The following is a 56,523-nucleotide window of genomic DNA, read 5'->3' on the forward strand; positions in this document are numbered from 1 at the left end:
AATTGCCCCGCCGGTGTTGTTTTTCCCGAACAGGGTTCCCTGCGGCCCTCGCAGTACTTGAATGCTCTGGGTGTCGACGGTATCGAGCAACTGGGTGTCCTGACGGGCAATAAAAATGCCGTTGAGATATACCCCAACGCCAGGATCGAGCACCGACGTGGCCTCGCGCTGACCGATCCCGCGAATGAAGATCGCCGGCGTTTTCGAGCCACTCTCGCCAAACTGCAGGCTGGGAACGGCACCCTGAAGATCAGTGATCGCGGCGATCCCCGCCTCTGCCAGACTGTCGGCGCTCATCGCTGTCACCGCGACCGGCGTCTCCTGCAGCTTTTCTTCGCGACGCCGGGCCGTTACATAAACCTCTTCGACAATTTGCAGTGACTGACCTCGGCCGGACTGAGCCGCTGCATCGGCGCCCGGCTGCGCGTGAACCCCGACCGCCGCACTCGCGGCAGCCATCACTAGCGGGAAGGCTATCTTCTTCACGGTCTTCTCTCCCTGTCTTTTATTATTAAAATCCGGCCCACGAATGGCCGTACTGCCGCTTACAACTGGCCCACCCAATGCGCGGCAATATCGAGCAAGTAGAAAGTCAGCATGCTGGCACTGAGGCCACCTGCCACCACTTGAAGCAAGGTCCAGCGTCGTTCGCGCTGTTCGTCAATAAAGTAGTAAATCGGGAAGCTGGCGATGAAATAGGTCGCGTAAATGACCGAGCCATACGCCAACATGCGGGGAATATCTTTGTAGTAAAAACTGCTCGCCATCATCGGGTTCGCCATCGCCTTGGTTTCCATCCAGGCCCAGAAGTAACCGACCGCGAAAATCACCACCGGGAACAGCAGAGCCATGCCCGGCACACCGCTGGTACGAATGCGGCGCAGCACAATGTTGGCGGTCGCGTGATAGGTGATGAAATAGGCGTGGGTATAGAAGTACATAATCAGCGGCACAGGCTGTTCGCCGCTGCCCACCATGGCGGAGTCCAGATTGGTGGTGGCGTTGGGATAGTTGTAGACCATGCCCAGCACGTCAAAAAAGTATTCGGAGCCGAAATAATTCCCGAAGAAACCAAACACCACCATGTACAGATTGGCTTTGAGCCAGTAGCTGTCGCGCCAGTCGCACTGCTCGTAACGACGCGCCACCAGCATCGGCACCAGAATCGCGGGCAGCGCCGTGAGTATGCCGTGCCACAGTAATGCAGCGTCACCGAAACTCTTGTCCCAGCCGGTGAACATCATCATCGCCATGGAGGCCATCCACAACGGCGAGTAAATCAGAAACCATTTTTCTACCCAGGCTTTATCCGGGTTAGGCGAAAACCAACGCGACATAGCGTTCCCCTTACTGTGTTTTATTGTTATGTGTTTTGGGTCGTTGGATGGGGCCGCTTTAGCGACCCGTCAACGCAATCTTTACCAGCGCCGCCGTATTGCGGATTTTCTGCAGTCGACCGGGTTCCTCGTGCAGTTTGTAATGACCCGGCAGCAGCACACCCTTGGCTTGTTTGTGGATCTTTTCCTTTACAACAGGCTCCAGTACTCCGGCACCTGCCAACTCAAAGAACAGCGCCTTGGCATTGCCCAGATCGAAGAAGTCCCGCTGCCAGGACCACTGAAAATTGCCCGCATACTCAAACCAGGAGCCGCCAATACCGGCAATTTCCATACGGCTGCCATCCGCGCGCGTGGCGGTGACCGGCGCAAGCTGTTTCCAGAAGCCGATTACTGTGCCGCGTTTTTCGTCGATGATGATGTCGTGATAGGGGTACTCCCAATCTTCAAAGCCTTTCATCTGATAGCCCAATGCCACATCGCAAATTTCCTTGCGACCATTGGCGACAAACTGCTCATTGGGACCGATATTCCAGCCGTATACCGCATCCTCGGTGTACATCGGACCGAGATGGGTGGTCCAGTCACCGGCCTTTTCGGCGTCAATATTCGCCTTCAGCCAGCGCTCCATCATTTCTTCCAGCTCTTCACGCGGGTAGGCTTTGTTGGGGGGCGTAATCGATGCAACGCGTTTATCAGACATGGTGAGTCCTCTTATTGTGATTATTGTTCACAGGGGTAAGGTGCCCGCACTGCTCTAGCCAACACAGAGTGTCGTGCACGGTGTCGGCAGCCGGACGGTATTCAAACGCCAGCGCATCACGCAGACGCTGGCTGCGCGACGGCGGGAAATGGCAGACGATTCGCGCCGCCTCGCGGGAGAGTGGAAAGTCCACCGTGATGACATGACGGCAGGCGTCGAGAAAGCGACCCGCGCTCATCAGCAACCAGGCCGGCAGTGGCAGGCGGCGTACCGGCCGCTGGCTTGCCAGCAAGTCGGCGAATGCCCGCCACGGCAGAAAATGTCCCGCCACCAGATAGCGCTCGTTGCAGGGATTGCCATTCATCGGTTTTTCCAGCAACAGGCGGTGCACATCGGCAAGATCGCGGGCATCGACAAACTGCATCCCCGAGCGGGTTTGCGGGACAAAGCTGTTACAGAACGTACACAGCGCCGCATTGCTCTCGGACAACTTCGGGTCGTGAGGGCCAAATACCGCCGACGGGTAGCTGATAATGATGGGCGCTCCCTGACACTGCCAATCTCTGACGCGCTCCTCGCAGGCGCGCTTGGCCACGCTATAGGGCTCCCCACCGGGGTTCAGCTCCCCATCTTCACGCAGATACTGGGCCTTGGGGTGCATCAGTACCGCGGCGCTGGAGACATAGAGGATGCGCGGAATGCCCATCTTCCAGGCTTCACCGACAATGTTTTCCACCCCCGCGAGATTGCTTCGCAAGGTTTGCTCCGCCTCCGCCCGCTTGAGGTTAACGGCTGCCGCCGCGTGGACAACGGCATCACAGCCCTGCAGTGCACGGCGGGCCAATGCGCGGTCGCTCATATCGCCTTCAAACCACTCGCTCACTGCAATGTCCTGCGACGCACACCAGCGCTCGGCACGCTGCCGGTCTCGAACCAACAGCCGCAGACGATGCCCGGCGCGGTACAGCGCCGCAGCGGTATGCGCCCCGACCAGTCCCGTCGCTCCGCTTACCAGCACGTCCATCGCCTAGCGCTCGACAATCCGCAGAGCCTGATTGGGACAGTATTTCACCGCCCGCTCCACCGCTTCGCGCTGCCCGGCATCGAACTGGGGCTTGAGGATTTGCAGTATGCCGTCCTCATCCAGCTTGAACACTTCGGGCGCTTCGCCCATGCACATGGCGTGGCCCTGACACAGCACGGTATCGACCTCGACGCACAGCGCCTTGGCCGCCGGGGACACGGCATCGGCATTCTCGCTGTGGAATGGACAGCCGGAGCTGTCGGCCTGCTTGCCACCCGCCGACCCGGTGCCGGCCGGTGCCGCCACTTTTCGGCGACGATAACGGACACGACAGGGAGAGACGGGCTGCACGATCATATCTTTGTAGTTGTCACGATAGCTGGCGGCGTCATCGACCAACTCAAACTCGTAACGACGCAGCAAAATCGCAAAAATCGCCTTGATCTGAAACATCGCAAAGGCGTTGCCGGAGCACTTATGCTTGCCACCACCGAAAGGCTGGTAAGCCATCAGGCGACGATCCTCCGCGCGCTCTTTGCTGTAGCGGTCGGGGTCAAAGGCGTCGGGATTTTCAAACAGCGAGGCCATGCGATGGGTGACCGGCGGCACTGCCCAGACCATATCGCCCTCGGCAATTTTGTACTCTTTGAAATGCAGCTCGCGACTGACCTGACGCATCAGAATAATCAGCGGCGGATGCAAGCGCAGTACTTCCTTGAGCACGTTTTCTAGCTTGGGCATTTCCCGCAGGCTCTGAAAGCTTACCTCGCCGTCAGCGCCCAGCAGCGCATCCAGTTCTGCAACCACATCGCGCAGTATGGCCGGATGCTTCAGCAGCTCTAGCAGAACCCAGGCTGCCGTGCCCGAGCTGGTGTGGTGACCGGCAAAAATGGCGCCCACCAGCATGCCGGTAATTTCGTTGTGGCTGAGCTCAGTGCCGTCTTCATAGCGCATATCGATAAGTGCTTGAAACATATCCGAGGGTTTCTCGGTCTGCTGACTGCGCTTGTCGACGATCTCGCCGACCAGTTTCTGCAGGCGTTCACGCGCGCGGTCGCGGCGACGGAAACGAGGCAACGGCAAGTTCGGGAAGTGATAAGCCAGCGGGTGAACACCCTGTTCCAGATCGTGATAGATCTCGGCAAATTCCTCACTGAGTTCATAGCGAAACTCCCGACCCAGCAGACAGTGGCTGGCGGTATTGATGGTTAGCTGTTTCATGAACTCAACCAGCTCGATCTCCCCGGACTCGTTCCAGCCGGCAATGGCGTCTTCCACTTCCTGAACAATTTTTCCCGAGTGGTTGCGCATGGCATCCATGCGCAGCGACGGCATCAGCATTTTCAGCTGCTCATTCTTGCGCTCAATGGGCGCATCGAAAATCAGCCCCTCACCGAAGATAGGCGTCATCAACTTGTAGGCCGCCGACTGGTCCAGTTCCTCGTCGGACGAGCGGTAAAACAGGGCACTGGCTTCTTCGCCGGTGAGCATGACGATGCGCTGCCCCAGTAGTCGAAAGCTGACAATTTCGCCATAGTTGCCAGCAATCTTGCGGGCAAAGTTAAAGGGGTTACGGACAAAGTCGATCATGTGACCGAGCAGGGGCAAACCGCCGCCAGCGCGCGGAGGTTCCACACTGCCGAGATGTTCTGAGTTGGCCTTGGCTGTCATAATTATTCTCCTAAGGCTGTCGGTACTGGATCACCTCCCCCGCAGTCAGGCGGAGATGACAAAGCGTCTTTACGAATTTACACTCTATGGAAAAGTGTAAAATACAAGCATCACCCATTTGGACGAGGAAGCCCCGATTTTGGAGCCCATAAACGACACACAGCAGCGCATTCTGGATGCCACCATTGACTGCGTTAAAACCTGGGGCGTGGAAAAAACCAGTCTGAATGACATCGCAAAACGCGCCGGGGTCACACGGCCGACGGTGTACAACTATTACGGCAACCGCACAGCCGTGATTCGCGCCGCCTTACTCAGCTCGGGCCACCATTTTGCCGAGCGCGTCATTGCGCATATTCAGGCCTGGCCCACCCCCGCTGACCGATTGGTCGAGGCAGTGGTCTTTGCGCTCGAAGAGCTGCCCAAAGAGCCGTATTTGGCCGTCATTACCCGCGCCGATCTGTCGAGCTACATCTACGAGGATGCCTTGAGCGACAGCGAGGGCGTCGAAATGTGCCTGGCGATTTTCAACACCGTCTTCGACGGCACCACTCTCAGCGAGCAAGACCGCATAGAGGTGATGGAGCTGAGCGTGCGCCTGGCACTGTCACTGCTGATGCTGAGCGGCCCGGCCACCCATGAGGGCGACAACCTGCGCGGCTTTTTGCGTCGCAGACTGGTGCCGGCTGCCGGACTGTAAGGTCAGGCAGGGGGCCGCTGCCCGCCGCAAAGGATGTCCGTAACGCGCTCGGTATCCATGTACTCCTTCAGCTCCACGATCAGGCCGTCTTTGAACCGAAACAGAAAGTGGTAGCGATTGCGGTAGAGCTGTCCCGAGCTGTGCATACCTTCGCTCTGCGCTTCGACCGCGACCCGCTCGCCTTCGGCGGTGGTGGCCTGCACGGTAAACCGCAGGCCCTCGGGAAAGGCATCCAGCACCAGTGCCGCCGAGTTTTCAATTTCTTCCCGGCTGTAATACCCGGAGATCAGCGTGTTGCCCGAGGTCCACAACTGCGCCTCGGGGTGGTACAGGCTTAAAAAGCCCGCTGTGTCGCCCTCCGACAGGCGACGGATAAATTCCAGCGCCAGAGCCCGGCTGTGTTCTCCCTGCTCATCCGCCATTGGCTTTTGCCTCCGCTTCGGCTTTCTTTAATTTCGGCATCAGCCCCATCAGCGCCATACGCATCTTCGAGGCACGGGGATAGCCGATGTACTGGGTTAAGAACAGCACGGCTTCTTCCAACTGCGCTTCACTCAACTCGCCACGCTTATAGGCCGACTGCGCCTGAATGGTAAAGGTCATATCCTCTCCCTGGGCGGCGATGGCACCGAGCAACAGCAAGCGTCGCTCGCGAATACTCAAGGTGCTGTTGTCCCAGAGGTCGCCAAACAGCGAGCCCAGCATAAAGTCGAAAAAGCGGTCCTCGCCCTCGGCGGGTGGCTGTGGCAAATCGTTGCAATACACCTCGTTAAAGCGGGCAATGCCCCGCTCGCGTTTGCTGTCACTCATCATTCCTCCTCACACCCGCATGAACTGACCGCCGTCCACATTCAGAATGTGACCGGTAATCCAGGACGCCTGCTCCGACAATAAAAACAGTGCGGCATCGGCCATATCGTCCGGCGTGCCCAGACGGCTGAGCGGCATTTGCTTGACCAGCTCGTCGGCGTAGTCACCGGCGGTATTACGCAATGCCTGGGTTTCGGTAGGACCGGGTGCAATGGCGTTGATGCGGATCTTGCGCCAGCCCAGTTCCCGCGCCAGTGAACAGGTCAAGCCGTTGAGTGCCAGCTTGGCTACACCATAAAAGCCCATATTCATCCACGCCGCCGTGGATGACTGGTTCACAATCGCACTGCCTTTTGGCATATGAGGGACACAGGCGCGGGCCATCAGCAAGCTGCCGTGAACATTCACCCGCATAAAGGTTTCGAGATAATCCATGTCCACATTCATATAGCCTTCAATCTTCATATTGCCGAAGATCGCGGCATTGTTAATCAGGTAGTCGATCTGACCGAAGGCCTCCTTGGCCGCGTTGGCGCAAGCAATACAGGATTGTTCGTCGCCCACATCGGTACGCACAAACAGCGCGTCGCCACCCTGTTCGCGAATCTCCGCTACCACGCGCTCGCCCTGCTCGCTGTTCAGCTCGGCCACCACCACTTTCATACCCTCGGTGGCGCAGCGCTTGGCGTAGCCCTCGCCAATGCCCTGACCGGCACCGGTAATCACCACAACTTTATTCGTGAAGCCCATTATTTTTCTCCTGTGTGCAGCGTAGCTCTTTGCCTAGCCCTGGGTTTCCGGTAAGTAAACGCGCAGCCCTTCCATCTCCGGGCCAACGCTGATCTGGCAGCCCAGTCGGCTGTTGTCACGGCGATCGACCGCGCTGTCGAGCATGCTGTCCTCACCGTCACTCACCGCAGGCATTTTTTCCTGCCACTCTTCGGGGATGTAGCAGTGGCAAGTGGCGCAGGAACAGATGCCACCGCACATGCCCTCTACTCCGGGCACCATATTCAGCGTCGCCCCTTCCATCAGGCTCATTTGTTCATCGACATCGACCGGATGCTCGGTGCCGTCATGTTCGACATAGACAATTCCCACCATGTTGATCTCTCCTCAAAATTTGAATTTTTCGACGGGCGTGCAGGGCCGCACTTCCAGCAGATCGACAGAGACCCCCGCGGGCATCTGCAAACAGAACAGCAGTGACTGAGCCACATGCTCGGGCTGCATGCCGCTGTCCATCCACGGTCCCTGACGCTGCCAGGCAGTCACCGCCGCTTTCAGCCGCTCAAACTCCCAACCGGCAGCAAAGTCGGTCATCGCCGCACCGGGCCGCAAAATGGTCACGCCGACGCCGCTGTGCGCCAGTTCCCGGCGCAGGTCCCGACTCAGCCGCTCCACCGCCGCCTTGCTGGCGGCGTACAGCGACAGCCCCGCCATTTCATCGTGATGCTCGGCGCTGGCACTGCTGACATTGACGATGCGGGGATTGGTGGAGGCTTTCAGCAGGGGCAAGGCGGCCCGGCAGCAATACATCAGTCCGGCAATATTCAGTTGCAACTGGGCGTTGATATCCTCATCGCGCCAATCGTCGGCAAAACCGGGGCGCGCCATACCGGCGTTGTTCACCAACCCGTCCAGGCCGCCAAAATGCGCCGCCACTGACTGGATTGCCTTTGCGGCGGCCTCGCTGTGGCCGACATCTGCAGGCGCGGCAAAGGCGTTGGGCCCCAACTCGGCGCAGAGACTCTCCAGCTTGTCGGCGCTGCGGGCGATCAGGCCAACCTTGGCTCCGGCATCCAGCAGTGTCTTGGCCATCGCCAGACCAAAGCCCCCGGAGGCTCCCGTTACCGCAATGATGCGACCGTTTACTGTGCTCATCATCGGGGGCTCCTACACGGCAATCGCGACGGTTTTGGTTTCGAGGTATTCCTCAAAACCCTCTGGGCCCATTTCGCGCCCCACACCACTTTGCTTGTAGCCACCAAAGGGCGCGTCGGGACCGAGGAAGTTGCCGCCGTTGACGTTCATCGTGCCGCTGCGCACCTGGCGGGCGAACGCCAGCGCGCGCGCTTCGCTGGCGGAGTACACTGCCCCCGACAAGCCGTACACCGAGTCATTGGCAATGCGCAGTGCATCGGCTTCGTCCTCGTAGGGAATCACCACCAGCACCGGGCCAAAAATCTCTTCCCGGGCGATGCGCATATCGTTGCGAACATCACTGAAGATGGTCGGCTCGACAAAGAAGCCCTTGTCGAGGTGCGCCGGCACACCACCGCCAAGAACCAGCCGCGCGCCCTCACGCTTACCCAGCTCGATATAATCCAGCACGCGCTGGCGCTGGCGGGCGCTGATCAACGGGCCCTGCATTTCGCCACTGGTATCGGCGCTGCCGTAGGGCATACCGCCCACATAAGCGCGCAGCAATTCTTCGGTTTCCGCCAGTTTGTCTTTCGGCACCAACAGTCGGGTGGTAATGGCACAGCCCTGACCGCTGTGCGCGCAGATGGCCAGCGAGCCAAACAGCGCCGTACCGAGATCGGCATCGTCCAGTACGACCATCGCCGACTTGCCACCCAGTTCAAGGAAGACCCGCTTCACGGTTTGCGCCGCGTTGGCCATTACGATTTTGCCGACGGCAGTGGAACCGGTGAACGACACCACATCCACCCGCGGGTCGGTACTGAGAAAATTGCCGATTTCGGCAGGATCGCTGGCGGTCAGCACATTGAACACCCCCGGTGGCATGTCCGCTTCGGCGGCAATACGCCCCAGCAGTGACGCCGTCCAAGGGGTTTCCGGCGCAGACTTGAGCACCACTGTGCAACCCGCCGCCAGTGCGGGCAGGCACTTGGCGAGATTGATTTGAATGGGGAAATTCCACGGCGAGATCGCCGCGACCACACCCGCTGCCTCCTTGAACACCACGCGGCGACTTTTCACCCCCATCACCTCGTAGTCGCCGAGTTCGCGCTGCCACTCGAAACGCTCGAGATAATCCAGCGGCCAGTTAGCCATACTGACCGGGCCGTCGCACTGCGGCCCGTTGACAAAGAATTGCGTGGCGCCGGTTTCATCGGCCACGGCCGCGCGCAGTTCATCGATATGGCGATTCAGGCCATCCACAAAACGGCGCAAACAGCTCAGGCGCTTGGCGTGATCTGTCGACCAGTCGCTGTCGTCAAAGGCACGACGCGCCGCCGCCAGCGCGGCCTCGGCATCCTTCAGGCTGGCGTCCGCCGCCACACCGACCACCTCCTCGCTCAGAGGACTGATATTCGGGTACTGGCGACCACCCTCGGCATCGCGCAACTCCCCATTGATATAGAGTCGCGCCTCGCCGTGATCGGGCTGCGGACTCAGAGACAACTCACTCATAATTCCCTCCACTTATTATTGTTATGGCTGTATTCGGCGTCATTCGCTCGTATTCGGCTTAGGGCTCGACGTCGGCGGGCGTCGCCATAAACACCGCATCGATATGGCGACGCACGGTGGTGGTCTGCGGCAGCGCGATGCCGAGCTGACCGGCCAGCGCCAAGGCATGGTCCAGGTCCTTTTCCGCCAGGCTGGCAAACGGCCCGAAAATGGCGCGCATGTCTTCATCACTGCAAGCCGCCCGCATGCCGTCGCGGCCGTCGATAAACTGCTTCATCATCGGCGTGACGACACCATTGGCGGCGCCCACATCAAAGAGCGCCTGCACCTCCACGCCCGCGGCGCGCAGCAGTGCCGTGCCCTCGGAAATGGCCGAGAACGCCGCATAATTCATCAGGTTATTGGCCAGCTTGACGACCGTGGCATTACCCACTTCGCCGGTATAGACCACCGCTTTGCTGGTGCAGGCAAACATTGGCTGACAGCGTGCAACGGCCTCTTCCTCGCCCCCTGCCATAATGCACAGGCTGCCATCCGCCGCGCCGCCTGCCCCGCCGGTAATGGGCGCATCGACGATATGCAGTCCTTTTTCAGCGGCATCCTTCGCCCAACGCAGAATGCCGTCGCGGGTGACGGTGCTGTGAATCGCCATCACCGTGCCCTTCGCGGCCACGGCCAACATGCCGGGGCGCTCGCCATCGCCGTAAAGCAGATTCTCCACATCGCCGTCGTGGCGCACGCAAATGCCAATCAGCGAGCATTGCCTGGCAATCGCCTCCGGGCTATCGGCCGACGTGGCGCCCAGCGCCACCATCTCCGCCACCGGCTCGGGCGCGATATCGAAAACATGCATCGCCAGCCCGTGCTGCTGCGCCTTCTTGGCGAGGTTGGCGCACATGGGTTTACCGATATTGCCAAGCCCGATATATCCACACTGAATCATCGCAACACCTCGCTTATCGACTGGGTGTGAAACGCATGGGCAGCGTGGTAAAGCCGCGCACATTGGGGTTGTGGGTGCGGTCGCTGCGCGACATATCCAGCTCGTAGTCGGGCATGACCTTAAGCAGCTCTTCGAAGCACACCCGCACCTCCAGGCGCGCCAGAGCCGCACCCAGACAGGAATGAATGCCCGCGCCAAAAGCCATGTGATCGCGGGCGCCCCGCGTCACGTCGTAGATATCGGCATTTTCATAGCGCTCTTCGTCGCGACTCGCCGAGATGATGCACATACCGATGCGCTCACCTTTCTTGATTTGCTGGCCGCGAATTTCCACATCCTGCATTACGGTGCGGCCGATCATTTGCGTGGAGCCGTCAAAGCGCAGGGTTTCCTCCACCGCGTCGCCGATCCGCGCCGGATCGTCCAGCAGGATTTGGCGCTGCTCGGGGAATTGCCACAGACGAAAGCCCATATTGCCGATCAGCTTGGTGGTCGTTTCATTGCCCGCCACCGCCAGCAAGATACCGAAGCCGATGATGTCATCGTGGGTCATCTTGCCGTCTTTCTCCGCCTGCAGAACGCAGCTGAACATGTCCTCGGGATCGTAGGGCTTGTCGGCCAGCGACTTGGCCAGCTCATCGAAATACTTCGCCAGATTAAAGTAGGCATTGATGTTGGCCTCACTCAGGCCGAACTGGCCGTCCTCGCGGAAGATCAGATCGTCGGCCCAACCGCGCACCATGGCCTGCTCTGACTCGGGCACGTGGATCATGGTGGAGATCACATCCATCGGCAGGATGGCACTGAAATCCTTGATCAGGTCCATCTCGCCTTTCACAAGAAACGGTTCCAGCAGCGAACGCGCCTTCTGACGGGTGTAGTCCTCGAGTCGGGCAATGCGCTGCGGCACCATCAGGCCCGACAGCAGCTTGCGAATGCGGGTGTGATCCGGCGGATCCATGTTGATAAACATCGGGTAGCCCGCCGAGGCACTCTGATCAGACTCCAGCGCGGGGCCGTTGATGCTGCTGAAGGTTTTGAAATCGCGAAACGCCTTGAAGCAGTCTTCCCACTTCGACAGCAGCCAGAAGCCGTGCTCGGCGTTGTAATACACCGGCGCTTCCTCCCTCAGGCGTTTGTAGTAGGGATAGGGGTCCTCGTGAACAGCGTGGGAATAGGGATTGAACTCCACCGCGGTCATGCTGCGCTCCTGTTATTGCTTATTTTTTATCAACGCTAGCACAGCCCCTCCCGAAAGGTAAATACACTTAATGCAATTTAATAAATATATGTTACATTAATTTATCGAACAGCCCGGCTACAATACGCCGCGCACACCCACATCAACCCAGACCGAATTGGCCATGCCCGATAAACACTCTGCACTGCAGCGCTTTCGCGATAATCCCCTGCGCCGCCTGAACCACCTCAGCAACTACTGCGAGCAGCGTAGTATGCAGGCGCTGGAAGACCGGGGATTTGATCGCCTGGCCATGCACTTTGCCGCGCCGATGAGCCTGCTGGCCCAGCGCCCGCACCGCCTGACCGAACTGGCGGAGCGACTGGCAATGAGTAAACAACTCTGCCTGCAAAGCCTGCGGCCGATAGAACAGGCGGGGTATATCGAGCGCCGAAGCGACAGCGATGACCGGCGCGCCAAGCAGATCGCTCTGAGCAAGCGCGGCGAAGCATTGATTGCCGTTGCCGACGAAGCGATGCGCGGTATTAACGAGGAATTCAAAGCGCTGATCGGCGACGAAGCGGTAGAGTATCTCGGCCAGTTTTCGCTTGAGCTGTGTGAGCAGCTTGGGCTGCCCGGCTTCGCCCAGCAACGACCGGCAGGCTTGGCGGGTGGCTTGAACTTTCCGCTGCTGATCGGCCTGCTGAACCGCAGCATTCACCGCAGCCTGATGCAGGGGACGATGGCACGGGGCTACGACCGATTGCAGATGTCCCACGGTCAGGTACTGGCCTGTATAGATCCCGAGGGCAGCAGCGTCGGCGATATCGCCGCCCTGAATGCGGTCTCAAGTCAGGCAATTTCCCGCGTGGCGCGGCAGTTGAGTGAACTGGGATATATCGAACGCCGCAGCGACCCCAATGACGGGCGAAGCCAACGGCTGGTTTTAAGCGAGAGCGGTAAAGCGCTGGTGACCGATGCGGTCGCCGTGATGGATAACTTCGAATCCGTCCTGCAGATGGGACTCGGTGAAGCCGCGTATCAACGCTTCACAAATGCGGTAAACCAGCTGCACAGCGCACTCTTTGAAACCGCGGCCCCGCCTGCAACGCAGACCTCTTCAGCCCTGTCGACAGAGACTTTGTTGCAGGCCTGCGCCGACTGCCTGGAGCATCGCCAGACGCGCCACAGCGCGCAACTGGAACAACGACTGGGCTCGGACGGATACCAGCAGCTACAGCGACTCTTGGCGTTCGCCGCTGGCCGGCAGGTAGGGAGAAAGCCCTGACAGGCGCTGGTAGTAAGACAGGCTGCGGGCCATGTGTCGCGCCGAGCGTCGCTGCCACCGCAGGGCATCCAGATACCGATCACCGTTTACGGTATTCTCGCGCCCTTCGGCAATATCGACCATCAGGGCTTCGCGCGCCTGCTCGGTATCCTGCTCACAGCGCGCGGCGAAAGCCACAGCCTGTTCTGCAGCCGCCGCCCAGTCCTCACTCGTCACCGTTTTCAACAGCTGCCGACAACCATCGTCAAAAACAACGCCCGAATGTAACGGCGGCCCTTTGTCCTGCCAGCGCTGCGCCGTTTCCCGATCGGCCAAGCGATGATGCAGACGCTGCATATGATCGATCATGTGCATACAGGCCAGCAGCGATTGCCACTCCTGCTGGTCGGTAGGGTGCAGGTGGATGTCATCGACAAAGCGCTGGCAGCGTTCAATCGCATCCCCCAATTCCCGGTGCCGCTCTGGCTGCGCAGACGGCTGATTACGCGATAGCGCAACCGTGTACTGCAGCAGCGCCGTGAACATCCGACCGAGGCTGTGGCGCACGGCCTCCAATGCAACCGTGGGGTCGCGCAGCAGTTGGCGATCCAGATTCTCGGTGAATGCGTCCTCTGGCGGCGGCACCAGCCACAGCATCAGCCGCGCAAACTGAGACGCCAGCGGCAGTACCAGCAGCACACCCAGAAGATTAAACAGGCTGTGAAAGCCAACCAGTGCCAACTCGGCCTGCTGATAGATCGCGTCGGGCGAAAGCCACTGCCACAGGGCAACGTAAGGCAGCAACAAAACGAACGCCATCAGCCCGGTAAACAAATTGTAAACGACGTGGGAATAGCCGGTGCGGCGAGTGTCAGCCGAGCCGCCCAGCGTAGCAAACAAGGCAGTTGCAGTTGTTCCCACATCCATACCAATCACCAGCGCGGCCGCCTGCTCAAACTCCAGCGCCCCACCGTGTACCGCGGTGATGGCGGTGGCGACCCCGGCGCTCGAAGACTGGGTAATCAGGGTAATCAGCACGCCCAGACCCAATAGCTGGAGACGCCCAAGCCAGGTGTTGTCAGGAAAGACGGTCGGCGTGAGCTTGCCCTCAAGGCCCGCCATACCGCTTTGCATCACATCGATGCCGACAAAGATCAACCCAAAACCGGCCACCGCCAGGCCGGCCGCGCGCGTTCGTCCTCGCCCGAACAGATGCAGCAGCGCCCCCAACAGAACAACCGGCAGCAGCAGTGTTGCCAAATCGAGCTTGAAGCCCAGCAGGGCAACCATCCAGCCAGTAATGGTGGTGCCGAGGTTGGCGCCGAAAATGACCCCCAGGGCCTGGGGATAGCTGAGCAGCCCCGCGCCGACAAAACCGACTGCGGCCACGGTTGTGGCGCTGGACGACTGAAGAATTGCCGTGCTTACCGCACCGCTGAGAGCCCCCGACGCCGGGCTGTGAGTAAAGCGTGTCAGGGCCCGTCGCATGAGCTCTCCGGCCACGGCCCGCAAACCATCGGTCATCAATATGACGCCGACCAGAAACAGCCCCAGCCCTCCGGCCAGCTCCATCCACTGATTCAAGATTGCCTGTCCTCCTTCGTCGGCACGACTTCTGCGCTACACCCCGACATTTGCAGGGTGACGGCAGGATATTGTGCGGCGTTTCTGCCCCGGAAACGTCCCGTAGATATGCCTACCCTGTACGGTGGTAACGCGCCAGCAGGCGGTCCAGCTCGTTGGCAAACGCCTGTTTTTCACGCTGGCCGTAGGCATTCTGACCGCCGCTCTGAATTCCCGATGCGCGCAGGGTTTCCATAAAATCACGCATATTCAAACGGCTGCGGATCGTGTCTTCGGTGTAGCGCTCGCCCCTCGGATTCAGCGCCATACCGCCCTTGGCAATGACCTCCGCCGCGAGAGGAATATCGCTGGTGATCACCAGATCGTCGGGCTCGCAACGTTTTACAATCTCATTGTCGGCAACATCAAAGCCACTGCTGACCTGCAAACAACTCACCTGTGGCAGCGGCGGCACGGGCAGCGACTGGTTTGCCACCAGCGTCACGGTCACACCGGTTCGTTCAGCGGCCCGAAACAACATCTGCCTCACCACCACCGGACAGGCATCGGCATCCACCCAGATTTTCAAATGCTCTCTCCTTCATTCACCCGGCAGCGATTGGACAATGGCTGCGCCGAACTCATCGCTATGCAAAGATGATGCGTACAGACACTATTGCTGACGCTGGAGGGATTATGACGAGTCTTACCCTGTTTTACGACGGTCGCTGTCCACTCTGCGTTGCAGAAATGCGGCGCCTTGCCGAGCTGGATAGCGGCGCCCGGCTGATCTTTGAAGATATCAATCACGCTGACTTCAGCGACCGCTACCCTCATATCGATCCGATTGCCGCGAATCGCATTCTGCACGGCCAGACGAATACCGGGGAAATGCTCTACGGCTTGGATGTCAGCTGTCTGGCGTGGAAAGTCGTGGGCAAACACCGGTGGATGGCCGCGCTGCGCTGGCCGGTAATCCGCTGGTTTGCCGATATCGGCTATCGCTGGTTTGCCCGCCATCGCTATACCCTCTCGCGCTACCTCACCGGGCAGCCGCGCTGCACCAGCCATTGCGAAAACCTCCCCCGCCATGGCAAATGAGGCAACACTCGTTGTCGGCGCCAGCAGTGCCATCGCCCAGGCCCTCATCCGCGCCCAGCATCAACGTGGACACCGCGTTATTGCCATCAGCCGCCGCCCTGCAAGCGGCCAAACCGACTGGCTGCAATGCGACTACAGTGATGCCCAGATTGCCGATACCATCCACGCGCTGCGTGAACTGAATTGTCACTGGCGCCGGGTTTTTATCTGCAATGGTGTCCTTCATGACGAGCAGGCCATGCCCGAAAAGCGCCTAGAGGATCTGTCATCGACCACATTGCAGGCGCGTTTTCTCAGCAACAGCATCCTTCCCGCGATGTGGCTGCAGGCCCTGCTGCCACTGCTGCCACTGCTGCGCGGAAAGACGCCCTGCACCGTTGCGGTCCTCAGCGCCCGTATCGGCAGCATTGCGGATAATCAGCTCGGCGGCTGGTACAGCTACCGCGCGTCCAAGGCGGCATTGAATATGCTGCTGAAAACGGCGGCCATTGAATTCAGCCGGCGCGCCAAGAATATCAAACTTATCGCCTTCCACCCCGGCACCACTGACAGCCCACTGTCAGCACCGTTTCAACATTCCGTCGCCGACGACGCCCTGTTCACCCCCGAGTTTGTGGCAGAGCGCCTGTTGTCGCTCTGCGATGCGCATTCCCCCGACGGGCAGCTAAGCTATCTAGACTGGGCGGGAAAACCCATCGCCTGGTAGCCCCGCGAGTGGAAAATACGCATTTGCCACTCAGCGAGTCACACCTACCATGAATGTCTGCCAATCCCCCGGCCGGGAAGACTGGGGCGGGCACTCAGAGCGGAGAGAGCATGGGCTTAGGCAAATACAAACCGGGGCAGCGCGAGCTGACGGGCGTCGGAATCGACACGCCCGGCGGGCCTGTATGGTTGTACAAAGCCGCGCTGATCGCCTGTCTGGTGCTGATCGTTGGCGTTGCCATTTTTGTCGACATGCTCAACAGCCGCTACGAGCAGCTTAACCAGCGCGACGCCGTTCGCAGAGACCTCAGTGTGGTCGTCGCCCGCCTTGAAAGCAGTATTATGGGCGATATTCAGGCGGCAAGGGCACTGATCGCGGCCGTTCGCTTGAACCCCGAACTTGAAAAGACGCAGATGGATCAATATGCCGCCCCCCTGCTGGAGGGCGAGAACAATCTGCGGAGTCTGGCGGTCAGCCGTGACTATCGACTCGACTACGTCTACCCGCTCAAAGGCAATGAGGCCGCACTGGGCCTGGACTTTCGCGATCACCCGAAACAACTGGCCGGCCTGCAACGCGCCCTTCAAAGCGGCCAACCTCAGCTCGTCGGTCCGATCAATCTCGTACAAGGCGGTCAGGCGATTATCATTCGACTGCCGGTTGCCAGTCGCCCCACCGCAGGCGGCGCCAACTATGCCGTATCGGCCGTTATTGATATCGACTCATTGATTCGCGACACCCTGGGCGACAGCCACGGCGTCAGGCTCGACGTTGCCATCCGCACCTTTAACAGCAGCGAAGGCACCAGCGCCTCCATCGCGGGCAAGATGTCTCTGTTCGATCCCGCGTCAAACCCGGTGTTCAGTCAGGTCAGCCTGCCTTACAGCCAGCCTTGGCAGCTGGCCGCAACACCTGCTGGCGGCTGGCCCGCAGAAGCGCTTTTCACGCCTTTCCGGCTCGGGCTACTAGCCGCATCGCTGTTCATTTTTGGCGGTATTTTTGCGATCTCCTGGCTGATTCAGCGACGTCAGGAAAGCAACCAGCTTCTGGAGCGTCTGTTTGAACTGTCGCCGATCGGCATCGTTCTCAATGAGTTTTCCTCCGGACAATTTATTTCCGCCAACTCCGCTATGCGGGAACGGCTGGGCTACAGTTCCGCCGAGTTTGCCCACCTCAGCTATCAGCAAATCACGCCCCCGGATTTCGATGAAAGTGACAAGCGCTTTATTGCCACGCTGCACCGGGACGGTCGGATGGGCCCCTATCGCAAATCACTGATCCGCCGGGACGGCAGTCTGATGCCCGTTGTCATCAACAGTATTCTGTTCAACGACAGTCGTGGGCGGCAGCTGATCTGGTCGATGATTGAAGATATCTCCGACAGCCAGCGCGCCGAGCAGGCCATGGCCCGGCAGCAGGAGATGCTGGAGTCCATGAGCGTACAGGCCCGCATTGGGGCCTGGGAGTACGACGTCGCCTCTGGCGAGTGGCGCTGGTCGGAAATGATCAAGGAAATCTGCGGTGTCAGTGACGAGTTTGAGCCGGACCTGGTATCCACGCAGGACTTCTATACCAATGACGCCATGCGCGACGACTTCCGCCGTGGCATTCGCCGCGCGATCAAGTACGGCGAGGCATTCAGTAAAGAGCTGAAAATTCATACCCAGGATGGTCGCTCGCTGTGGGTACGCGTGATCGGCAATCCGGATATGGAAGAGGGCCGCTGCCTGCGCATTCACGGTTCCTTCCAGGATATTGACGAGCAGAAGCGAGCGGCGGAGGCCTTGATCAAGGCCCGTGACGACGCCGAGCAGGCCGCGCGGATCAAGAGCGAATTCCTTGCCACCATGAGCCACGAAATTCGCACCCCGATGAATGGCGTGCTTGGCATGCTGAATCTGCTGGATAATTCACGACTCGACTTCGAGCAGGAACGGCGGGTCAGCATCGCCCGCAGCAGCGCCAGATCGCTGCTATCGCTCATTGATGATGTTCTCGATTTCTCGCGGATCGATGCCGGTAAGATGACGCTCGAAAGTCAGCCCTTCAAACTGCGAGAGCTGATTGAAGAAGTCTGCGAAAGCATGTCACTGCGCAGCCAGGAAAAAGGCCTGGAACTGATTATCGACGTCAGCCACATCGAGGTTGATACGGTGGTAGGCGACTCTGCCAGACTGCGCCAGGTACTGACTAATCTGCTGGGCAACGCGCTGAAGTTCACTGAAAAAGGTGAGGTTATCGTCGCCGCCAGCCTGCACAACAACGGTCGGAATTGGCAGCTGAACTGCCATGTACGGGATACCGGCATCGGCATTTCTGCAGAGAAACAGGACCAGTTGTTCACGGCATTTACGCAGGCCGATGCGAGTACGACTCGTCGCTATGGCGGCTCGGGGCTGGGACTGAGTATCAGCCAGAAAATCTGCGAAGCCATGGGCGGGAAGATTACCGTGACCAGTCTGCCGGGCGAGGGCAGCGACTTCTGCGTGACGCTGCCGCTGGAGAAAAGCCCCGATGCAGAAACTGACGGCCAACCCGCTGCCGGCAAACGTATCTGGCTGGTGGAAGATAATCAGAGCACCCGTGAGAGCCTGACGCGTCAACTTCAACGCTGGGGCGCCGAGGTGATGTGCTCCACAAGCAGTGAGCAGGCCTTGAGCCAGGCGGAAAGTGGCAGCAATCAAATCGCCAACATCGATCTGGTGATTATCGACCGTTATATGGAAGGACTGGACGGAACCGAACTGGTTCAGTTTCTGCGTCAGGAACCGCTGCTCTCGCAACTGCCCATCGTATTGCTGTGCAATATCGCCAGCGAGGGCACTGAAACGCATTTCCGCTCACTGGGCTTTGACGCCTGGTACCCCAAGCCCATTACTACCGCCAATCTGCGCGAGATGCTGGCGCTGGACCCGATGACCGCGTCACCCATGAATGCCCGCCCACTTCAACGCGATACGACGTATGACAGCGAGCAACTGAGCGGTCGTCGTGTGCTGCTGGTTGAAGACAACGCCGTCAATCAGGAAGTGGTCCGCTGCCTGCTCGACGAGCTGGGGCTTCAAGTCACGGTCGCCGGAGACGGGGAGATCGCCCTGCGACTGCTAAAGCAACAGCAGAATGACGACTCTCCACCCTTTTCAGCGATCCTGATGGACTGCCAGATGCCTCACATGGACGGCTATGATTGCACCCGCCATATTCGTGCCGGCTTGGCAGGAGAGGCCGCCCGCCAGCTCCCGATCATTGCGCTGACGGCCAATGCCTTGTCTGGCGACCGGGAAAAATGCAGCGCAGCGGGTATGGATGATTATCTCAGCAAACCCATTGAGCCGGAGCGGCTGCAAAGCAAGCTGATTAATTGGATTGCGCCGACAGCCCAAGAACGCTGCCCAGCACTGGAGGACGGCACCTGCCCCGAGCAACGGTGGAATGGCGCGAAGGCACTGGAATCAGTAATGGGGCAAGAGAAAACCCTGAATAAACTGCTGCTGATGTTCAATGACTACAGCCGGGAGCAGCAAAGCGCGCTGCGGGCTGCCGTCACCCAGGCCAACATTGAGGACATCGTTCGTATTACCCATGCGCTCAAAGGCAGCAGCGGCCAGTTGCAGGGAACAGCCTTGCGGGATGCCGCAGCGGCACTGGAACTCGCAGCCAGCGAAAACAACTGGGAAAAAATTCACTTCCTCTACCCGCAGTTGCAGCAGCAGTGGCAATTGCTGTGCGACTGCTTTGAACGGCACTTGAGCCGCCACGCCAGTCCTATTCGCCAGCAAATGAACAGCTGAGCCCTCTCCGGCGACGCAGGCGAGGTATACTCGCCGACATGTCGCATACCACTCCCACTCATTGGCAAAAGACCCTGCAGCAGATCGATACGATGCTGCAGGAGCACGTGCTGCTTTGGCAGGCGGAGCATGCTCGCGACCACCGTGCGGCTCAGAGACAGTCCCGTTATGCCTCCCTGTTTGAGGCGCTCCGGCGACTGAGTGACGACGACGTTTGGCAATTGCAGGGCGATGATCTTGCCCTGCTGAATACGCTCCAGCTACACTTTTCCTCCGCCCGCGATATCGCGCGGCTGATTCACGTTCCCGGCGCAGAGGCATTGAGCGCCGTCGAGCCCCCGCCCGGCCTGCCGGGCAAAAAGTGGCAACAAGTCCAGGCATTTCTCAACGGCCTGCGTCCTCGGCAACAGCGCGTTGTTGAATGGTGCAGCGGTAAAGGACTGATCGGTGAGGCACTGTGCCTGCCGCCCTTTTTGTCGCCAGAACTGTCGATAGAAGGGCTGGATATAGATGAGCATCTGGTCTCAGCAGGCAATCAGCGCGCGCAGAAATATCAGCAGCCGCGCCGCCTCCATCAATGCGACATTTTCAGTCGAGCCAGCGAGCAGTGGCTCAGTCCAGCCCACACGGTGTTTGCGTTGCACGCTTGCGGCGGTCTGCACCAACATTTACTGGAACGGGGCTGCGAGCAGGGTGTCGCCCAAATCCTGCTGTCGCCCTGCTGCTATCACCGTTTTGTTGATCGCTACGTACCGCTTTCAGCGCAACTGAAAGCCTCTCCACTCGCGCCATCGACAAACGACCTTCGCCTGGCCGTTAGACAGACGGCAACAGCTCGACAGGGCGAGCGGGAGGCAAGGCGGCAACTGCAGCTCTGGCACCTCGCCACAAAGCAATTCGCGGCGCGCCGGGGAGTGTCGATGTCGAGCTATCGCAGCCTGCCCCACAGCGCGGCAAAACGCGGCTTCGACTATTTTCTGGCGCAACAGCTCGACGCCAATCGGCTGCCCAACAAGCTGGTCAGTGACGGAGAGCGAAAAGAACTATTGGACGACGCAGAGAGGCTGCTGTGTGATCAGGAGCGGCGCGAACTGGCGGCCATGATGTTTCGGCGTCTGCTAGAGTTGCGCTGTGTGCTCGACAGCGTGGTCTATCTTGAGGAACACGGCTATGCGGTTGCGCTTGATCGCTTCTGCTCGCCCCAGCTAAGCCCGAGAAACCTGCGAATTCACGCCTGGCGAGGTGCGTCAGCGATCGGCGGAATATGACTGGCTGACACTGCGGCCGTTCCCGTCGGCCGCCAGATACTCTCGACTATCCACCCAACCGCTCTCCGTATAGAAGCCCCAGTGCCGAATCTTAGGCCCCGTAACAAACAGCGTTAAGCTGTCTGGCGATTGCAGGGCCAAGCGGTGAGGAGCCCGCGACATACGCGCGGTGACACTGCCCTCCCGCAACAGGCGATGTCCCTCTGGCATGGTCTCATCGATCTTTCCGCGCAATACCACCGACAGATTGAACAGCCACGGATGATCGTGCAGATGCGTATCGGGATCATCGGCCTGAACGTGGTGCAGATAGAGGTTAAACAAGCGGTTTTTGGGAATCACATGCCAGCGAGTCAGGTAGCGCTCACCAATGGTTTTGGCAGGTGGACGCTGCATGACTTGATCCGCGCGCTGCTGAAGATATCGGAGGACTGGCAAGGGTAGTTTCATAAACAACATCCAAGGCGACCATCTTGCGAACGGCCACTATTGCGAAATGCGCAAATTACCAGATGGCCGATAAACCGGCCACCGGCGACGTCAGGCAAATTGATCCAGCGCTTCAAGAAACGGCATCATGGCGGCACTGCTGTCATAGTCGGGATATTCGCCGCGCATCAAGCCGGCTTCAGTCAGCGCCGCAAGCAGCATACGGGCGTAGAGTTCGCGGTCGCGCTCACTCAACTGGCGATCTGGCCACATGGCATCGAGGCGCATCTGGGCTTGCTGAACAACACCGCTGCCACGCAGCCGCTCACGCCCCAGCACATGGGGAGCGTCGAACAGCACAACCTGCACGAAGCCCGGAACATCACACATCGCCATAAAACGGCGCCAGGACTCAGCTAAACCTGCAGGCTCGCCATTGGCGCCAGGTTGTTGCAGACGCGCAAGCAACTCCTGCTCATAACTGTCGGTCACTGCCTCAAACAGCGCTTCTTTGTTGCCAAAGTAGTGGTAAATCGGCCTGATGGTAGTCCCGGCCTCACTGGCAATATCTTCAAGCGCCGTGCCTTGATAGCCTTTTTCACCAAAGAGCTGGCGGGCACAGGCCAAAACCTTGCCTTGGGTTTCTTCACGCCGTTGCGCCTGGGTGCGTCGTTGGGTATGTGCCAAAAATGCATCTCCGCCTGTCGGGGGCGACAGTGTAGCTTGCTTTTTGCAACAATGATATGTAGCGTTATTACATATAATTAAAAGCCAATTTGAGATCGCCTCATGCCCCATCCCGCAAACGCCACCCCAATGGATCGCGAAGCCGCTTTACAGCATTGCTTCAGTCCCGCCACGCTCAACGGAATCACACTGAAAAATCGTCTGATTAAAGCGGGCACCTTCGAGAACATGACCCCTGGAGGTCGGCCGTCTCAGCGCCTGGAAGATTTTCATTGTCGACTGGCAGACGGCGGTGTCGCGATGACCAATATTGGCTATTGCGCGGTAACCGGCGACGGCCGGCTCAATGAAAATATGATGTACATGCACGAGGGCATACGCGGCGAACTCAGCTCACTGATCGACAAGCTTCACGCACGAGACTGCAAGGTATCCGGCCAAATGGGGCACTGCGGCGGCTTCTCGAAAAACCGCGAACTCAAACGTAAACGACCGCTTGGCCCCAACTTCGCGGTCAATGGCCTGGGTGTCGGTTGTGGAATGTTCTTTGCCGATGGCATGACACATGCCGATATTGATGAAATGGTCGCCCAGTATCGAGACGCCGCCGGCTTTATGAAATCCGTGGGCTTCGATTCACTGGAAATCCACTTCGGACACGGTTATGGACTCTGCCAGTTTATCAGCCCCAAAACCAATAAGCGCAAAGATGAGTACGGCGGCAGTCTGGAAAATCGCATGCGCTTGCCGCTACGTGTGCTGGCCGCCGTACGGGAGGCAGTGGGTGATGACTACCCTATTACCGGGAAGATCAGTATGACCGAAGGCGTTCGCGGGGGTATCAGCTACGACGATTCTGTCGAGATCAGCAAGCTGCTTGATAAGGGCGGGATAGACGCCATCGTGTGCAGCGGCGGCACCAGCACCATGAACCCGATGATTATGTTCCGCGGCGACAATATGCTCCAGCCGATGCTGGACAACGAAAAGAGCTTGATCATGAGGTCGATCCTTCGCCTCGCAGGAAAAAGCCTGTTCCGCGACTACCCTTATGAAGACCTGTATTTTCTCGATCAAGCCAAGCGTATCCGCGAGGCGGTGCAATGTCAGACGATCTATATCGGGGGCGCCAACGGCAACGATAATTTCGCGGAGCTTATGCAGGCCGGCTTTGACTTTGTGCAGATCGGCCGCAGCCTGTTGAGCGACCCGGATCTCCCCAACCGCAGCGCCGCCGACATCGGCTACCGCAGTCGCTGCCTTCACTGCAATGAATGTGTGGGGACAATAGAAAGCCCCCAAGGCATTCATTGCACTCGCTTCAGCCTATGATTCCCGGCGGTTCGCCAAAGCAGCGACGATGAACAACGGCACAGCAAACATCGGTAGACACCCGGGAATATAGAAACCGTAAACGATAAAGGCTTCCAAACCCGTTTCAGGCACAATCAGGCGCTTTTGCACAAACAAGGCGTTGATGATGGGGCCGATGATATTGGCGTAGCAACCCAGGATCAGCGCCCAGCGGCCGACGCTGACCATCTTTCCCACGCGATAGATAGCTGGCCATGCGGCGGCGATGGCGATCACGGCAATACCGTTCAACAAACCTTCCATATGCGCAAACCGCCAGCTTGCATAGAGCGGCGTGTCGTTTGGTCCTGTCGCGGCGGCGACGGAAAAGCCGATCCCCGATAGCAAACCGAGAAAAAGAATGATCAGGCCGTGGCAAACCAGCGCCTGCTGTTGTGCTGTCGATTCCTGTTTCACAGACATAATGTCCCCTTTTTATTGTTATATCCGGTAGCTCTGAACACCGCTGTGAGGCGTATACCGCAGAGTTCAGCAGGCGAGATTATGGCGGTTAATGATGGTTCACCACAAGACGCAGCTCCCCAGCAAAATCTGTCCGGCCTGCCAGCGCCCCTTTAACTGGCGGCGGAAATGGAAGCACCAATGGGATGAAATCCGTTACTGCTCACAGCGCTGCCGACAAGCGCGGCGAGTTCACTCGGAAAAGTAGACGTCGAGACGAAATGTCAGACTTGCTTCTGCGTCCCAGCCATCCTCCCGCGCAAAATAGCTTTCCGGACTGACCGTCAGAAATACCCAGTCTTCGTGTATTCGCTTTCGGTAGTTAATGCCGACAAAATAAGCGGTGAGGCGCGCGTCGTTCTCTGTGTTGAATAGCACACCGCCGCGGTATTCGATCGATGTGCGGTCGGTTAAATCCGTACTGAGTGCGAGCATCTGCAAATGGTCCCAGTAGTCTTTATTGTCTTCAAACTCCAGAACGGTGAAATACCTGAGCTGACTCGCGCTCCACAGCGGTCGGCGCATATCGTACTCCGAAGTCGCCCCCCAACCGCGATCGCGATACCACCAGAACTCCTGCTGAAACTCTCGTCGCCATAAGCCCCAATCGTTAAATGGGCGCCGCAACCGCGTCCTGGCAAAAGGCACTAACGGCGCGCGTACGCGTATCCCGATTCGGTTACTTCGCTTCCATTTGTGCCATTCGGAATCGGGCGTAAATTCGAGACCGGCAACCGATTCCTCCCGGCGAATCCGTTCATCTGTTGAATTGCTACGCGTACGGCCTTCAAGATTGGAATCATTATCGGCGTCACTGTTAAAAAACAGTTTTGCCTTTTTTTCGGTGTTTGGCAGATCAAACTTGGCTTTTATTCGGGCATCCGTACCCAATTCACCCTGCTCCTCCACGGTCTCCCGCAACTGGATCCGGATATAGCTTTCGTTCACATAATCGTTTGGAGGCGCCTGACTGCTGAAATAGCGATCCATGGTTTCAGCAAAGCTGACCCAACGGGCAGACCAAATATCGCGGGCCTCCTCAGCCGTACTCACGGAGCGGGACAAAAACCCATCCTGCGAATCATCCGCGATCGCGTCTTCCGCCAACACAACGGGACTGATGGCCGACAGTAACGCAACAACAGTAATGGATATTCGGCAACGAAATATAAGCCTGTCCCCTTTAGGAGGTCTTTACAGGAAACTATATAGGCTCAGCGCGTATTCGCCAGAGAGCGGGCAAAAAAAAGGCACCCTATATTGGGTGCCTTGGCGATTCAACTCGTCTGATCAACCGTCTTTCAACGCTTCCTGACGAGCCAGCTCACGGTCCATGAACTGTATCCACTGTGCGGCGTAGTCCTTGGACTTTTCATCCTTCATCGCAGCCTTGAAGGCCTTTCTCGCTCCATCGTAGTTCTGGAGGTTGAAACGGGCCATGCCCAGTACCAGATAGGCCGTATCAGGACGCTTCAGATCCCCTTTCTTGAATGCGTTTTCGATAGCCTGTGCAGACTTCTCAAACTCATCGTTGTCCAGGTAGATGCTGCCCAAACGTGCCCAGAGCTCGCCCTTATCAGACTTGGCTGCGGCTTTTTCCATTTCAGGAATCGCACGTTTGACTTCCTGAGCCTGGCGCCATGCGTTACCCAGCAGCTCCAGGTTTTTGGACGTCGACGGAATCGCGCCAGCTTTAATACCTTTATCCAGAACTTTGGCTGCCTTGTAAGGCACTTCCTGAGACAGGAACAGATAAGCCATATTGATCAGCTCTTTGTCCTTCTCAAGCATGCCTTGCTCGTAGGCGGCTTCCATTGTGGCAGTGGCTGCGAGTTCACGTTTCTGCTCGTTGTACATAGCAGACAGCTGTAACCAATAAGCCTTCTTCTGGTAGTGCTTCAGCGTCTCTTCGAGAATATCCACCACCTTGTTGATGTTGTTTTTCTCGTAGTACAGGTAACGCTGCAGCCCCCACCATTGCTCTTTGGGGACTTTGCCACGCGATTGGTAATCATCGATAGCAACTTCGATATACTTCAGCGCACGATCAAGATCCTTAAGCTGGTAATAGCCCTGTGCCAACAGTGCATAGGCGCCAGCACCCGGCTCCTCCTGCAGCGCATCCTTCGCTTTAAACCACTCCAACAGCACTTTAACGCCGTTTTTGTAGTCTTCTTTAACGAAGTAAAGCTGTGCAATGGTGTACTTGGTATTCAGTTCCATTGCTTCAGGAATGTCCGGCTGCTTAACCACGTTGCGGTAAGCGTCCAGTGCCTGATCGTACTTCTCTTGCGTGAAGTAGATGAAGGCATACATGTTGTACAGGTTGGCCAACTCATAGCTGTTGAGCGAACCACGACCTTCTTTGTCGCGCAGGTCGTTCAGCAGGCGAATAGCTTCGCTGTAGCGCTTCTCGTCTGCAGCAACTTGAGCTTCGTTCAGCTTTTCGAAGATCTTGGCTCGAATCGCCGGCGTGCGACGCGTGCTGCGCTTGGGTTTGTCTTCCTGCGCGTGGGCGGCACTGATGCCGTCCATCTGCAGAGCTGGCGCCAGCAGATTACTGGCGACCGGCGCCGCCAGCATTGCGGCAACACCCAGACTGAAGGAGCATGCCAGATTGACCAGCACCGGGCGCACGGACTTCGTGCTCACGTGAGAATCAGTCATCATTTCTCCAACTCATAGGTGAAGCGGTTCTGAATCCCCGGTACTTCAATGGGCTCACCATCCACAACACGAGGTTTGTACTTAAACTTCTCGGCTGCTTTGATGGAGGCACGCTCGAAGTAACCTGGGGGGCTACAATCCACCGGTGCGATATCGCGAGTGGTACCGGCTTTGGTTACGGTGTACTCAACCGTACAGTAACCTTCGACACCACGGCTCTGTGCACGACGCGGATAAATGGGAGCAACCTTAACGATTGGCAGATATTCACCGTCGGACGCTGACAGACCGCCTGCAGTATTGGTCATCTGCAGGGACTGTTGAGGGGCCATGTTCACCACCTCCATGTCCGGGTTTACATCTTCCATCTCCGGCTGTTCCATATCCGGCGGCGGCTCTTCAGGCTGCTGCGGCTTGTCCGGCTTGCTGTCTTTTCTGGTTTCGATCTTAGTGTCCGGCATCTGAATATCGGCCAGCTTAGTACGCGGTTTTTCATCCAGCGTCTTGTCAGCTGTCTCGATCAGATAAGGCATGATGATGAACAGCGCTGCTGTCACCAAAAATGCCAGTCCGGCACCGATCAGAATGCGAATGCTCTTCATAATCGATCAGCTGTCTTCAGTGGCCAATGAAACATCGTATACGCCTGCCGCACGGCTGGCGTCGATAACCGCAGTAACCGTCTCAGTATTCGAGGCTTTATCCGCCTGAATAACAACAGCTCCTTTTGGGTTTTCAGCGTGCATACGCTCAACAACCGAACGCACTGCGCGCTTGTCTACCCGGCGCTTATCAATCCAGATTTCGTTGGTACCGGTCACAGCAATCAGAATGTTGACATTCTCTTTCTTGCTCGACGTTGAAGCATCGGGGCGGTTTACCTCGACACCCGCTTCTTTAATGAACGACGCTGTCACGATGAAGAAGATCAACATGATGAAGACCACGTCGAGCATCGGCGTCAGGTCGATTTCTGAGGAATTCTCCTCTGCACCTGCTTTGCTATGCTTTCTCATAACTGTTCTCTTAATGATCTGTTGTCAGATGGTCTTCCAAAAGCTCATTCTCGCGCTCAGCAATACTCTTGATGTAGGTATTGATGAAAACACCGGAGAGCGCCGCAACCATCCCCGCCATAGTCGGGATGGTTGCTTTTGAAACACCGCCAGCCATCGATTTGGCATCGCCACCACCTGTTACCGCCATGATGTTGAACACTTCAATCATCCCGGTAACCGTGCCGAGCAGACCCAACAGCGGACACAGTGCCACCATGGTCTGAATCATTGGCAGGCTCGCGTTGATCTTGATGGAAACTTCCGAGATCAATTTTTCGCGAATCTGCTTGGCATTCCAGGAATTTCGCTCAGAGCGAGCTTCCCAGGTGTTAATGGCGTTGCCGACGTCTTTCGACAGCCCGAACTTGTAATACCAAACCCGTTCAATAGCGAGAGTCCACATGACGAAGGTCAGGGCGGCGATGGCCCAAAGTACATCGCCCCCAGACTCCATGAATCGTCTTATGATCTCGATCCATTCATTCAGTTGGTACATCGCTTAGTTACCCCGCGCGCCCTTCTGTGTGTTCGGCAATGATGCCGGTCGACTGCTCATCGAGCACGTGCAGAATTTTCTTGGCGCGACCGCTGACGAAGGTGTGCAGCAGTACAGTCGGGATAGCGACAATCAGACCCAGTACAGTAGTTACCAGTGCACCAGAGATACCACCCGCCATCGCTTTCGGGTCACCCGCACCGAAGATGGTGATCGCCTGGAAGGTAATGATCATACCGGTTACGGTACCCAGCAGACCCAGCAGCGGTGCAACCGCAGCAATGATCTTCAGCAGGTTCAGCGAGCGCTCAAGGCGAGGAGTCTCTTTCAGAATCGCCTCAGACAATTTCAGCTCGAGGGTTTCAGCATCCATATTTGGATTCTGCTCGTGCACTTTCAGTACACGACCCAGGCTGTTGTTGTCGTTTGCCGTGCTGCTCTTCAGCTGTGCGCCCACTTTCATGTCTTCGATAGACAGAACGACCAGACGCCACAGAGCAATCAGCAATGCCAGAACACCGACGGCCGTGATGACGTAGCCAACAACACCACCTTGGTGCCAGCGCTCAGTCAGCGTCGGGCTGTCAATCAGTGCAGCCAGGTAAGAACCACCCGTCGGACCCGTGGGGTCAACACCGAAGGGGGTTACGCCAGAGCTGGCAGACGCCAGATCGCTTGCCCAGCTGTTGTACGCACCACTTGGCTGACGAGACAGAACCGCAACGGTACCATTCTCGGGGATGTACTGCAGGTAATCGCCTTCGCTGTTAACCAAGTTGAAAGTACCCACACGAACGACGTCTTGCTGGGTCTTTTCGCCACCAGCAGTAGTCACTTCGGTGTTGAACTTAACAACACGGCCAGATTCAGTCATTTCGCGCTGAAGTTCGAACCAGATACGCTCGATTTCTTCGATGCTCGGCAGATCTTCGGCACCCGCCATTTTCTCGATCAGCTCGTCTACGAACTGCTCGCGATTGGGGTACTGAACACTAACGATAGACGTTTGGAAGTTAGAGCGCATGTCGCCAGCGGTTGAGGTCAGGTGACCAAACAGCTCGGTCAGGGTACCCAGACGCTCTTTCAACTGACGCTGTTTCTCGGTCAGAACAGTTTCGTTCTCTTCGAAAGTGTCCTCCAGTCTGGAAGAACGCTTCTCTTCAGATTCCAGCGTCTTGTTGGCCTCGTCGAGCATTTTCTTCTGCTCGTAGCGGGCATTGATGAAGCGCTGCTCACGGGCCTTCTGCTCACGTGCATCGCTCGCACCGCCCTGTTTGACCATTTGCAGCAGTTCGTCCAGCGACTTGGCTTCTTGAGCCATCACTGGGCTGGTGGCAAAAGCAATTGTGCCGCCAATTGCCAGTACGGCGGCTTTCAACAGATTACGTTTCATTATTTAGCAGCCTCCGGAGCCGGAATCGGGAGTTTCATGATGTCGATAGACGCTTGCTTACGGGCAATACGCAGACCTTTCTGGATTGCACCGCGGTAATCACCCGCGTCCAGCTCAACCCATGCACCCTGAGTTTTATCCCAGGCACCTGAGTGCTCACCATCTGTTGTTTGGTACAACAGACCAATACGACCAATGCGCAGGAAGTTCACGTCGCGCTCTGCGCCGTTAACCGTTGCGACACCTTTATAGCTGTCGATTTTGCGGCCGTATTCATTTTCGATTTTGTAGGCTTCCAGCACTTGGCGGAATTTCTCCGCGATGCTGATATCTGAGCGGTCCATGCTGCTGCGCAGGAATTCAACACGCTCTTTGCGCTCGTCGATGTGAAAGGGCACGTCCAGATCAACAAACTGCTCCAGGCCATCGATCATGCGGATCAGCAGCGGAGTGATTTGGCGTTGGATAACGGTAGCTTCATCAACCGCCTTTTCCAGACTGGCGATACGACGCAGCTGACCAGCAATCTGCTTCTCAAGGCGAGCGTTGTAGACGCGAAGACCATCAACCTGCTTCATCACAGTTTTGTAGTCTTGCAGCAAGTCGCCCGTTTCCGCAGCCAGGCGGTCGATGCGAACTTGTGACGCCTGTGCAGATTTGGTGCGCTGCTCGCCAACCTTGACGACTGCACTGACGGGAACAAGCGGCTTGGCAGGCTTAACCTGCTCAGCAGCGTCCTGTTCAGCGGAATACGCAGACGACGCCGCTAACACACTGGCTGTCGCAGCGACCGCCAGCGCGATTGATTTCAATCGATGCATTTTCATGGGAATTGCTTTTCCTATTTGGGACGTTTAGTGAAAGCAGAGCTTATTATCTATCTGTCAGCCGTACGTACGACCAGTCTCAAGACCGTGCTTTCATACAGCGGGACTTATTTTAATCACGGGCATTCTCAAGAATCAACGAGAAAGCTAAATGTTTCGTAATATAAAATTTAGGAAAAACAGGGGGGCAAAATTTGTTACTCCAATGTAGTTTATGGTAACAAATTGAAATATTTAGGTAACAAAAGGAGCGTAGTATATTCTGCCCCCCAGGTTACAAATCGAGCAATATTCAGCGACTCAACGTCTCGACAACAGCACGAAGGCATAGGCCGGCTGATCAGCCTCCTCCGGGTAACACTCTCGAGACACTTCTTCCCACTCGCCATCAATCGGCGGATAGAAGGCATCACCAGCGACCCTAACGGCCACCTCTGTCAGATAAATCCGCTCCACCATCGCCATACTCTGGCGGTAAAGCGTCTCTCCGCCGATCACAAACACCTCGTCAACACCATCGCGCCGAGCAATAGATTTGGCGGCGTCGAGCGCCGCCTCAAGACTGGCGACAAGCTCCGCCCCATCTGCACAAAAATCAGACTGTGACGACACCACGATATTGCTGCGCCCCGGCAGCGGACGACCGATAGACTCCCAAGTCTTGCGCCCCATGATGATCGGCTTGCCCATGGTCAACGCCTTGAAATGCTTCAAGTCGGCCGACAGACGCCACGGCAGGGTGTTTTCGACGCCGATAACACGGTCATCGGCCATCGCAACGATATGGGCAACAGCAATACTCACAACAATCTCCTAAACCGCGATGGGGGCCTTGATTCCCGGCTGAGGGGAATAGCCCTCAAATTCGAAGTCATCAAACTCGTACTCAAAAATCGACGCGGGCTTGCGATGGATAATCAGCTTGGGCAGCTCTCCCGGCTCTCTCCGCAACTGCTCCTCGACAATCTCGTCAGTCAGATGGTTGTGATAGAGGTGGCAGTCGCCAAAGGTGTGCACAAAATCGCCTACCTCCAGATCACACTGCTGAGCAATCATATGTGTCAGCAAGGAATAGCTGGCGATATTGAAGGGTACGCCCAAGAACAGATCAGCACTGCGCTGATAGAGCTGACACGATAATTTGCCGTCGGCGACGTAGAACTGGAACAGCGTGTGACACGGCGGCAATGCCGCTCGCCCGCGGCGCACATTTTCGTGAGGACTCAGCGATTCATCCGGCAGATCAGCAGGGTTCCAGGCATTCACCAGCAAGCGCCGCGAGTTGGGCTTATTGCGAATCATGTCCACCACTTCACTGATCTGATCAATGGTTGAACCATCCGGACAGGCCCAGCTCCGCCATTGCTTGCCGTAGATCGGCCCGAGATCACCATTTTGCAAGGCCCACTCGTCCCAGATGCTGACACCCCGATCGCGCAGCCAGTGGTTGTCGCAACTGCCATTGAGGAACCAGATCAGCTCGTAAATCACGCTGCGCAGGTGCACTTTCTTCGTTGTCAGCAGAGGAAACCCCTTTGACAAATCAAAGCGCAGTTGGCGCCCGAACACCGACCGGGTGCCCACGCCTGTGCGATCACCTTTATCGACACCGTTGTCGCGCACATCGCGCATTAAGTCGAGATATTGCTGCATCTTATTTCCCCTGAGCCGCAGCCCGGCGATAGGCATAAACGAAAATTCCTGCGCCGAGCAGAATCATCGGCAGCGACAGCAGCTGCCCGCGAGTCATCCAGCCCAATGCATCGAAACCGATGTGACTGTCCGGCTCGCGCACAAACTCTACAATAAAGCGGAAGCAGCCATAGCAGAACAGGAACAACGCTCCAGGCGCCAACGCAGGACGCTGACGACGGGTATAAAAGAAGAGAATTAAAAACAGCAGCACACCTTCCAAGGCGAACTGGTAGAGCTGCGAGGGATGACGCGGCAGCTGAGAGGGGTCATTAGGAAAAATCATGCCGAACATACTGTCCGTCTGCCTACCCCACAATTCCTGACCGATAAAGTTGCCGAGTCGCCCGAGCCCGAGGCCGATGGGGGCCAGCGGCGCAATGAAATCCCACAGCGCAAACACCGATACGTTGATACGTCGGGCATAGAGCGCAATCGCAACGACCACGCCCAGCAGGCCGCCGTGAAATGCCATTCCACCTTCCCATACCCGCAACAGCCACAGGGGGTCACTGAGGAACTGTTCGAAATTGTAGAACAGCACATACCCCATGCGGCCACCAAGAATAACCCCCAGCGCACCGTAAAAAATCAGGTCCTCTAGCTGCTCTTCTTTTATCGGGCTCCAAGGCTGGGCACAGCGCTTTTTGCCCAAGTACCAAGCGGCGGCAAAGCCAAACAGATACATCAGGCCGTACCAGTGAATCGCCAGCGGCCCGAGCTGGACCGCAACAGGATCGATATTCGGGTGAACCAACATGCCTATAAGGCTCCGTAAATAAAGTGACTGCCGATCGCAAACAAAAACAGCGCGAAACATTGCTTAAGTCGATCGGCGGGTAAGCGCTGCGCAAGATTAGCGCCGATACGCGCAACCGGCGTGCTGCAGAGAATAATGGCCAGCAGCGCGGGCCAATACACAAAGCCCGTGCTCCAGGCAGGCAAATCTGGATGACCAAAGCCTGCCACCATATTGCTGAGCGCACCGACAATCGCAATGGGCAAACCGCAAGCCGCCGCTGTCGCGACTGCGCGCTGCATTCGCACCTGGCACCAGCTTAGATACGGCACGGTCAACGAGCCGCCGCCAATTCCAAACATGGCCGACAGAAAGCCGATTCCGCCCCCTGCCACAAATACCGCTGGGCGGGAGGGCAGACTGCGCCCTGGGGAGGGTTTCAGGCCCAGCATCATCTGTACAGAAATCAGCAATGCAAAAATGCCAAATACCAGCTTCAGTCGCTCGCCTGGCAGCGCCGCTGCCAGTGCCACCCCACCTACAACCCCCAGGGCGATGCCGGGCGCCAACAAACGCCACACCGGCCAGTCAACATTTCCATGAGCGTGATGCGCACGCACCGAACTGATTGAGGTAAACACGATGGTTGCCAGCGACGTTCCCACTGCCAACTGCACGGCGACCAGCGAAGACACGCCCTGCAGCGCAAAACAGTAAATCAGGGCAGGCACAATCACCAGTCCCCCACCCACACCAAACAGGCCTGCGGCAAAACCCGCCAGCACGCCTACCAGGAGATAGATCAGGATAATGGTCACGCGCGCCCCCAAGAACAAAGCTGCTATTATGGCAGCCGAAATTTTCAAAGCCAGCCCAAAAAGTAACCGCATGTGCCTGATTCTTTTATCTTGGCAGGAGTCCGCGCAACGCCCACTGGTGGTCGCTGCCAACCGCGATGAATTTTTTCAACGCCCAACCGAGGCGGCCCACTTCTGGCCGGATCAACCCGACGTCCTAGCTGGTCGCGACGGCGAGTATGGTGGCAGCTGGCTCGGTCTCAGCCGCAGCGGTCGCTTTGCCGCCATCACCAATCTCCGGGAAGCGAGTGGCGGCGAACGCAGCCGTGGCGAGCTGGTTCGCGATTTCCTGAGCAGTTCGACATCCTGCGACTGTTTTTTCGAGAGCGTAGAAGCGAACAAGGCAGCTTACCGCCCCTTCAACATGATTGCCTTTGACGGCCAACAGCTCGCTATCAGCCATAGTCTGCAAAGCGGCTGGCAGTCGCTGCCCCCCGGCCTGCACTGTGTGGGCAATATTCCATTTGGGGAGCACAACGCAAAGATCAACAAAGCCCTGAGCGACTTCGAAGGCAGAATGGGCAAGGATAGCGCTGCCGCGCTGCTGGCATTAATGCAGGACGACACCGAGAGTGAGAGCAGCCCCGAACCGCTGCAACGCGCCCTGTCCTGTCGCTTTGTGCGCAGCGACGTTTACGGTACGCGCTCCAGCAGCGCGCTCATGCTAGACGACAAGCATCGCTGGGATTTTTGGGAGCAAAACTTTGACGACAAGCAACGCGCAAGTGCGCTTCAGCACTTTCAGCTTCAGGGGTCGGTAAAACGCTGATTATTGACTGGGCGGCGCCAGCTTTTCCATGCCGAAATCCACCAATGCAGCCCTGACCATCAGCTTAACTTCATCGGCGGTGTCAGACTTCATCACGCGCTCCAGCAAGTCGCCAAGCTCGCTGTACCGGGCCCCGCGAACCACCGCTTTGACTTTCAATAGACTGCTGTCATTCATCGACAACATGTCATAACCCATCGCCATCAACAACAGCACCGCGCCGGGGTCCCCCGCGAGCTCACCACAGATGCCGACCGGCTTGCCCTCGGCATGCGCAGCCCTCACAACCGTCAGCAGACACTCCATCACCGCAGGGTGGTAGGCGTGATAGAGGTCCGCCACGCGGGTATTGTTGCGATCCACCGCCAGCAAGTACTGTGTCAGATCATTGGAACCCACCGAGAGAAAATCAACACGGCGCGCCAGCTGCTGCGCCTGATAGACCGCCGCAGGCACTTCAACCATCACACCGATCGGCGGCATACTCAAATCCCAGCCGTCTTCCAGCAGCTCATTGTAGGCCCGCCTGATCAACTCCAGCGCCTCGTCCAGCTCCTGAACATTGCTGATCATCGGCAGCATGATGCGAAGATTATCCAGCCCCTCACTGGCTTTCAGCATCGCCCGAACCTGCACCAGAAAAATCTCCGGATGATCCAGCGTGACGCGAATGCCGCGCCAGCCCAAGAAGGGGTTTTCTTCTTCTATTGGGAAATAGGGCAGCGCCTTATCGCCACCGACATCCAAGGTACGCATCGTCACCGGCAAAGGCGCAAAAGCAAGTAGCTGCTCGCGGTATATGACCCGCTGCTCTTCCTCACTGGGAAAACGCTCGCGCAGCAGAAAAGGAATCTCGGTCCGGTACAGCCCGACACCTTCTGCTCCCCGGTCAAGAGAGCGCACCACATCAGCCATCAGGCCGGTATTCACCCACAGTGGCATTCGGTGGCCGTCCAGCGTCTCACTGGGCAGGTCACGCAACGCCTCCAGCCCCTGATTGAGGGCCATATCCTCGTCAGACAATACCCTGAAGTGCTCATACACCTCCGCCGTCGGGTTGTAGTGCACCAAGCCACTGTAACCATCGACAATCAGGCTGGCGTGCTCAATCTGGGTATAGGGAAGATCACTCGCCCCCATCACGGTGGGAATGCCCATTGCCCGCGCCAGAATCGCCACGTGAGAATTACTGGAGCCGCGCACCGACACCATGCCCACCAGATGCTCCCTCGGCACCTCGCCCAGCATCGACGCCGTCAGCTCTTCGCCGACCAGAATCGTGTCGGGCGGATATTCGGTATCCCGCTCATTGCTGGCCTGCAAATAGCCCAGCACACGGCGCCCCAAATCTTTGATGTCGGTCGCGCGGTCGCGGAAGTAGGCATCTTCCATGGTTTCGAAGGCATTGGCATGGCCGTTGACGACTTGAGCCAGCGCGCCCTGCGCCCACTCGCCTTCGCGGATCTTGTCGACTATCTCCGACAGCCAGGCGCTATCATCAAGGATGCGCAGATAGACATCGAACAAGGCCAGCTCTTCGGATGAGAGCTGTCCCTTAAGTTTCTCGCCGAGTTGGCGAATATCCTCACGCACCGCATCCAGTGCCTGCTGGAAGGCCTTAATCTCTGCATCGGGCTCGTCCGTGCGGCGACGCGGTACGGAATTGAGATCGGCACTGGGCACGACAATCACCGCCCGCCCGATAGCGACCCCAGGTGCCCCGGCAATCCCCTTGAAAACAGCCGACGCAGCAACAGAATCCGCTTTTTGGCTGATCGAGCCGGTGGCTCGCGCATGAGCAATAACGCCCGCTAATTGCGCCGCCGCCGTAACCAGGAAGGCCTCTTCGTCTTCGTCAAAACGGCGACTGTCCTTCTGCTGTACAACCAACACGCCCAAGACTTCACGCTGGTGAATAATCGGCGCACCGAGGAAAGAGTGGTAGTGTTCCTCGCCGATGCCCGGCAAGAACAGAAAGTTAGGATGCTTTTCCGCGTGATCCAGGTTCAGCGGCTCTTCGCGACGTGCCACCTGACCAACCAGACCCTCATCCGGGCTGAGGCTGATCTTACCGATCAATTCAGGGTTCAGACCCTGGTTGGCGGCGAACACCAGCCGGCCTGTTTCCGGGTTACGCAGGTAGACGGTACACACCTCGGTGCCCATTACTTCGGCAACACGCTGAACAATAATCTCCAGCGTCGTCTGCAGGTCGCCAGCGGTATTGACCGACTGAACGATGCCCCTCAGCGCCGACAGCATCATCGCAGAGCACCACGCTGCGCATCACGCAGCAATCTGACATGTCGGGGAGAAAGCTCCTTCATTGCCCGCCGGTACACCTCTCGCTTGAAAGCAACAACCTGGCCGAGCGGGTACCAGTAGCTGACCCACTGCCAGTAATCGAATTCGGGCTTGCGACCGCAGTTAAAGCGAATATTGGCTTCATCGCCGTGCAGGCGCAGCAAAAACCACTTCTGTTTCTGGCCGATACACAGCGGCTTATTATCGCGGCGCACCAGACGCTTGGGAAGGCGGTAGCGCAGCCAGCCACGCGTGCAAGCCAGCACCTCAACATCGTCTTCGCGCAAGCCGACCTCTTCATACAATTCCCGATACAGCGCCTGCTCCGGCGTCTCGCCGTCGTTGATGCCGCCCTGGGGGAACTGCCAGGCACTTTGACCAACCCGGCGCGCCCACAACACTTGGCCGTGCTCATTGGCAATCACGATGCCAACATTGGGACGAAAGCCATCCGAATCAATCACATGCTCACCTGTTTGTATCTTTTTTCTAGTTCGATCTATTGTTCCATAAATCGGCGGGACTGGGAATTCGCCACCACCTCACAAGGGCAGGTGCAAAAGCCCATAGCAGCCGTTATGCTTGCCAGCCTGCAACAGGAGACTGCGATGACACTGGCTATATTTGACCTTGATAATACCTTGCTCGGTGGCGACAGTGATCACGCCTGGGGGGAATTTCTGGTAGATCGCCAATGGGTGGATGCCGAGGAGCATCGCCAGCGCAATGATGAATTTTATCGCCAGTACCAGCAGGGCGGCCTGGATATAGACGCCTACCTTCGCTTTGCACTCGGTCCCATCGCCGGTCACCGCGTCGAAGAACTGCAGCCCCTGCACAACGATTTTATGGCGAATTATATCGCCCCCATGCGATTACCGAAGGCAGAACAACTGATCGAACATCACCGTGCGCAGGGCGATACGCTGATGATCATTACGGCTACCAATCGCTTCGTCACCGAGCCGATCGCGCGAGCGATGGGCATTCAGATCATGCTGGCCAGCGAGGCCGAAGTTGTCGACGGGCGCTACACCGGTAATAGTGAGGATATCCCCTGTTTCCAGGGCGGGAAAGTCATACGCTTGCAGCGCTGGCTGCGTGAAAATGGCGAGACATTGGCGGGCAGCTACTTTTACAGCGATTCACACAATGATTTGCCGCTACTTGAGCAGGTCGATCACCCGGTTGCCGTAGACCCCGATGATCGCCTTCGCGAAGCCGCTAACCGCGCAGGCTGGCCAATTATCAGCCTGCGCTAACGGGTTACTCACACTGGGCGTCGTAGTCTTCGGCGCTCAGCAGATTCTCCAGCTCGCTGACATCGCTGGGCTGAAGACGGAAGAACCAACCATCGCTGTAGGGATATTCGTTAACGGTTTCGGGGCTTTCTTCCAAGGCGTCATTCACGGCAATCACCTCACCGGCGATGGGCGCGTAGATATCTGACGCCGCCTTCACCGACTCAACGACGGCCGCTTCTTCACCCGCGCCGTACTCGGAACCCACTTCCGGCAGTTCTACAAACACCACATCACCGAGCGAATTCTGAGCATGATCCGTAATGCCCACGGTGACCGTGCCATCTTCTTCCAGGCGCGCCCATTCGTGGCTGCTGGCATATTTCAATTCGCTGGGGGTATTGCTCATGGAGCGCTCCTACCAAAAAAGGGGGAATTTGCGCGCATTTTAACGCCGTAGTCGGCAAATACAAAGGGGATCAATGCAAACGACTGGCGCGAATACTCAGCATCACAGGCACCAGCCCAGCCAGCACCAAGGCCAATGACGGTAACGCAGCCATCTCCCACTGCCCTTCCGCCGTCATTTCGAAAATGCGTACGGCCAGCGTGTCCCAGCCAAAGGGGCGCAATAGCAGTGTTGCCGGCATCTCTTTCATTACATCAACAAACACCAGCACCAGCGCGGTAAACACACCCGGCCGCAACATCGGCAAGTACACCTCACGCAACACTCGCCAATTTCCCGCGCCGAGAGTTCGCGCCGCCTCGGGCAAACTGGGCCGCACCCGCTCCAGAGCCGACTCCAGCGGACCGCTGGCCACCGCCAGAAAACGAATCCAGTACGCGGCAAGCAGAGTCAGCACCGACCCCAGCAGCAGCGGCTGTGGATCAAAACCCAGACTCCGCTGCAAAGGCGCCAAGGCATTGTGCTCAATCCAGGTGAAGGACATCATGATTCCCACCGCCAGCACGGAGCCCGGCAGGGCGTAACCCAGTTGTGCCGCGGCATAGATATTACCGCCCCGCGGCGAGCTGAAGCGTCGACAGAAGGCAAGAATCAGCGCCAGCGCGACGGTCAGCCCCGCGGCCATCCCCGCCAACCAGAGCGAATGTCCCAGCAGATCAAAGAAACGGGCGTTGAGTTGCTCAGCCCCCTCACCGACAGCCCACAGCAGCAATTGCACCATCGGCAACACAAACGCCAACAACAACACCAGCGAACAGTAAGTAAACAGGCAAGCGCCAAGCAGAGGCGATGCCTGATAGCGTTGGCGATGTTGTAATCTACCGCCCTGCACAAACCGGCTGCGCCCACGCGACTGCCGCTCGGCAAACAGCGTCAGCGCCACAAACAGCAATAACAGCGACGCCAGTTGCGCCGCTGCCTGCAGATTGAAAAAGCCAAACCAGGACTTATAGATCGCCGTCGTGAAGGTATCGAAGTTGAAAACGGCGACCGTACCGAAATCGGCCAGGGTTTCCATCAGCGCCAGGGCGATCCCGGCGGCGATCGCTGGACGCGCCATAGGCAGCGCCACTCGCAGAAAGGCCTGCCGACCGGTACAACCCAGCACGCGAGCCACTTCCAAGGTTTCGGTGCTCTGCGACAGAAAAGCACTCCGCGCCAGCATGTACACATAGGGATAAAGCACCAGGCCGAACACCACAATCACACTGGCCGTGCTGCGCACATCCACCCCCCAATGGGGACCGAGGACGCCGCGCAGATAGCCTTGCAAGGGCCCGCCGAAGTCAAACACGCCCAGCACCACAAACGCCATGACATAGGCGGGCACAGCCAGTGGCAACATCAGTAACCACTCAAACCAGCCACGCCCGGGAAAGTCGCACATGGCAGTACACCAGGCCAGACTGACCCCCAGCACCGTGACCAGCAGGCCAACCCCCACCATCAGTATCACGGTATTCAGCAGCAGTTGCGCCAACTGGGTGTCAGCCAGATGCTGCCAGACGTCTCCCTCCGGGCTCGCCCAGCTGCTCAGCAGCACCAGTACCGGCACCAACACAGCGGCCACCAGCAGCAAACCCGCCGCACGGAGTAACAGCAGCGCCGACGGCCGCCGACTCAGACGCACACCAGCCGTCGGAGCGACGGCAGCCTCACTCACCCTAGCGGTATCCGGCGCGATCCATCAGGCGAATCGCCTCAGCCTGAAGACGTCCCGCCTCAACCACAGGCACATCGTCACCTTTGAATGGGCCCCAGTGTTTCAGCAGCTCTGAGGGCTGCGTATCGGGGTTTACCGGAAACTCCTGGTTGAGCTGCGCAAAGGCCTGCTGAGCCTCCGGGCCGGACAGCCACTCCAACAGCTGCTTGGCCAGATCCGGCTGTTTGCTGGCAAGGGTGACACCGGCACCGGAAATGTTCACATGCACACCGCGGTTCAATGGCGCCTCTCCACTTTGGTTTGCCCAGAACAGCTCTACCGGCAGCTCAGGATTATCTTTCTGCATCCGCGCCAGATAATAAGTATTCACCAGACCGACATCACACTGCCCGGCTGCAATAGCTTCTATCACTTTGTTATCACTGGAGAACGGCGGAACAGCGAGGTTATCGACCCAGCTCTTCACAATCTGACTGGCCTTTTCCTCGCCGTTTGCCACCATCATGGTCGCTACCAGCGACTGGTTATAGACCTTTTTGGAGGTACGCAGGCACAAGCGGCCCGACCAGACCGGGTCGGCCAACTGCTCGTAACTGCTCAGCTCTGCGGGATCGACGCGCTCGGTGGAATAAACAATGGTGCGAGCCCGGATCGACAGACCAAACCAGCGCTCCTCGGGATCGTGCAGCGAGGTCGGCACATTGGCTTTAAGCACCTCAGATTCAATCGGCTGCAAAAGGTCCATCTGCGCCGCCTGCCACAAATTGCCCACATCCACAGTCAGCAGGATATCGGCGGGGGAGTTTTCGCCCTCGGCCTGCAGGCGTGCCAGCAACGGCCCCGCCGAATCGGTGACGTAGCGAATTTCTACGCCGGTTTCCTCACTAAAGGTGTCAAAAATCGGCTTGATCAGCTGCTCAATGCGGGAGCTGTAAACCACCAGTTGCGGACCGGCAGGCTCCTCCGTGCGGCTGCATGCAGCCACAGACAGCAGGGTGGTAATAATCAGCAGCAAACGAAGCTTCATCAGGTAACACCTATATGTAATTTGTAAGAGCGAACAGGCGGACAATGATAATTATTATCATTAAGTGACTCAAGAGCCTGCTCGCAGAGATTGCTGCGCTAGCGCCCCAATCCCATCGCACGCGCGATGACTTGCCGCTTCAATGGCACAGCCTTATCCAGCCACCGCATCCCCACATTCCGCAGCATGCGCAGCGGTGCGGCATCACTCTCAAACAGATTCTGAAAACCCTGCATGGCGGCCATCATCGCGAGATTTTCTCCCTTGCGGCGACGCTGGTAGCGAGCCAGCACGCCACTGTCGGCAAGGCTCAAGCCCCGCGCCAGCGCGCGCTGACACTCTTGCGCCAGCACCTGCGCATCACCAAAGCCCAGATTGATACCCTGTCCTGCCAGCGGATGAATGGTGTGCGCGGCATCACCCAGCAACACAATCCCCTGCCGGGAGTACTGCACGGCATGGCGCTGACGAAGCGGAAAACGCACCCGGCGACTGGTGGCAATCACCGCCCCCAGGCGGTACTCAAAATGCCGCGCCAGTGCCGCGTTGAACTCGCTGTCATCCATTGCCATCAATGTCTCGGCAAAGTCAGGGGTCGCCGACCACACAATTGAACTGTAGTGCTGGCTGCGATCGCGATCCGGCAAGGGCAAAAACGCCAGCGGCCCTTGAGGCAGAAAACGCTGCCAGGCGGTGGCCCGATGCGGTCTTTCCGTTTCCACCGTACAGACGATGGCATGATGGTGGTAATCCCACTCCCGAGTCTGGAAACCGCCCCACTGGCGCATCCTCGAATTTGCACCATCAGCCGCAACGATCAGCGGCGCACGCAGCACCCGACCATCTTCCAACTGCAACTCCCCGCCATCGCCCACGGCCTGCCAGGCGGCTACCGGCGCGTTGAACATCAAGCGTACGGACGTCTCCCTCAGCCTGTTGATCAGGGCAGCCGTGATCAACCGGTTCTCAACGATATGGCCCAGTGCCGACTGACCGACATCGTCGGCCGAAAAATGGATTTCACCGGTACCTTCCGCATCCCACACCTGCATATCGCGGTAGGCGCAGGCGCGGCGTTCGCTGATGGCTGACCACACACCAAGACGGTCAAGGAACGTCCGCGACGCCTCGGTGAGAGCACTGACGCGGGCGTCATAGTCGAGCACGCTTTCATCCAGCGGCGGCCAGCCCTGGCGCTCAGGCTGGGCATCGATCACGGCAATCTTCAGCGGTGACTCGGCCATTGCCAGCGCAAACGCACCTCCCGCCAAACCGGCACCAACAACAATCAAATCGTATTTTTCAGCCGAGGCAGTCACCGTGGCAGCTCTCCATCACGCCCATTCATGACCCCCGCCGCACGGGCAGTGAAACGGGATTTTAGCGGCGGATGACTGTCCAGCAGAGCCAGCCCCAAGTTGCGCGCCAGACTCAGCACCGGCTGGCGGTTACTGAACAGCCGCGTGACGCGATCGGAGAACAGCGTGGTCAGCAACTGATCGCCGTACTGCCCCCGAAGATAGCGCTGCAGAACGGCCAACTCTCCCGGCGACTCGCCGGTTTCAGCCGCTGCGCTGACCTCTCGCGCCAATGCATCGGCATCGCGCAGCGCCAGATTGTAGCCTTGACCGGCCACCGGGTGCAGCGCATGCGCCGCGTTGCCCATCACCACAACATGGCGACGCACCTGCTCCTCTGCCACGCTGAGCTGCAGGGGAAAACGCGCTCGCTGGCCGACTTTCAACAACCGACCCAGGCGGTAGCCGAACTGCTCTTGCAGGCGACGCAGAAACTCCTCGTCGCTCCAGTTCATCGCTGCGTCCGCATCGTCTTCCGGAAAGGTCCACACCAGCGCCGATCGCGATCTGCCCTCGTCATCGGACAGCAGCGGCAACATCGCCATTGGCCCCTCTGCGGTAAAACGCTCGTAAGCCATGCCGTCATGGGCACGCTCTGTTGCGATATTAGCGATTACCGCCGTCTGCGCGTACTCATCAACTTGCCGATGGATACCCAGACGATCGCAAAGGCCCGAGGCCGCTCCATCAGCGACTACCAATAGTTTGGCCGACAGCGACTCCACGGCATCTGCTCGCCGTACATCCAATGACGCCGCTCCGACGTTCAGGCTAACGGCCTCAACCGTGGCCGGAGAGATAAAATCCACGTTGGTATGACGACGCAGGTGATTCAGCAGAACATTGCCCAGCCAGGCATTTTCCACCACATAGCCCAGCGCCGGCCACTGCAGCTCCTCGCAGCGCATCATCGCACCGCCGAAATGACCGCGATCCGATACCTGAATCTGAGCGATATCCGCCACGTGGTCGCGCAGCGTTGGCCACAAGCCCAGCTCGTCATAGATACGCCGACTGCCATAAGACAGCGCGGTTGAACGGGCATCGAAACTCGGCCGATACGTCGGCCCCTCGGCATTCAGTGGCGGCAGCGGAAAGCTTTCCACCACCGCGACGTTCAGCTTGCCACGACTGTGGTGATGCAGGCACAAGGCCAGACTGGCCCCCACCATGCCACCTCCGGCAATCAACACATCGTAATCGGCACTCACCGACGCGCCTCCGCCATCAGTGCTTCGATGTCATCGGCGGCCTTTGGCACGCCACCGGTCAGAATTTCACAGCCGTCGCGGGTCACCACCACATCGTCTTCAATGCGAATGCCGATGCCACGCCAGCGCGCCTCGACATCACGATTATCCGGTGCAACATAAATGCCCGGTTCCACCGTCATGACCATGCCCTCTTCCAGCACTCGCCACTCACCGCCCACCTTGTAGTCACCGACGTCGTGAACATCCATCCCCAGCCAATGGCCCGCGCGGTGCATATAAAAAGGACGGTAGGCCTCCGCCTGAATCAGCGCATCGCGCTCACCCTGCAACAACCCCAGCTCCAGAAGTCCTTCGGTGATCACCCGCACCGTTTCCTCGTGGGGTTGATTCCAGTGATTGCCGGGACGCGTCGCTGCGATGGCAGCTTCCTGTGCCGCCAGCACAATGTCATACAGCGCCCGCTGTTCCGGGGAAAAGCGACCATTGGCCGGGAAGGTACGGGTGATATCTGCGGCGTAGGCCTCGAACTCACAACCTGCGTCAATTAACACCAGGTCGCCATCGCGAATCGCACTGCTGTTTTCCACGTAGTGCAAGATGCAGCCGTTTTTACCGGCACCGACAATGCTGCTGTAAGCGGGAAAGCGTGCGCCCGCCATGGCGAACTCGTGCTGAATCTCTGCCTCGAGCTGATATTCGTAGACACCGGGCTGACAGAAGCGCATCGCACGGCAATGGGCCTCGGCCGAAATTTCTCCGGCCCGGCGCATAATGCGCAGCTCCGCGGCGCTTTTGTACAGACGCATATCATGCAGCAGGTGGTCCAGGTCGAGAAACTCTCCCGGCGGCTGCGCGCCGCTGCGCACCTTGGAGCGAATCACATTTACCCAGTGCATGACCTGCTGATCGAACTCGGTGTGGCGGCCCATGGCGTAATACACCCGCTGCCGCCCCTCAATCAGGCCGGGCAGAATGTCATCGATATCACCAATGGGGAAAGCGTCATCGGCACCGAACTCTTCACAGGCGCCTTCCGGCCCGGCGCGATAGCCATTCCATAGCTCCATCGCGGGATCGCGCTCGCGGCAAAACAGGATGTATTCGCCCTGCTCTCGACCCGGCAGCAACACCAGTACCGCCTCGGGCTCGTCGAAGCCACTCAGGTAAAAAAAGTCGCTATCCTGACGAAAGGGGTATTCCGAGTCGCGACTTCGGGTTTGCAGGCTGGCCGACGGCACAATGGCAATACTGCCCGGCTCAAGCAAGGCCATCAGATTTTTGCGACGACGCGCGAATTCCTGTTTGCTGATCCCCATACCGCCTCTTCTCTCTGTTCGCTGCACTCTCCAGTGCGCTATGCCCGTCTCTATCTACGGCGAACGGGCGCTCTCTGATTGCGGCCTCAGTGCAAGCGTGCCGCTGAACCTTTTCCCGGCGCGTCGCGATTGCATTCAAGGAAAATGCTCATTGCCACCACACGCACATATTCGCTGATTTCCACCAGATCCTGCTCGCCCTCTTCATGTTCGGCCTCGTCGGCAGAAATCTGGGCAATGGCCGCCAAGTCACTCAGCGCCTCACGACTGTCTTCTGACAAGGCGTCAAAGTTCGCACCCTGACCCTTGCGCTGCTTGCCGGCCATCGCAAATCCGGTCAGGAAACCTTGCACCCATTGGCCGAGGCTGACAATACGCTGACTGAGGTCCAGTTCGTCGCCGGGCAACAATAATTGCAGGTCGAGATTTTCCGAGCTGAGCGCCGCCAGCGCATTGCGATAAACATCAAACAAGGCATCGCCCTGCTCGGGGTTCGGCGTCTCAACATCCAGCAGTTCGCCACAGTGCTTCAACCAGGCTTCGCGCTCAACGCGACCGCCTATCGCCAAAAAACCCACAGCGTAACCGTGCAGTTCAGCAGGCGGCTGCAACGCACCCATACTCAAAAACAGATTGGCTAACTCGTCGTGGTCGAGATTGTCTGACATTGCGCTCCCCGGCGTCATTTCAGGCAGGAAGCGCATGGTAGCGCCGATTGGGTCTAAAATCGAATAATGGAAAGCCCCTCAGCGTTGACCCGCCAACAAGCCGCAATCTACTATTGTGCGACCTTGCCCGGCGACGGAATGTAATAAGATGGACGATCGACAGCTACAATTGCTGGAACGAAAAGTCGATGAGCTGATCCAACTGTGCGAACAATTGGACCGCGAAAACCGCGCACTCAAATCCGACACTCAAGATTGGAAGATTGAGCGCGAATCGCTGATAGAAAAAACCGACACTGCCCGGGCCAAAGTCGATGCCATGATTCAGCGCTTACGCGCGCTGGAGAAAGACAGCTGATGGCCGCCTGACGCCCAATGGAGACACGCCGTGAGCAAAGAGACGGTCATCGTTAAAATCCTCGACAAGGAATATCAGGTCGCCTGCCCCCCCGATGAACAAACGGGATTGCTGGAAGCCGCTCGCTACCTCGACCAGAAAATGCGGCAGATTCGCAGCTCAGGAAAAATCATTGGCCTCGAGCGGATCGCCGTGATGGCCGCCCTGAACATCAGCTACGAACTTCGCGAAGCCAGCAAAAGCGGCGTCAGCAGTGGCCAGGAAGACGCCGCCAGCAAGCGCATTCACGACAAGATTGACGAGACCCTCCACCGTTGCCGACAACTGGATATCGGCTAAGCCTTTCGCAGGTCGGGTGTTAAGGCCCGCCAGCAAACGGTATACTTACAACACCCTGGGATATTGGCTAGGCCGTCTAGACCCCTGAGCCGATGCTTTTTACCCCGGAACAAACCAGTCGGTACTTGTGTGCATGTCCGCGTGACGGAAAGCCTTATAGTGCCACGGCGAGTTCCACCTTGAACCGCTGGGTTCAAGGGCCACGCGGCCGGCGGTATCTCGGGGCCCTTATCCTTCCCTGTCTTGTTGCCATGCCGTCATGACCAGCAAAGCCCAGCTCCGCCAGACCCTGCGCGCTCGCCGTCGAGCACTGAGCACACAGCAACAATCGATTGCGGCACGGGGTATCATCAAGCAGCTGAACAAGCTGGCAAGCTTTCGCAAGGCACGGCATATCGCCTGCTATCTCGAAAATGATGGCGAACTTGGCACGCAGCCTCTGCGGCGGGATTGTCAGGGACGGGGCATCGCCTGCTATCTGCCTGTTGTGCATGCCGAGGCCGGGCACTTCTCCATGCGCTTTCATCTTCACCGCCATGGCCAGAGCCTGCGCAGCAACCGTTTTGGTATTGCCGAGCCAAATGCCTGGCGCAGTCCGGCCATGCCCGCTCGCGAACTCGATATCGTACTGATGCCTCTGGTGGGGTTTGATCGGGCAGGACGGCGTCTCGGCATGGGTGGCGGCTTTTACGATCGCGCACTGGCTTTTATAGCCCGCCGTCCACCGCCGCGTAAGCGACCACTGCTGGTTGGCGTGGCACACAGCTGCCAGGAACTCGAGCAGTTACCGCACGAGCCCTGGGACGTACCACTGGATATTATCGTGACCGAGCGGGAGCTGATTCGCCCCCGCAGGTAAACCTCAGCTCAGGAATTGCTGATAGGCAAGATTATCGCTCTCTTCATGATACGGGTAGGCGAGCTTCTCCAGGAAAACCTCAATCGCCTTCCGCTCTTCCTTGGTCGCCTGCAAACCCACCAGTACACGCCCGTAGGCCGCGCCGTGATTCCGGTAATGGAACAGGGAAATATTCCAGCGATTACCCAGACGCGTCAGGAAGTTCATCAGGGCGCCTGGACGCTCGGGAAACTCAAAGCGATACAATAGCTCGCTCTTCACTGCCGCCGGACGATGCCCACCCACCATGTGGCGAATATGCAACTTGGCCATTTCGTTGTCGGTCATATCCTCGACGGGATAGCCCAGCTCGCGCAGTGACTCGACCAGCTCTTCGCGGCCGCTGCCACCAGCCGCCACCGCTACGCCCACAAAAATCTGCGCGTCGCGATCGTCGCCGAAGCGATAGTTGAACTCGGTGATATTGCGCTTGCCCAGCGCCGCACAGAACTTTTTGAAGCTGCCCGGCTGCTCGGGGATCGTCACACTGAGGATGGCCTCGCGTTGCTCGCCGATTTCGGTGCGCTCAGAGATATAGCGCAGACGGTCAAAGTTGGTATTGGCGCCGCTGTCGATAGCCAGCAGGGTTTTTCCTTCGCAGCCTTCCTGCTCGATATATTTCTTCAGACCCGCCAGCGCCAGTGCTCCAGCTGGCTCCGCAATCGAGCGGGTGTCTTCAAAAATATCCTTGATAGCCGCGCAGATTTCATCGGTATTGGCAGTAATCACCCCATCGATGGTCTTGCGCAACACCCGGAAGGTTTCCTTGCCGATCTGCGCCACAGCCACGCCATCGGCAAAGATACCGACCTCTTTCAGGCGCACCCGCCGCTGCTTTTCCATCGCCGCTTTCAGACAGGCAGCGTCTTCAGGCTCGACGGCAATCACTTTGACCTCGGGGCGAACATACTTGATGTAGGCTGCGACACCGGCGGCAAGACCGCCGCCCCCCACCGGCACGAACACCGCATCCAGCGGCCCGGTGACCTGGCGGAGAATCTCCATCCCCACCGTCCCCTGACCGGCGATCACCTCGGGATCATCGTAGGGGTGGACATAGACCATGCCCTTTTCCTGAACCAGCTTCTGCGCATAGGCAGAGGCTTCGTCGTAGGTATCACCATGCAACACCACTTTGCCGCCGCGCGAGCGGACCGCATCCACCTTGATCTGCGGGGTGGTGCGCGGCATAACGATAGTCGCTTTCACACCCAGCTTCAGCGCCGATAGAGCCAGGCCCTGCGCGTGATTTCCCGCCGACGCCGCCACTACACCCAACTTGCGCTCAGCCTCGCTCAGGCTGGCCATTTTGTTGTAGGCCCCACGCAGCTTGAAGGAAAATACCGGCTGGAGATCTTCCCGCTTGAGCAGAATCTGGTTCGCAAAACGCTTGGAGAGCAGGCGCGCCTCATCAATTGGCGACTCAATCGCCACGTCGTAAACCCGCGCGTCGAGGATTTTCTTGATGTAGCTCTGCGGCATAACTCTCCAGCTCCTGTTGCCCCGCGGACCCGTCGGCCCGCGCAAATGGAAGCCAGCAAGTCTACCGCGTCACCGCCCGTCACACCATGAAGACAAAGCTCGCAGGCAGAAAAAAGCCCGCCGGAGCGGGCCTGGGTCAGGCAGCCATCCGCTAACCGTTCAAACGCCAGCCAAAGCGAACTTCCGCCGACGCCGCCTGCGGGATACCGCCGAGGGTTTCGGGCTCAAAACGACACTTCATGATGGCCTCCAGCGCCGCACTGTCCAGACGCTCAAAACCGCTGCTCTCGACCACTCTGCCGCCGATAACCTGACCGTCAGCATCGATATCAAACAGCATGCGAACCATGCCTTCCTGCCGCAGCCGGACGGCCGCACGGGGATAGCTGGGCTTGTTGCAACTGTTCCAATCCACGCTCGCCCCAATACGTTCCGCATTCGCGCCGGGGCGCGGCAGGGACTTCACCTCTTCAGGCACTGCCGCTATCGCCTTTTCTCTTTGCTCTGCGCGCTGCCGATCCTGAACGCGCTGGCGAGCCAACTCGGCCTCACGGGCGCGGCGCTCTGCCTCCAGCGCACTCTGCCTTGCAGCCTCAGCCGCCGCCTGCGCTTCGGCCAGTGCTGAAGCCTGCTCTGCGAGGACCGCGTTCTGTTCCTGCTGACGCAGAGCCTGCTCGCGCTGGCTGAATGCGCGATCCAGACTGGCCTGCCACTGATTCAATGCCCGTCCCTCATCGTCGGCAAGATCGGCATCCGCCAAGCTCGCCAACACCTCAACGGTTTCAACACCGCCACCTTGCGACGCATCGCCGTTGTCGGCAAGTTGCATAAACCATGCTGTGGCCGCCGCCACCGCGCACACAGCCAGCAATACCACCGCAATAAAGGTTTCCGCCGACTGAACCAGGTTCTGTTTGGCACTGTCGCCATGCAAAGTTGACTCGATCGCTGTATTCACGCCCGCCCCCTATGCCGTCAAGCCAAACAGACGGCCGATACGACCGAAAATGCCGCGTCGATCGGTCTCGGGTTTCGGCGGCGTTTTGGCCGCGGCCAGACGCCGAGTCTGCTCAGGGTTTTTCTTGAGAATATCAAAGCGACGTACCGCAAGATTGACGCTGCCACGAAGCAAGCCCTCACTGATGGGTTTGCTGAGAAAGCGGTAGATTTGTCCGCGATTGATCAATTCGATACCGTGACCGGCATCGGCCCTGGCGGTCAGAACAATCGCCACCAGTGCAGGATGGTGCTCGCGCAATGCCGCCAGCAATTGCGTTACGCTCTCGCCGCCTACCGCCAGCTCGGTGATGATGACGCCAATATTCTGCTGCTCCAACACATCCAGCGCGCTGTCGAGATCTGTCGCCGTGAAGACCGGCCGATCTTTGTGCAACACTCGCTGCAATACATCGCGGGTAGTGCTGTCCTCGTCCAGTACCAGAATCCCGGTCTGATCCGCATCAACGACTGGTGCCGCGACTGCCTCCTCCGACTCTTTAGCCAACGCCTGCGCCTCGGGCACCTGGTCCACTTCCGATGCCTTTACCGCTGCGGCAATGGTTTCGCGTAAGTCATTGTTCGACCAAGGCTTGTTGATAAAGCGAAAAATCTCGCCATCATTGATCGCACCCAGAATCGCGCTGAGATCGGAATAGCCGGTCAACAAGACTCTGATCGCCCGCGGTCGCAGCTCACGCGCGCTGCGCAACACTTCCACTCCGGTCATCTCCGGCATGCGCTGATCGGAGACAATCACATCGAAGTCCTTCTCCTTCAACAGCGCCACGGCATCGGCGCCACTGTTTGCCGTGCACACCTCATAGCTACTGCGGAACAATGCCTTCAACGCCACGAGAATACGCGGCTCGTCATCGACAAACAGAATGCGCGCTTTACTATCCGCTGCGGTTGTCATACTACCCACTCCTTTATGCCTCACTCTCACTGAGAATGACGCTTTCTTCTGTCACTACATCCCCTGCGGGCTGGCTCGCAGCGCTAATCGGCAGACTCACCCGGAATTCCGTACCCTCGCCGGGCTGCGACTCCACGGTGATCTGGCCGCCATGATCCTCGATAATGCGGAACACAATTGACAGCCCCAGCCCCGTGCCTTCGCCAACGGGCTTGGTCGTAAAGAAGGGCTCGAAGATATGTGCCACCGTATCGGCATCCATACCACAGCCGGTGTCGCGCACCTTCACCACGGCATTGTCGCCATCGCGCTCGGTCGTGACAGTCAGCGTTCCCTGTCCGCCCATCGCCTGAGCCGCGTTATTGATCAGATTCAGGAAAACCTGGTTAAGCTGGGATGGCGCGCAACTGATATCCGGCAGCTCGGCAAACTGCTTTTCAACGACGAGGTCTTTGATCTGGTTCTGACAGATTTTCAGCGAGGTTTCGACCCCCTCATTGAGATCGAAAAGTTCGGTGTGGGAGCGATCGACACGACTGAAGTTCTTCAGACTCATGACCAACTCAGCGATCTGCTCCAGACCATACTGAGCATCCCCCAGCAACATATCGAACTCTTCGCGGCTTTCTCCGTCGATCTGCTCCTCCATTGAGGCCACCAGCTCTCGCACGATGGACACATTGCTGTTGGCATAGCCCAGCGGTGTATTAATTTCATGCGCAACACCCGCCACCATCTGACCGAGCGATGCCATTTTCTCTGACTGAATAAGCTGCGCCTGTTGCAGGCGAAGATCGTCCAGCGCCTGACTAAGGTCCTGGGTGCGCTCAGCAACCACCCCTTCCAGGTTAACGTTGGCATCCTGCAGTTCCAGGTTGAGCTGATCCAGCTCCTGGAAGCTGCCCCGCAGTCGCCAGGCAATCAGACCAAAGGCCAGCAACAGCGCAGCCGCGTATACCGCCAAGGTGAGCTTGTTGCGATCAGCCGTCGCCTGTAACTGGGAAAAATGGTTTTCATATCGCGATGAGAGGTTCGCGAGCGCACTGGCGGCACCCGCCTCGGCAATCGTATCAAGCTGTTGCATCAGCTCATCGCGAGTAAATCGCAGACCATCAACCGTGTCCTGAAGCTGAGACAAGGCGATTAATGCCTCGCGATCATCCAGACTGCTCGCTTGAACAGTGATGGTCGCGTTGAGCTGATCAATGCGCTCGGCGTTATCGGCATCCGACAGCAAGCTGTAGGCGGTGGCTTCCTGCAACAGGCGTTTGATATCACGCTCTAACGCCGGGCTGTTATCGATGGCCGGCGCGCTCAGTACCGAGACACCGCCGGTACGCATGCCGGCAAACAACAGGCGGAAGCGGCGCAGCGCATCGCGGTAGGGCTCGAGCAGCTTGAGCTTTTCTTTCGCACTGGCCACATAATCATTCAGCGCGCGGTCGACCAGTGGCGACTGGCCTTTCATACCCGCCTGCCCTGTGGCAATCGCATTCACCTCTGCCTCAAAGCGCTCGGCGGCCGCCAGCATGGCGATGGGTTCACCGTCGAGCTGAAGCGGTGCGCGGACGATGGCGTGATTAAGCTGCCGGTCAGACAGCTGGAGTGCATCGAGCTGCTCCATCCGCACCACATGCAGCCCCGCCTCCAGCGGATCCCGAAGGGTTACCCACAACAGATAGCCCAGCATGGAAAATGCGAGAACAACAGCGACAGGGGCCAATACCCGCTGAATGCGGAATCCCCTTTTTACAGGCGCATTACGCAGCCCGTCTTGCGACGTCTTTTCGACTCGGCTCATGCGGTCTCCTACCAACCCCGGGTGTCAGAGCGCCAGCTGTTTCCGCTCGCTACTCGATTTTTATTCTTATTGGCGACCGTTTAGGTATTTATACGACTTCTTTGATCGCCAGATTAGTGATAGCCGAACGCTGGAGCATAAAAGCTCACCCGGAAAATGTCTAGGTAAGCCAAAGACCTGGCATTGCCCCCGCGCGCCAGCTTGGACTCGCCATCGTCACAAGCGCTGCTTTATACTGATCGCTTTGCAGCCCACGAACAGTCCGATTATGAATCAAGACCAGCTTAAGCAGGCGGTGGCCGCCGCCGCCATCGAACAGGTAAAAGACGCCATTTACGACGGTGAAATCATCGGCATTGGCACTGGCTCCACCGCCAACTGCTTTATTGACCTGCTGGCCGACTTCAAGAATGACATCAAAGCCACCGTCGCCAGCTCAGAAGCGTCGGCCGAGCGACTGCGCGGCCACGGCATCGAGGTGATGGATCTGAACAGCGCAGGCACACTGGCGGTGTATGTAGATGGCGCCGACGAGAGCAACCACCGACTGGAATTGATCAAGGGCGGCGGCGCCGCGCTGACCCGTGAAAAAATCGTCGCGGCGGCCAGCAAGAAATTCATCTGCATTGCCGACGAGAGTAAATTGGTCGACCAGCTGGGCGCCTTCCCCCTGCCAGTGGAGGTGATTCCCATGGCACGCAGCTACGTTGCCCGCGAGCTTCTGAAACTCGGCGGCAATCCCGTTTACCGGGAAGGCGTGGTGACGGACAACGGCAACATCATCCTCGACGTCTACGACTTCATGATCGCAACCCCTCAGAAAACCGAGGAAACCATCAACGGGATTACCGGGGTTGTCACTAACGGACTTTTTGCGCTGCGCCCTGCCGACTTGCTACTGCTCGGCACGCCCGAGGGTGTCAGAACCCTGCAACGCTAAACCCTGCTTTCAGGAACACCGACGATGTTCAACAATATTCTGATTGTCTGCATTGGCAACATTTGCCGCAGCCCCACCGTCGAATACATGCTCAAGCACAAGCTGGCCGGCAACAAACCCAACATTACCGTTCACTCGGCGGGCTTGGGCGCTCTGGTCGACAAACCGATCGACGAATCTGCCGCTGCACTACTCAGCGAGCACGATATTAATCCTGACGGACACAGCGCACGACAATTGACACGCGAGATGCTGACTCAGGCAGACTTGATCCTGACGATGGAGCAACGCCACATTCGCGACATCAACAAGATGGCCCCCCAGGTCGGCGGCAAGACGTTTCTGCTGGGCAAGTGGTCACAGAATCAGGAAGTGCCCGACCCCTATCGCAAAAGCCGCGAAGCGTTCGAGCATGTCTACGAACTGATGGATACATTCACCGAAGACTGGATGAAGTATCTATAAGCGCCGCGAGTGCGGCGCTCGACGTGTCAATCAGGGGTGCGAGGCCTTACAGGCTTCCATCATGCGCTTAACCGGCTGCACCTGATTCATGGTGTAAAAGTGGATGCCCGGCGCCCCGCCCTCCAGCAGTATCTGACACAGCTCGGTCACATACTCTTCGCCAAAGGCCGCAACACTCTCAAGGTCGCTGCCATAGCCTTCCAGCTTGCGACTTAGCCAGCGAGGAATTTCCGCTCCACAATTCCGCGAGAAACGCGCCAGATTACTGTAGTTAGTAATTGGCATAATGCCGGGGTAAATCGGCTTGTCGATACCTGCCTTCTCGCAGGCATCCAGAAAATAGAAATAGGCATCGGCGTTAAAGAAGTACTGGGTGATGGCACTGTTGGCGCCGGCGTCCAGCTTATCTTTCAGAAACTGAATATCCTGATCATAACTGGGCGCATCAGGGTGAATTTCCGGATAGGCGGCCACTTCCAGTTCGAAGTGATCGCCAGTGTGCTTGCGAATGAACTCCACCAGCTCACGGGCGTAGATCAACCGCGTCGCCCCCATTCCTGAGGGAATATCGCCGCGCAGCGCCACAATGCGGCGCACACCCGCCTCACGATACTGCTCGATCAGTGACAGCACCTCAGCCTCTTCATCACCACCGAAGGACAGATGCGGAGCCACATCAATGCCCGCCGCGAGCGTTTCCAGCACAATGCCTCGGGTATTGTCGCGAGTAGAACCGCCAGCACCATAGGTGACCGAGAAAAAATCCGGATCGAGAGCATTTAATTCGGTGCGCGTCTGCTTGAGCTTGTCGCGACCGGCTTCGGTTTTAGGAGGAAAGAATTCAAAACTGTAGCGCTTGGACATGGCGGTATCCGCTTATTCTGGGATGTTAAAACTGGCGTACCCGGCTGTATCGGGCAAGCAGCCGGGCAGCAGCGCCGCCCGACTGGTATGGCTTCGCCGAGACGGCTTAGTACTTGTAGCTATCCGGCTTGAAGGGGCCTTCCACCTTCACACCGATGTAGTCGGCCTGATCCTGACGCAGCTTGGTGATCACACCGCCAAAGCCCGCCACCATATGGGCAGCCACTTCTTCATCCAGCTTCTTGGGCAGTACTTCAACGGTGATTGCGCCGTCTTTCAGCTCCGCTTCCAGATCGGCAAAGCGACGCTCGTACAGGTAGATTTGCGCCAGTACCTGGTTGGCGAAAGAGCCATCCATGATACGGCTGGGGTGACCCGTCGCATTACCCAGATTCACCAGGCGGCCTTCTGACAGCAGGATCAGATGATCGTTGCTGCTGCGGTCGCGGTAAACCACGTGCACCTGGGGCTTGATCTCGTCCCACTCCCAGTTCTTGCGCATGTACGCCGTGTCGATCTCGTTGTCGAAGTGACCGATGTTGCAGACCACACAACCATTTTTCAGCGCGGCCAGCATATTGGCATCGCAAACGTTGACATTACCGGTGGTCGTCACCAGCAGATCAGTGTTGCCCAGCAGGTCGCGATTGATGCTGTCGGCACTGCCGGAATTAATACCATCGATGTAGGGCGACACCACTTCAAAACCGTCCATGCAGGCCTGCATCGCGCAGATCGGATCGACTTCCGTTACCTTCACGATCATGCCTTCCTGACGCAGCGACTGAGCAGAACCTTTGCCCACATCACCGTAGCCAATTACCAGGGCTTTCTTCCCTGACAACAGGTGGTCGGTCGCGCGCTTGATGGCGTCATTCAGGCTGTGGCGGCAACCGTATTTGTTGTCGTTTTTCGACTTGGTGATCGAGTCGTTCACGTTGATCGCAGGCACTTTCAGGGTACCCTTGCGCAGCATTTCCTGCAGGCGGTGCACACCTGTCGTCGTCTCTTCGGTGATGCCGTGAATCTTATCCAGCATCTGCGGATATTTGTCGTGCAGAATGCCGGTCAGGTCACCGCCATCATCGAGCACCATATTGGCATCCCAAGGCTGACCATCTTTCAGAATAGTCTGCTCAATGCACCACTCGTACTCTTCTTCCGTCTCACCCTTCCAAGCAAAAACCGGGATGCCCGCAGCGGCAATCGCAGCGGCGGCATGGTCCTGCGTCGAGAAGATGTTGCAGGATGACCAGCGCACTTCCGCGCCCAGCGCGATCAGCGTCTCGATCAGCACGCCGGTCTGGATAGTCATATGGATACAACC

59 protein-coding genes and 1 other RNA gene (2 of these 60 only partly in view) are annotated in these 56,523 nt (G+C 58.1%); 16 read left to right on the forward strand and 44 right to left on the reverse strand.

Going from position 1 to position 56,523, the window contains the following annotated elements; genetic code table 11:
• The 5 genes in view from G411_RS0107620 to G411_RS19730 are tightly spaced (at most 59 nt apart) and all read right to left on the reverse strand, a layout consistent with a single transcriptional unit that may run on beyond the window.
• On the reverse strand, positions 1–486 hold the 5' portion of the coding sequence (locus tag G411_RS0107620) for a TonB-dependent receptor (RefSeq protein WP_157581184.1). It extends 2,028 nt beyond the left edge of the window; only the first 486 of its 2,514 coding nucleotides appear in the window; its start codon is at positions 484–486; its stop codon lies off the left edge, out of view.
• A gap of 59 nt (positions 487–545) precedes the next feature.
• Positions 546–1,337, reverse strand: coding sequence for a hypothetical protein (locus G411_RS0107625; protein ID WP_022958592.1), 792 nt, complete (start codon positions 1,335–1,337; stop codon positions 546–548).
• Between the two features lie 58 nt (positions 1,338–1,395).
• Positions 1,396–2,040 (reverse strand): hypothetical protein, encoded by a 645-nt coding sequence (locus G411_RS0107630; protein ID WP_022958593.1) that lies wholly within the window; start codon positions 2,038–2,040, stop codon positions 1,396–1,398.
• Entirely contained in the window at positions 2,033–3,058 is a 1,026-nt protein-coding gene (locus tag G411_RS19725) for an NAD-dependent epimerase/dehydratase family protein (RefSeq protein ID WP_051151262.1), read from the reverse strand. Before G411_RS19725 ends, G411_RS0107630 begins: the two co-directional genes overlap by 8 nt.
• A 9-nt stretch (positions 3,059–3,067) precedes the next feature.
• Positions 3,068–4,735, reverse strand: a complete 1,668-nt coding sequence (locus G411_RS19730; RefSeq protein WP_022958595.1) for a cytochrome P450 — start codon at positions 4,733–4,735, stop codon at positions 3,068–3,070.
• 139 nt (positions 4,736–4,874) lie between these two features.
• On the opposite strand from G411_RS19730, the gene G411_RS0107645 reads away from it, so the two are divergent.
• Complete coding sequence (locus G411_RS0107645) at positions 4,875–5,435, forward strand: TetR/AcrR family transcriptional regulator (protein ID WP_169530638.1); 561 nt, start codon at positions 4,875–4,877, stop codon at positions 5,433–5,435.
• A gap of 2 nt (positions 5,436–5,437) precedes the next feature.
• Here the strand turns inward: G411_RS0107645 and G411_RS0107650 are convergent, their stop codons facing one another.
• Genes G411_RS0107650 through G411_RS0107685 form a run of 8 tightly spaced genes read right to left on the reverse strand, consistent with a single transcriptional unit; the run spans position 5,438 to position 11,770 of the window.
• The gene (locus G411_RS0107650; protein WP_022958597.1) at positions 5,438–5,857 is read right to left on the reverse strand and encodes a nuclear transport factor 2 family protein; all 420 of its coding nucleotides are present in this window, start codon (positions 5,855–5,857) and stop codon (positions 5,438–5,440) included.
• Positions 5,847–6,245 carry a carboxymuconolactone decarboxylase family protein gene (locus G411_RS0107655; protein ID WP_037508433.1) on the reverse strand — a complete coding sequence of 133 codons (399 nt, stop codon included), beginning with the start codon at positions 6,243–6,245 and terminating at the stop codon, positions 5,847–5,849. The genes G411_RS0107650 and G411_RS0107655 overlap by 11 nt, the downstream gene beginning before the upstream one ends.
• A gap of 9 nt (positions 6,246–6,254) precedes the next feature.
• Positions 6,255–6,995, reverse strand: a complete 741-nt coding sequence (locus G411_RS0107660) for an SDR family oxidoreductase (RefSeq protein ID WP_022958599.1) — start codon at positions 6,993–6,995, stop codon at positions 6,255–6,257.
• Between the two features lie 33 nt (positions 6,996–7,028).
• Positions 7,029–7,349 (reverse strand): 2Fe-2S iron-sulfur cluster-binding protein, encoded by a 321-nt coding sequence (locus G411_RS0107665; RefSeq protein ID WP_022958600.1) that lies wholly within the window; start codon positions 7,347–7,349, stop codon positions 7,029–7,031.
• 12 nt (positions 7,350–7,361) lie between these two features.
• Positions 7,362–8,132, reverse strand: a complete 771-nt coding sequence (locus G411_RS19735) for an SDR family oxidoreductase (RefSeq protein WP_022958601.1) — start codon at positions 8,130–8,132, stop codon at positions 7,362–7,364.
• Between the two features lie 9 nt (positions 8,133–8,141).
• On the reverse strand, positions 8,142–9,626 hold the full coding sequence (locus tag G411_RS0107675; RefSeq protein ID WP_022958602.1) for an aldehyde dehydrogenase family protein: 1,485 nt from the start codon (positions 9,624–9,626) through the stop codon (positions 8,142–8,144).
• 58 nt (positions 9,627–9,684) lie between these two features.
• The gene (locus G411_RS19740; RefSeq protein ID WP_022958603.1) at positions 9,685–10,569 is read right to left on the reverse strand and encodes an NAD(P)-dependent oxidoreductase; all 885 of its coding nucleotides are present in this window, start codon (positions 10,567–10,569) and stop codon (positions 9,685–9,687) included.
• Between the two features lie 13 nt (positions 10,570–10,582).
• Positions 10,583–11,770 (reverse strand): cytochrome P450, encoded by a 1,188-nt coding sequence (locus G411_RS0107685; protein ID WP_022958604.1) that lies wholly within the window; start codon positions 11,768–11,770, stop codon positions 10,583–10,585.
• 163 nt (positions 11,771–11,933) lie between these two features.
• Here G411_RS0107685 and G411_RS21370 point away from each other — a divergent pair, with 163 nt between their 5' ends.
• Positions 11,934–13,037, forward strand: coding sequence for a MarR family winged helix-turn-helix transcriptional regulator (locus tag G411_RS21370; RefSeq protein ID WP_051151263.1), 1,104 nt, complete (start codon positions 11,934–11,936; stop codon positions 13,035–13,037).
• On the opposite strand, the gene G411_RS0107695 is transcribed toward G411_RS21370, so the two are convergent.
• Both G411_RS0107695 and G411_RS0107700 read right to left on the reverse strand, forming a co-directional pair.
• Complete coding sequence (locus G411_RS0107695; protein ID WP_211218296.1) at positions 12,984–14,600, reverse strand: Na/Pi cotransporter family protein; 1,617 nt, start codon at positions 14,598–14,600, stop codon at positions 12,984–12,986. The two genes, G411_RS21370 and G411_RS0107695, sit on opposite strands and share 54 nt — an antisense overlap.
• 112 nt (positions 14,601–14,712) lie before the next feature.
• Positions 14,713–15,168, reverse strand: coding sequence for a YaiI/YqxD family protein (locus tag G411_RS0107700; RefSeq protein ID WP_022958606.1), 456 nt, complete (start codon positions 15,166–15,168; stop codon positions 14,713–14,715).
• A 107-nt stretch (positions 15,169–15,275) separates the two neighbouring features.
• Between G411_RS0107700 and G411_RS0107705 the strand changes: the two genes are divergently transcribed.
• The 4 genes from G411_RS0107705 to G411_RS0107720 all read left to right on the forward strand — a co-directional run bounded on the left by G411_RS0107705 (position 15,276) and on the right by G411_RS0107720 (position 21,445).
• Complete coding sequence (locus G411_RS0107705) at positions 15,276–15,680, forward strand: thiol-disulfide oxidoreductase DCC family protein (protein ID WP_022958607.1); 405 nt, start codon at positions 15,276–15,278, stop codon at positions 15,678–15,680.
• Positions 15,670–16,386, forward strand: a complete 717-nt coding sequence (locus tag G411_RS0107710) for an SDR family NAD(P)-dependent oxidoreductase (RefSeq protein WP_022958608.1) — start codon at positions 15,670–15,672, stop codon at positions 16,384–16,386. The genes G411_RS0107705 and G411_RS0107710 overlap by 11 nt, the downstream gene beginning before the upstream one ends.
• Before the next feature lie 110 nt (positions 16,387–16,496).
• A complete protein-coding gene (locus tag G411_RS21375) occupies positions 16,497–20,177 on the forward strand; it encodes a response regulator (protein ID WP_022958609.1) in 3,681 nt (1,226 codons plus the stop codon).
• A gap of 38 nt (positions 20,178–20,215) precedes the next feature.
• Entirely contained in the window at positions 20,216–21,445 is a 1,230-nt protein-coding gene (locus G411_RS0107720; RefSeq protein WP_022958610.1) for a methyltransferase, read from the forward strand.
• Here G411_RS0107720 and G411_RS0107725 read toward each other — a convergent pair.
• Both G411_RS0107725 and G411_RS21380 read right to left on the reverse strand, forming a co-directional pair.
• Positions 21,425–21,841 (reverse strand): hypothetical protein, encoded by a 417-nt coding sequence (locus tag G411_RS0107725; RefSeq protein ID WP_051151264.1) that lies wholly within the window; start codon positions 21,839–21,841, stop codon positions 21,425–21,427. The two genes, G411_RS0107720 and G411_RS0107725, sit on opposite strands and share 21 nt — an antisense overlap.
• Positions 21,842–21,985: 144 nt before the next feature.
• Positions 21,986–22,561: a TetR/AcrR family transcriptional regulator gene (locus tag G411_RS21380; protein ID WP_022958612.1), complete on the reverse strand. Its 576-nt coding sequence runs from the start codon at positions 22,559–22,561 to the stop codon at positions 21,986–21,988.
• 102 nt (positions 22,562–22,663) lie between these two features.
• Here G411_RS21380 and G411_RS0107735 point away from each other — a divergent pair, with 102 nt between their 5' ends.
• Positions 22,664–23,893: an NADH:flavin oxidoreductase gene (locus G411_RS0107735; RefSeq protein ID WP_245542372.1), complete on the forward strand. Its 1,230-nt coding sequence runs from the start codon at positions 22,664–22,666 to the stop codon at positions 23,891–23,893.
• Here the strand turns inward: G411_RS0107735 and G411_RS0107740 are convergent.
• Positions 23,888–24,337: a styrene oxide isomerase gene (locus tag G411_RS0107740; protein ID WP_022958614.1), complete on the reverse strand. Its 450-nt coding sequence runs from the start codon at positions 24,335–24,337 to the stop codon at positions 23,888–23,890. The genes G411_RS0107735 and G411_RS0107740 overlap by 6 nt on opposite strands.
• A 94-nt stretch (positions 24,338–24,431) precedes the next feature.
• Here G411_RS0107740 and G411_RS21840 point away from each other — a divergent pair, with 94 nt between their 5' ends.
• Complete coding sequence (locus G411_RS21840; RefSeq protein WP_084495471.1) at positions 24,432–24,584, forward strand: DUF2256 domain-containing protein; 153 nt, start codon at positions 24,432–24,434, stop codon at positions 24,582–24,584.
• Here G411_RS21840 and G411_RS0107745 read toward each other — a convergent pair.
• The 11 genes from G411_RS0107745 to G411_RS0107795 form a co-directional block, all read right to left on the reverse strand.
• A complete protein-coding gene (locus G411_RS0107745) occupies positions 24,569–25,486 on the reverse strand; it encodes a hypothetical protein (protein WP_022958615.1) in 918 nt (305 codons plus the stop codon). The two genes, G411_RS21840 and G411_RS0107745, sit on opposite strands and share 16 nt — an antisense overlap.
• Before the next feature lie 180 nt (positions 25,487–25,666).
• Positions 25,667–27,043 (reverse strand): tetratricopeptide repeat protein, encoded by a 1,377-nt coding sequence (locus tag G411_RS0107750; protein ID WP_022958616.1) that lies wholly within the window; start codon positions 27,041–27,043, stop codon positions 25,667–25,669.
• Complete coding sequence (locus tag G411_RS0107755; RefSeq protein WP_022958617.1) at positions 27,043–27,645, reverse strand: energy transducer TonB; 603 nt, start codon at positions 27,643–27,645, stop codon at positions 27,043–27,045. Before G411_RS0107755 ends, G411_RS0107750 begins: the two co-directional genes overlap by 1 nt.
• A 6-nt stretch (positions 27,646–27,651) precedes the next feature.
• The gene (locus tag G411_RS0107760) at positions 27,652–28,059 is read right to left on the reverse strand and encodes an ExbD/TolR family protein (RefSeq protein ID WP_022958618.1); all 408 of its coding nucleotides are present in this window, start codon (positions 28,057–28,059) and stop codon (positions 27,652–27,654) included.
• 10 nt (positions 28,060–28,069) lie between these two features.
• Positions 28,070–28,597: a MotA/TolQ/ExbB proton channel family protein gene (locus tag G411_RS0107765; RefSeq protein ID WP_022958619.1), complete on the reverse strand. Its 528-nt coding sequence runs from the start codon at positions 28,595–28,597 to the stop codon at positions 28,070–28,072.
• Positions 28,598–28,604: 7 nt separating this feature from the next.
• A complete protein-coding gene (locus tag G411_RS0107770; protein WP_022958620.1) occupies positions 28,605–29,990 on the reverse strand; it encodes a MotA/TolQ/ExbB proton channel family protein in 1,386 nt (461 codons plus the stop codon).
• On the reverse strand, positions 29,990–30,817 hold the full coding sequence (locus G411_RS0107775; RefSeq protein WP_022958621.1) for a DUF3450 domain-containing protein: 828 nt from the start codon (positions 30,815–30,817) through the stop codon (positions 29,990–29,992). Before G411_RS0107775 ends, G411_RS0107770 begins: the two co-directional genes overlap by 1 nt.
• A 300-nt stretch (positions 30,818–31,117) precedes the next feature.
• The gene (locus tag G411_RS0107780) at positions 31,118–31,621 is read right to left on the reverse strand and encodes a dihydrofolate reductase (protein WP_022958622.1); all 504 of its coding nucleotides are present in this window, start codon (positions 31,619–31,621) and stop codon (positions 31,118–31,120) included.
• Positions 31,622–31,630: 9 nt separating this feature from the next.
• Positions 31,631–32,470 carry a thymidylate synthase gene (locus G411_RS0107785; protein ID WP_022958623.1) on the reverse strand — a complete coding sequence of 280 codons (840 nt, stop codon included), beginning with the start codon at positions 32,468–32,470 and terminating at the stop codon, positions 31,631–31,633.
• Between the two features lies 1 nt (position 32,471).
• A complete protein-coding gene (gene lgt / locus G411_RS0107790; RefSeq protein WP_022958624.1) occupies positions 32,472–33,269 on the reverse strand; it encodes a prolipoprotein diacylglyceryl transferase in 798 nt (265 codons plus the stop codon).
• 2 nt (positions 33,270–33,271) lie between these two features.
• Complete coding sequence (locus G411_RS0107795) at positions 33,272–34,066, reverse strand: sulfite exporter TauE/SafE family protein (RefSeq protein ID WP_022958625.1); 795 nt, start codon at positions 34,064–34,066, stop codon at positions 33,272–33,274.
• A 28-nt stretch (positions 34,067–34,094) separates the two neighbouring features.
• On the opposite strand from G411_RS0107795, the gene G411_RS19760 reads away from it, so the two are divergent.
• Positions 34,095–34,874 (forward strand): NRDE family protein, encoded by a 780-nt coding sequence (locus G411_RS19760; RefSeq protein WP_211218297.1) that lies wholly within the window; start codon positions 34,095–34,097, stop codon positions 34,872–34,874.
• Here the strand turns inward: G411_RS19760 and ptsP are convergent, their stop codons facing one another.
• Together ptsP and rppH are read right to left on the reverse strand one after the other, a co-directional pair.
• Positions 34,875–37,136, reverse strand: coding sequence for a phosphoenolpyruvate--protein phosphotransferase (gene ptsP, locus G411_RS0107805; protein ID WP_028968254.1), 2,262 nt, complete (start codon positions 37,134–37,136; stop codon positions 34,875–34,877).
• A complete protein-coding gene (rppH, locus tag G411_RS0107810) occupies positions 37,136–37,642 on the reverse strand; it encodes an RNA pyrophosphohydrolase (protein ID WP_022958628.1) in 507 nt (168 codons plus the stop codon). The genes ptsP and rppH overlap by 1 nt, the downstream gene beginning before the upstream one ends.
• Before the next feature lie 144 nt (positions 37,643–37,786).
• On the opposite strand from rppH, the gene G411_RS0107815 reads away from it, so the two are divergent.
• Entirely contained in the window at positions 37,787–38,440 is a 654-nt protein-coding gene (locus G411_RS0107815) for a histidinol-phosphatase (RefSeq protein ID WP_022958629.1), read from the forward strand.
• 4 nt (positions 38,441–38,444) lie between these two features.
• On the opposite strand, the gene gcvH is transcribed toward G411_RS0107815, so the two are convergent.
• From gcvH to G411_RS0107850, 7 genes are all read right to left on the reverse strand, one after another.
• Positions 38,445–38,828, reverse strand: a complete 384-nt coding sequence (gene gcvH, locus G411_RS0107820; protein ID WP_022958630.1) for a glycine cleavage system protein GcvH — start codon at positions 38,826–38,828, stop codon at positions 38,445–38,447.
• A 70-nt stretch (positions 38,829–38,898) separates the two neighbouring features.
• Entirely contained in the window at positions 38,899–40,551 is a 1,653-nt protein-coding gene (locus G411_RS0107825; RefSeq protein WP_022958631.1) for an ABC transporter permease, read from the reverse strand.
• Position 40,552: 1 nt separating this feature from the next.
• On the reverse strand, positions 40,553–41,578 hold the full coding sequence (locus G411_RS0107830) for an extracellular solute-binding protein (protein ID WP_022958632.1): 1,026 nt from the start codon (positions 41,576–41,578) through the stop codon (positions 40,553–40,555).
• A gap of 98 nt (positions 41,579–41,676) precedes the next feature.
• Positions 41,677–42,897: an FAD-dependent monooxygenase gene (locus tag G411_RS0107835; RefSeq protein ID WP_022958633.1), complete on the reverse strand. Its 1,221-nt coding sequence runs from the start codon at positions 42,895–42,897 to the stop codon at positions 41,677–41,679.
• Positions 42,894–44,147, reverse strand: a complete 1,254-nt coding sequence (gene ubiH / locus G411_RS0107840) for a 2-octaprenyl-6-methoxyphenyl hydroxylase (protein WP_022958634.1) — start codon at positions 44,145–44,147, stop codon at positions 42,894–42,896. The genes G411_RS0107835 and ubiH overlap by 4 nt, the downstream gene beginning before the upstream one ends.
• Positions 44,144–45,466, reverse strand: coding sequence for a Xaa-Pro aminopeptidase (gene pepP / locus G411_RS0107845; protein ID WP_022958635.1), 1,323 nt, complete (start codon positions 45,464–45,466; stop codon positions 44,144–44,146). Before pepP ends, ubiH begins: the two co-directional genes overlap by 4 nt.
• Positions 45,467–45,552: 86 nt before the next feature.
• Positions 45,553–46,134 carry a UPF0149 family protein gene (locus G411_RS0107850; protein ID WP_028968256.1) on the reverse strand — a complete coding sequence of 194 codons (582 nt, stop codon included), beginning with the start codon at positions 46,132–46,134 and terminating at the stop codon, positions 45,553–45,555.
• Positions 46,135–46,282: 148 nt separating this feature from the next.
• Here G411_RS0107850 and G411_RS0107855 point away from each other — a divergent pair, with 148 nt between their 5' ends.
• The 4 genes from G411_RS0107855 to G411_RS0107865 all read left to right on the forward strand — a co-directional run bounded on the left by G411_RS0107855 (position 46,283) and on the right by G411_RS0107865 (position 47,690).
• Positions 46,283–46,492: a TIGR02449 family protein gene (locus G411_RS0107855; protein WP_022958637.1), complete on the forward strand. Its 210-nt coding sequence runs from the start codon at positions 46,283–46,285 to the stop codon at positions 46,490–46,492.
• A gap of 30 nt (positions 46,493–46,522) precedes the next feature.
• Positions 46,523–46,831: a cell division protein ZapA gene (locus G411_RS0107860; RefSeq protein ID WP_022958638.1), complete on the forward strand. Its 309-nt coding sequence runs from the start codon at positions 46,523–46,525 to the stop codon at positions 46,829–46,831.
• A 49-nt stretch (positions 46,832–46,880) separates the two neighbouring features.
• Positions 46,881–47,061, forward strand: a non-coding RNA gene (gene ssrS / locus G411_RS21845) — 6S RNA.
• Positions 47,062–47,090: 29 nt separating this feature from the next.
• The gene (locus tag G411_RS0107865; RefSeq protein WP_022958639.1) at positions 47,091–47,690 is read left to right on the forward strand and encodes a 5-formyltetrahydrofolate cyclo-ligase; all 600 of its coding nucleotides are present in this window, start codon (positions 47,091–47,093) and stop codon (positions 47,688–47,690) included.
• Between the two features lie 3 nt (positions 47,691–47,693).
• Here G411_RS0107865 and ilvA read toward each other — a convergent pair whose 3' ends face one another.
• From ilvA to G411_RS21385, 4 genes are all read right to left on the reverse strand, one after another.
• A complete protein-coding gene (gene ilvA / locus G411_RS0107870; protein ID WP_022958640.1) occupies positions 47,694–49,211 on the reverse strand; it encodes a threonine ammonia-lyase, biosynthetic in 1,518 nt (505 codons plus the stop codon).
• A 151-nt stretch (positions 49,212–49,362) separates the two neighbouring features.
• Entirely contained in the window at positions 49,363–50,169 is an 807-nt protein-coding gene (locus tag G411_RS21850) for an energy transducer TonB (RefSeq protein WP_022958641.1), read from the reverse strand.
• Positions 50,170–50,178: 9 nt separating this feature from the next.
• Entirely contained in the window at positions 50,179–51,126 is a 948-nt protein-coding gene (locus tag G411_RS19765) for a response regulator (RefSeq protein ID WP_022958642.1), read from the reverse strand.
• Between the two features lie 13 nt (positions 51,127–51,139).
• Complete coding sequence (locus G411_RS21385; RefSeq protein WP_022958643.1) at positions 51,140–52,927, reverse strand: ATP-binding protein; 1,788 nt, start codon at positions 52,925–52,927, stop codon at positions 51,140–51,142.
• Positions 52,928–53,195: 268 nt separating this feature from the next.
• On the opposite strand from G411_RS21385, the gene rpiA reads away from it, so the two are divergent.
• Complete coding sequence (gene rpiA, locus G411_RS0107890) at positions 53,196–53,867, forward strand: ribose-5-phosphate isomerase RpiA (RefSeq protein WP_022958644.1); 672 nt, start codon at positions 53,196–53,198, stop codon at positions 53,865–53,867.
• Between the two features lie 24 nt (positions 53,868–53,891).
• Positions 53,892–54,332 (forward strand): low molecular weight protein-tyrosine-phosphatase, encoded by a 441-nt coding sequence (locus G411_RS0107895; protein WP_022958645.1) that lies wholly within the window; start codon positions 53,892–53,894, stop codon positions 54,330–54,332.
• Between the two features lie 30 nt (positions 54,333–54,362).
• Here the strand turns inward: G411_RS0107895 and metF are convergent, their stop codons facing one another.
• Entirely contained in the window at positions 54,363–55,196 is an 834-nt protein-coding gene (gene metF / locus G411_RS0107900) for a methylenetetrahydrofolate reductase [NAD(P)H] (RefSeq protein ID WP_022958646.1), read from the reverse strand.
• Between the two features lie 106 nt (positions 55,197–55,302).
• Positions 55,303–56,523: the 3' portion of an adenosylhomocysteinase gene (gene ahcY / locus G411_RS0107905; protein WP_022958647.1), read on the reverse strand. Its footprint extends 174 nt past the window's final position; the window shows 1,221 of its 1,395 coding nt (coding positions 175–1,395); its start codon lies beyond the right edge, outside the window — the gene reads right to left on this strand; it ends in the stop codon at positions 55,303–55,305.

The sequence above is a fragment of the Spongiibacter tropicus DSM 19543 genome (assembly GCF_000420325.1).
GTDB lineage: Bacteria > Pseudomonadota > Gammaproteobacteria > Pseudomonadales > Spongiibacteraceae > Spongiibacter > Spongiibacter tropicus.

Excerpts from the sequence above, each read along its gene's own strand:
- G411_RS0107665 (WP_022958600.1), bottom strand. The coding sequence starts at position 7,349 with ATGGTGGGAATTGTCTATGTCGAACATGACGGCACCGAGCATCCGGTC.
- G411_RS21375 (WP_022958609.1), top strand. The coding sequence starts at position 16,497 with ATGGGCTTAGGCAAATACAAACCGGGGCAGCGCGAGCTGACGGGCGTC.
- G411_RS0107625 (WP_022958592.1), bottom strand. The coding sequence starts at position 1,337 with ATGTCGCGTTGGTTTTCGCCTAACCCGGATAAAGCCTGGGTAGAAAAA.
- G411_RS0107660 (WP_022958599.1), bottom strand. The coding sequence starts at position 6,995 with ATGGGCTTCACGAATAAAGTTGTGGTGATTACCGGTGCCGGTCAGGGC.
- lgt (WP_022958624.1), bottom strand. The coding sequence starts at position 33,269 with ATGTTGGTTCACCCGAATATCGATCCTGTTGCGGTCCAGCTCGGGCCG.
- G411_RS0107770 (WP_022958620.1), bottom strand. The coding sequence starts at position 29,990 with ATGAAACGTAATCTGTTGAAAGCCGCCGTACTGGCAATTGGCGGCACA.
- G411_RS0107785 (WP_022958623.1), bottom strand. The coding sequence starts at position 32,470 with ATGCAGCAATATCTCGACTTAATGCGCGATGTGCGCGACAACGGTGTC.
- metF (WP_022958646.1), bottom strand. The coding sequence starts at position 55,196 with ATGTCCAAGCGCTACAGTTTTGAATTCTTTCCTCCTAAAACCGAAGCC.
- G411_RS0107725 (WP_051151264.1), bottom strand. The coding sequence starts at position 21,841 with ATGCAGCGTCCACCTGCCAAAACCATTGGTGAGCGCTACCTGACTCGC.
- G411_RS0107815 (WP_022958629.1), top strand. The coding sequence starts at position 37,787 with ATGACACTGGCTATATTTGACCTTGATAATACCTTGCTCGGTGGCGAC.
- rpiA (WP_022958644.1), top strand. The coding sequence starts at position 53,196 with ATGAATCAAGACCAGCTTAAGCAGGCGGTGGCCGCCGCCGCCATCGAA.
- G411_RS0107830 (WP_022958632.1), bottom strand. The coding sequence starts at position 41,578 with ATGAAGCTTCGTTTGCTGCTGATTATTACCACCCTGCTGTCTGTGGCT.
- G411_RS0107865 (WP_022958639.1), top strand. The coding sequence starts at position 47,091 with ATGACCAGCAAAGCCCAGCTCCGCCAGACCCTGCGCGCTCGCCGTCGA.
- G411_RS0107895 (WP_022958645.1), top strand. The coding sequence starts at position 53,892 with ATGTTCAACAATATTCTGATTGTCTGCATTGGCAACATTTGCCGCAGC.
- G411_RS21840 (WP_084495471.1), top strand. The coding sequence starts at position 24,432 with ATGGTTCACCACAAGACGCAGCTCCCCAGCAAAATCTGTCCGGCCTGC.
- G411_RS0107760 (WP_022958618.1), bottom strand. The coding sequence starts at position 28,059 with ATGAGAAAGCATAGCAAAGCAGGTGCAGAGGAGAATTCCTCAGAAATC.
- G411_RS0107735 (WP_245542372.1), top strand. The coding sequence starts at position 22,664 with ATGCCCCATCCCGCAAACGCCACCCCAATGGATCGCGAAGCCGCTTTA.
- G411_RS0107765 (WP_022958619.1), bottom strand. The coding sequence starts at position 28,597 with ATGTACCAACTGAATGAATGGATCGAGATCATAAGACGATTCATGGAG.
- ptsP (WP_028968254.1), bottom strand. The coding sequence starts at position 37,136 with ATGCTGTCGGCGCTGAGGGGCATCGTTCAGTCGGTCAATACCGCTGGC.
- G411_RS0107685 (WP_022958604.1), bottom strand. The coding sequence starts at position 11,770 with ATGACCGCGGTGGAGTTCAATCCCTATTCCCACGCTGTTCACGAGGAC.
- G411_RS0107855 (WP_022958637.1), top strand. The coding sequence starts at position 46,283 with ATGGACGATCGACAGCTACAATTGCTGGAACGAAAAGTCGATGAGCTG.
- G411_RS0107655 (WP_037508433.1), bottom strand. The coding sequence starts at position 6,245 with ATGAGTGACAGCAAACGCGAGCGGGGCATTGCCCGCTTTAACGAGGTG.
- G411_RS19765 (WP_022958642.1), bottom strand. The coding sequence starts at position 51,126 with ATGACAACCGCAGCGGATAGTAAAGCGCGCATTCTGTTTGTCGATGAC.
- G411_RS0107755 (WP_022958617.1), bottom strand. The coding sequence starts at position 27,645 with ATGAAGAGCATTCGCATTCTGATCGGTGCCGGACTGGCATTTTTGGTG.
- G411_RS0107775 (WP_022958621.1), bottom strand. The coding sequence starts at position 30,817 with ATGAAAATGCATCGATTGAAATCAATCGCGCTGGCGGTCGCTGCGACA.
- G411_RS19740 (WP_022958603.1), bottom strand. The coding sequence starts at position 10,569 with ATGATTCAGTGTGGATATATCGGGCTTGGCAATATCGGTAAACCCATG.
- G411_RS0107710 (WP_022958608.1), top strand. The coding sequence starts at position 15,670 with ATGGCAAATGAGGCAACACTCGTTGTCGGCGCCAGCAGTGCCATCGCC.
- G411_RS0107750 (WP_022958616.1), bottom strand. The coding sequence starts at position 27,043 with ATGACTGATTCTCACGTGAGCACGAAGTCCGTGCGCCCGGTGCTGGTC.
- pepP (WP_022958635.1), bottom strand. The coding sequence starts at position 45,466 with ATGGGGATCAGCAAACAGGAATTCGCGCGTCGTCGCAAAAATCTGATG.
- G411_RS21385 (WP_022958643.1), bottom strand. The coding sequence starts at position 52,927 with ATGAGCCGAGTCGAAAAGACGTCGCAAGACGGGCTGCGTAATGCGCCT.
- G411_RS0107630 (WP_022958593.1), bottom strand. The coding sequence starts at position 2,040 with ATGTCTGATAAACGCGTTGCATCGATTACGCCCCCCAACAAAGCCTAC.
- G411_RS21370 (WP_051151263.1), top strand. The coding sequence starts at position 11,934 with ATGCCCGATAAACACTCTGCACTGCAGCGCTTTCGCGATAATCCCCTG.
- G411_RS19735 (WP_022958601.1), bottom strand. The coding sequence starts at position 8,132 with ATGATGAGCACAGTAAACGGTCGCATCATTGCGGTAACGGGAGCCTCC.
- G411_RS19730 (WP_022958595.1), bottom strand. The coding sequence starts at position 4,735 with ATGACAGCCAAGGCCAACTCAGAACATCTCGGCAGTGTGGAACCTCCG.
- G411_RS19760 (WP_211218297.1), top strand. The coding sequence starts at position 34,095 with ATGGCAGCCGAAATTTTCAAAGCCAGCCCAAAAAGTAACCGCATGTGC.
- G411_RS0107720 (WP_022958610.1), top strand. The coding sequence starts at position 20,216 with ATGTCGCATACCACTCCCACTCATTGGCAAAAGACCCTGCAGCAGATC.
- G411_RS0107705 (WP_022958607.1), top strand. The coding sequence starts at position 15,276 with ATGACGAGTCTTACCCTGTTTTACGACGGTCGCTGTCCACTCTGCGTT.
- G411_RS0107650 (WP_022958597.1), bottom strand. The coding sequence starts at position 5,857 with ATGGCGGATGAGCAGGGAGAACACAGCCGGGCTCTGGCGCTGGAATTT.
- G411_RS0107740 (WP_022958614.1), bottom strand. The coding sequence starts at position 24,337 with ATGTCTGTGAAACAGGAATCGACAGCACAACAGCAGGCGCTGGTTTGC.
- G411_RS0107675 (WP_022958602.1), bottom strand. The coding sequence starts at position 9,626 with ATGAGTGAGTTGTCTCTGAGTCCGCAGCCCGATCACGGCGAGGCGCGA.
- ilvA (WP_022958640.1), bottom strand. The coding sequence starts at position 49,211 with ATGCCGCAGAGCTACATCAAGAAAATCCTCGACGCGCGGGTTTACGAC.
- gcvH (WP_022958630.1), bottom strand. The coding sequence starts at position 38,828 with ATGAGCAATACCCCCAGCGAATTGAAATATGCCAGCAGCCACGAATGG.
- G411_RS0107850 (WP_028968256.1), bottom strand. The coding sequence starts at position 46,134 with ATGTCAGACAATCTCGACCACGACGAGTTAGCCAATCTGTTTTTGAGT.